This window comes from Oceanicaulis sp. LC35, from assembly GCF_052055585.1.
Lineage (GTDB): Bacteria > Pseudomonadota > Alphaproteobacteria > Caulobacterales > Maricaulaceae > Oceanicaulis.
Genome location: NZ_CP170485.1, coordinates 1,521,667 through 1,577,007 on the forward strand (window position 1 = coordinate 1,521,667; position 55,341 = coordinate 1,577,007).

General features: G+C 61.8%; 61 protein-coding genes and 1 tRNA gene (2 of these 62 cut by a window edge). 16 read left to right on the forward strand and 46 right to left on the reverse strand.

Annotated features, from left to right (window positions below):
- Positions 1-247 carry the 3' end of an alkaline phosphatase PhoX gene (locus ACFELO_RS07175; protein ID WP_440959849.1) on the forward strand. It extends 1,181 nt beyond the left edge of the window, so the window shows 247 of its 1,428 coding nt (coding positions 1,182-1,428); the start codon falls outside the window, past its left edge; it ends in the stop codon at positions 245-247.
- A 75-nt stretch (positions 248-322) separates the two neighbouring features.
- On the opposite strand, the gene ACFELO_RS07180 is transcribed toward ACFELO_RS07175, so the two are convergent.
- The 3 genes from ACFELO_RS07180 to rplM form a co-directional block, all read right to left on the reverse strand.
- Positions 323-1,153: a TauD/TfdA dioxygenase family protein gene (locus tag ACFELO_RS07180; protein ID WP_440959850.1), complete on the reverse strand. Its 831-nt coding sequence runs from the start codon at positions 1,151-1,153 to the stop codon at positions 323-325.
- A gap of 129 nt (positions 1,154-1,282) precedes the next feature.
- Complete coding sequence (gene rpsI, locus ACFELO_RS07185; protein ID WP_440959851.1) at positions 1,283-1,786, reverse strand: 30S ribosomal protein S9; 504 nt, start codon at positions 1,784-1,786, stop codon at positions 1,283-1,285.
- A 5-nt stretch (positions 1,787-1,791) separates the two neighbouring features.
- Positions 1,792-2,256 (reverse strand): 50S ribosomal protein L13, encoded by a 465-nt coding sequence (gene rplM, locus ACFELO_RS07190; protein ID WP_440959852.1) that lies wholly within the window; start codon positions 2,254-2,256, stop codon positions 1,792-1,794.
- A 263-nt stretch (positions 2,257-2,519) separates the two neighbouring features.
- Here rplM and ACFELO_RS07195 point away from each other — a divergent pair, with 263 nt between their 5' ends.
- On the forward strand, positions 2,520-3,545 hold the full coding sequence (locus tag ACFELO_RS07195; RefSeq protein WP_440959853.1) for a hypothetical protein: 1,026 nt from the start codon (positions 2,520-2,522) through the stop codon (positions 3,543-3,545).
- On the opposite strand, the gene ACFELO_RS07200 is transcribed toward ACFELO_RS07195, so the two are convergent.
- Positions 3,542-4,630 carry a COX15/CtaA family protein gene (locus tag ACFELO_RS07200; RefSeq protein WP_440959854.1) on the reverse strand — a complete coding sequence of 363 codons (1,089 nt, stop codon included), beginning with the start codon at positions 4,628-4,630 and terminating at the stop codon, positions 3,542-3,544. The two genes, ACFELO_RS07195 and ACFELO_RS07200, sit on opposite strands and share 4 nt — an antisense overlap.
- 162 nt (positions 4,631-4,792) lie before the next feature.
- Here ACFELO_RS07200 and ACFELO_RS07205 point away from each other — a divergent pair, with 162 nt between their 5' ends.
- Together ACFELO_RS07205 and ACFELO_RS07210 are read left to right on the forward strand one after the other, a co-directional pair.
- A complete protein-coding gene (locus ACFELO_RS07205; protein ID WP_440959906.1) occupies positions 4,793-5,974 on the forward strand; it encodes an acyl-CoA dehydrogenase family protein in 1,182 nt (393 codons plus the stop codon).
- Between the two features lie 27 nt (positions 5,975-6,001).
- Entirely contained in the window at positions 6,002-7,126 is a 1,125-nt protein-coding gene (locus ACFELO_RS07210; protein WP_440959855.1) for an acyl-CoA dehydrogenase family protein, read from the forward strand.
- Between the two features lie 59 nt (positions 7,127-7,185).
- Here the strand turns inward: ACFELO_RS07210 and ACFELO_RS07215 are convergent, their stop codons facing one another.
- From ACFELO_RS07215 to ACFELO_RS07255, 9 genes are all read right to left on the reverse strand, one after another.
- Complete coding sequence (locus ACFELO_RS07215) at positions 7,186-7,710, reverse strand: MarR family winged helix-turn-helix transcriptional regulator (RefSeq protein WP_440959856.1); 525 nt, start codon at positions 7,708-7,710, stop codon at positions 7,186-7,188.
- A gap of 144 nt (positions 7,711-7,854) precedes the next feature.
- Positions 7,855-8,952, reverse strand: a complete 1,098-nt coding sequence (locus ACFELO_RS07220) for a serine hydrolase domain-containing protein (RefSeq protein WP_440959857.1) — start codon at positions 8,950-8,952, stop codon at positions 7,855-7,857.
- 153 nt (positions 8,953-9,105) lie between these two features.
- Positions 9,106-9,183, reverse strand: a tRNA-Pro gene (locus ACFELO_RS07225).
- A gap of 187 nt (positions 9,184-9,370) precedes the next feature.
- A complete protein-coding gene (locus ACFELO_RS07230; RefSeq protein WP_440959858.1) occupies positions 9,371-10,090 on the reverse strand; it encodes a hypothetical protein in 720 nt (239 codons plus the stop codon).
- A 648-nt stretch (positions 10,091-10,738) separates the two neighbouring features.
- Positions 10,739-11,236 (reverse strand): MerR family transcriptional regulator, encoded by a 498-nt coding sequence (locus ACFELO_RS07235; RefSeq protein ID WP_440959859.1) that lies wholly within the window; start codon positions 11,234-11,236, stop codon positions 10,739-10,741.
- A gap of 8 nt (positions 11,237-11,244) precedes the next feature.
- Positions 11,245-11,547: an integration host factor subunit alpha gene (locus ACFELO_RS07240; RefSeq protein WP_440959860.1), complete on the reverse strand. Its 303-nt coding sequence runs from the start codon at positions 11,545-11,547 to the stop codon at positions 11,245-11,247.
- A 91-nt stretch (positions 11,548-11,638) separates the two neighbouring features.
- Positions 11,639-12,607, reverse strand: a complete 969-nt coding sequence (locus tag ACFELO_RS07245) for a beta-ketoacyl-ACP synthase III (protein WP_440959861.1) — start codon at positions 12,605-12,607, stop codon at positions 11,639-11,641.
- On the reverse strand, positions 12,604-13,662 hold the full coding sequence (gene plsX, locus ACFELO_RS07250; RefSeq protein WP_440959862.1) for a phosphate acyltransferase PlsX: 1,059 nt from the start codon (positions 13,660-13,662) through the stop codon (positions 12,604-12,606). The genes ACFELO_RS07245 and plsX overlap by 4 nt, the downstream gene beginning before the upstream one ends.
- A gap of 100 nt (positions 13,663-13,762) precedes the next feature.
- Positions 13,763-14,296: a ubiquinol-cytochrome C chaperone family protein gene (locus ACFELO_RS07255; protein WP_440959863.1), complete on the reverse strand. Its 534-nt coding sequence runs from the start codon at positions 14,294-14,296 to the stop codon at positions 13,763-13,765.
- A gap of 127 nt (positions 14,297-14,423) precedes the next feature.
- Here ACFELO_RS07255 and ACFELO_RS07260 point away from each other — a divergent pair, with 127 nt between their 5' ends.
- Positions 14,424-14,921 (forward strand): outer membrane protein assembly factor BamE, encoded by a 498-nt coding sequence (locus tag ACFELO_RS07260; RefSeq protein WP_440959864.1) that lies wholly within the window; start codon positions 14,424-14,426, stop codon positions 14,919-14,921.
- 75 nt (positions 14,922-14,996) lie between these two features.
- Here the strand turns inward: ACFELO_RS07260 and ACFELO_RS07265 are convergent, their stop codons facing one another.
- The 10 genes from ACFELO_RS07265 to glyA all read right to left on the reverse strand — a co-directional run bounded on the left by ACFELO_RS07265 (position 14,997) and on the right by glyA (position 24,002).
- The gene (locus ACFELO_RS07265) at positions 14,997-17,147 is read right to left on the reverse strand and encodes a sodium-translocating pyrophosphatase (RefSeq protein WP_440959865.1); all 2,151 of its coding nucleotides are present in this window, start codon (positions 17,145-17,147) and stop codon (positions 14,997-14,999) included.
- A 164-nt stretch (positions 17,148-17,311) separates the two neighbouring features.
- Positions 17,312-17,854 carry a hypothetical protein gene (locus ACFELO_RS07270; RefSeq protein ID WP_440959866.1) on the reverse strand — a complete coding sequence of 181 codons (543 nt, stop codon included), beginning with the start codon at positions 17,852-17,854 and terminating at the stop codon, positions 17,312-17,314.
- Positions 17,855-17,877: 23 nt separating this feature from the next.
- Positions 17,878-18,888 carry a thiamine-phosphate kinase gene (thiL, locus tag ACFELO_RS07275; protein WP_440959867.1) on the reverse strand — a complete coding sequence of 337 codons (1,011 nt, stop codon included), beginning with the start codon at positions 18,886-18,888 and terminating at the stop codon, positions 17,878-17,880.
- A complete protein-coding gene (gene nusB / locus ACFELO_RS07280) occupies positions 18,878-19,354 on the reverse strand; it encodes a transcription antitermination factor NusB (protein ID WP_440959868.1) in 477 nt (158 codons plus the stop codon). Before nusB ends, thiL begins: the two co-directional genes overlap by 11 nt.
- Complete coding sequence (locus tag ACFELO_RS07285) at positions 19,354-19,791, reverse strand: 6,7-dimethyl-8-ribityllumazine synthase (protein WP_440959869.1); 438 nt, start codon at positions 19,789-19,791, stop codon at positions 19,354-19,356. The genes nusB and ACFELO_RS07285 overlap by 1 nt, the downstream gene beginning before the upstream one ends.
- Before the next feature lie 11 nt (positions 19,792-19,802).
- Positions 19,803-20,924 (reverse strand): 3,4-dihydroxy-2-butanone-4-phosphate synthase, encoded by a 1,122-nt coding sequence (gene ribB, locus ACFELO_RS07290; protein ID WP_440959870.1) that lies wholly within the window; start codon positions 20,922-20,924, stop codon positions 19,803-19,805.
- Positions 20,921-21,553: a riboflavin synthase gene (locus tag ACFELO_RS07295; protein ID WP_440959907.1), complete on the reverse strand. Its 633-nt coding sequence runs from the start codon at positions 21,551-21,553 to the stop codon at positions 20,921-20,923. Before ACFELO_RS07295 ends, ribB begins: the two co-directional genes overlap by 4 nt.
- A 5-nt stretch (positions 21,554-21,558) precedes the next feature.
- Positions 21,559-22,209, reverse strand: a complete 651-nt coding sequence (locus ACFELO_RS07300; protein ID WP_440959871.1) for a RibD family protein — start codon at positions 22,207-22,209, stop codon at positions 21,559-21,561.
- A complete protein-coding gene (gene nrdR / locus ACFELO_RS07305) occupies positions 22,206-22,685 on the reverse strand; it encodes a transcriptional regulator NrdR (RefSeq protein WP_440959872.1) in 480 nt (159 codons plus the stop codon). Before nrdR ends, ACFELO_RS07300 begins: the two co-directional genes overlap by 4 nt.
- A gap of 9 nt (positions 22,686-22,694) precedes the next feature.
- Positions 22,695-24,002 carry a serine hydroxymethyltransferase gene (gene glyA / locus ACFELO_RS07310; RefSeq protein WP_440959873.1) on the reverse strand — a complete coding sequence of 436 codons (1,308 nt, stop codon included), beginning with the start codon at positions 24,000-24,002 and terminating at the stop codon, positions 22,695-22,697.
- Positions 24,003-24,250: 248 nt separating this feature from the next.
- Between glyA and ACFELO_RS07315 the strand changes: the two genes are divergently transcribed.
- Positions 24,251-24,673, forward strand: coding sequence for a MucR family transcriptional regulator (locus ACFELO_RS07315; RefSeq protein WP_292982156.1), 423 nt, complete (start codon positions 24,251-24,253; stop codon positions 24,671-24,673).
- 18 nt (positions 24,674-24,691) lie between these two features.
- Here ACFELO_RS07315 and ACFELO_RS07320 read toward each other — a convergent pair whose 3' ends face one another.
- The 5 genes from ACFELO_RS07320 to ACFELO_RS07340 form a co-directional block, all read right to left on the reverse strand.
- The gene (locus ACFELO_RS07320; RefSeq protein WP_440959874.1) at positions 24,692-24,937 is read right to left on the reverse strand and encodes a DUF6898 family protein; all 246 of its coding nucleotides are present in this window, start codon (positions 24,935-24,937) and stop codon (positions 24,692-24,694) included.
- Entirely contained in the window at positions 24,937-26,151 is a 1,215-nt protein-coding gene (hemA, locus tag ACFELO_RS07325; RefSeq protein ID WP_440959875.1) for a 5-aminolevulinate synthase, read from the reverse strand. The genes ACFELO_RS07320 and hemA overlap by 1 nt, the downstream gene beginning before the upstream one ends.
- Positions 26,152-26,310: 159 nt before the next feature.
- Positions 26,311-27,204: a 3-hydroxyisobutyrate dehydrogenase gene (gene mmsB, locus ACFELO_RS07330; RefSeq protein WP_440959876.1), complete on the reverse strand. Its 894-nt coding sequence runs from the start codon at positions 27,202-27,204 to the stop codon at positions 26,311-26,313.
- 56 nt (positions 27,205-27,260) lie between these two features.
- Entirely contained in the window at positions 27,261-28,310 is a 1,050-nt protein-coding gene (locus ACFELO_RS07335; protein ID WP_440959877.1) for an enoyl-CoA hydratase/isomerase family protein, read from the reverse strand.
- 102 nt (positions 28,311-28,412) lie between these two features.
- Positions 28,413-29,549: an isobutyryl-CoA dehydrogenase gene (locus ACFELO_RS07340; RefSeq protein ID WP_440959878.1), complete on the reverse strand. Its 1,137-nt coding sequence runs from the start codon at positions 29,547-29,549 to the stop codon at positions 28,413-28,415.
- A 90-nt stretch (positions 29,550-29,639) separates the two neighbouring features.
- Here ACFELO_RS07340 and hemB point away from each other — a divergent pair, with 90 nt between their 5' ends.
- Positions 29,640-30,626 carry a porphobilinogen synthase gene (gene hemB, locus ACFELO_RS07345; protein ID WP_440959879.1) on the forward strand — a complete coding sequence of 329 codons (987 nt, stop codon included), beginning with the start codon at positions 29,640-29,642 and terminating at the stop codon, positions 30,624-30,626.
- Entirely contained in the window at positions 30,619-31,755 is a 1,137-nt protein-coding gene (locus ACFELO_RS07350; protein ID WP_440959880.1) for a trans-sulfuration enzyme family protein, read from the forward strand. The genes hemB and ACFELO_RS07350 overlap by 8 nt, the downstream gene beginning before the upstream one ends.
- Here the strand turns inward: ACFELO_RS07350 and ACFELO_RS07355 are convergent.
- From ACFELO_RS07355 to ACFELO_RS07375, 5 genes are read right to left on the reverse strand one after another with little or no spacing between them, the layout of a single operon-like run.
- Positions 31,752-32,384: a trimeric intracellular cation channel family protein gene (locus ACFELO_RS07355; protein ID WP_440957129.1), complete on the reverse strand. Its 633-nt coding sequence runs from the start codon at positions 32,382-32,384 to the stop codon at positions 31,752-31,754. The genes ACFELO_RS07350 and ACFELO_RS07355 overlap by 4 nt on opposite strands.
- Positions 32,381-33,388 (reverse strand): TIGR00341 family protein, encoded by a 1,008-nt coding sequence (locus ACFELO_RS07360; RefSeq protein WP_440957130.1) that lies wholly within the window; start codon positions 33,386-33,388, stop codon positions 32,381-32,383. Before ACFELO_RS07360 ends, ACFELO_RS07355 begins: the two co-directional genes overlap by 4 nt.
- Positions 33,389-33,393: 5 nt before the next feature.
- A complete protein-coding gene (locus ACFELO_RS07365) occupies positions 33,394-34,263 on the reverse strand; it encodes an NAD(P)-dependent oxidoreductase (protein ID WP_440957131.1) in 870 nt (289 codons plus the stop codon).
- 1 nt (position 34,264) lies between these two features.
- Positions 34,265-34,654, reverse strand: coding sequence for a cupin domain-containing protein (locus tag ACFELO_RS07370; RefSeq protein WP_440957132.1), 390 nt, complete (start codon positions 34,652-34,654; stop codon positions 34,265-34,267).
- A gap of 10 nt (positions 34,655-34,664) precedes the next feature.
- A complete protein-coding gene (locus tag ACFELO_RS07375; RefSeq protein ID WP_440957133.1) occupies positions 34,665-35,135 on the reverse strand; it encodes a flavin reductase family protein in 471 nt (156 codons plus the stop codon).
- Positions 35,136-35,219: 84 nt separating this feature from the next.
- Between ACFELO_RS07375 and ACFELO_RS07380 the strand changes: the two genes are divergently transcribed.
- The 7 genes from ACFELO_RS07380 to ACFELO_RS07410 all read left to right on the forward strand — a co-directional run bounded on the left by ACFELO_RS07380 (position 35,220) and on the right by ACFELO_RS07410 (position 43,542).
- A complete protein-coding gene (locus ACFELO_RS07380; RefSeq protein WP_440957134.1) occupies positions 35,220-36,131 on the forward strand; it encodes a flagellar motor protein MotB in 912 nt (303 codons plus the stop codon).
- A gap of 109 nt (positions 36,132-36,240) precedes the next feature.
- On the forward strand, positions 36,241-38,073 hold the full coding sequence (locus ACFELO_RS07385) for an SLC13 family permease (RefSeq protein ID WP_440957135.1): 1,833 nt from the start codon (positions 36,241-36,243) through the stop codon (positions 38,071-38,073).
- A gap of 37 nt (positions 38,074-38,110) precedes the next feature.
- Complete coding sequence (locus tag ACFELO_RS07390) at positions 38,111-38,857, forward strand: arginyltransferase (protein ID WP_440957136.1); 747 nt, start codon at positions 38,111-38,113, stop codon at positions 38,855-38,857.
- Between the two features lie 60 nt (positions 38,858-38,917).
- The gene (locus ACFELO_RS07395) at positions 38,918-40,039 is read left to right on the forward strand and encodes a TRAP transporter substrate-binding protein (protein ID WP_440957137.1); all 1,122 of its coding nucleotides are present in this window, start codon (positions 38,918-38,920) and stop codon (positions 40,037-40,039) included.
- Between the two features lie 3 nt (positions 40,040-40,042).
- Entirely contained in the window at positions 40,043-40,825 is a 783-nt protein-coding gene (locus tag ACFELO_RS07400; RefSeq protein ID WP_440957138.1) for a TRAP transporter small permease subunit, read from the forward strand.
- A 10-nt stretch (positions 40,826-40,835) separates the two neighbouring features.
- Entirely contained in the window at positions 40,836-42,410 is a 1,575-nt protein-coding gene (locus ACFELO_RS07405) for a TRAP transporter large permease (protein ID WP_440957139.1), read from the forward strand.
- Complete coding sequence (locus ACFELO_RS07410; RefSeq protein ID WP_440957140.1) at positions 42,403-43,542, forward strand: AI-2E family transporter; 1,140 nt, start codon at positions 42,403-42,405, stop codon at positions 43,540-43,542. Before ACFELO_RS07405 ends, ACFELO_RS07410 begins: the two co-directional genes overlap by 8 nt.
- Before the next feature lie 21 nt (positions 43,543-43,563).
- Here the strand turns inward: ACFELO_RS07410 and ACFELO_RS07415 are convergent, their stop codons facing one another.
- The 13 genes from ACFELO_RS07415 to folK form a co-directional block, all read right to left on the reverse strand.
- Positions 43,564-43,863 (reverse strand): hypothetical protein, encoded by a 300-nt coding sequence (locus tag ACFELO_RS07415; protein ID WP_440957141.1) that lies wholly within the window; start codon positions 43,861-43,863, stop codon positions 43,564-43,566.
- 86 nt (positions 43,864-43,949) lie between these two features.
- A complete protein-coding gene (locus ACFELO_RS07420) occupies positions 43,950-44,924 on the reverse strand; it encodes a M48 family metallopeptidase (protein ID WP_440957142.1) in 975 nt (324 codons plus the stop codon).
- A gap of 30 nt (positions 44,925-44,954) precedes the next feature.
- A complete protein-coding gene (locus ACFELO_RS07425; RefSeq protein WP_440957143.1) occupies positions 44,955-45,515 on the reverse strand; it encodes a LemA family protein in 561 nt (186 codons plus the stop codon).
- Between the two features lie 88 nt (positions 45,516-45,603).
- The gene (parC, locus tag ACFELO_RS07430; protein ID WP_440957144.1) at positions 45,604-47,844 is read right to left on the reverse strand and encodes a DNA topoisomerase IV subunit A; all 2,241 of its coding nucleotides are present in this window, start codon (positions 47,842-47,844) and stop codon (positions 45,604-45,606) included.
- Positions 47,845-47,953: 109 nt separating this feature from the next.
- Positions 47,954-48,682, reverse strand: a complete 729-nt coding sequence (recO, locus tag ACFELO_RS07435) for a DNA repair protein RecO (protein ID WP_440957145.1) — start codon at positions 48,680-48,682, stop codon at positions 47,954-47,956.
- A complete protein-coding gene (gene era, locus ACFELO_RS07440; RefSeq protein WP_440957146.1) occupies positions 48,682-49,605 on the reverse strand; it encodes a GTPase Era in 924 nt (307 codons plus the stop codon). The genes recO and era overlap by 1 nt, the downstream gene beginning before the upstream one ends.
- Positions 49,598-50,284 (reverse strand): ribonuclease III, encoded by a 687-nt coding sequence (rnc, locus tag ACFELO_RS07445; RefSeq protein WP_440957147.1) that lies wholly within the window; start codon positions 50,282-50,284, stop codon positions 49,598-49,600. The genes era and rnc overlap by 8 nt, the downstream gene beginning before the upstream one ends.
- An 18-nt stretch (positions 50,285-50,302) precedes the next feature.
- Positions 50,303-50,710, reverse strand: coding sequence for a holo-ACP synthase (gene acpS, locus ACFELO_RS07450; protein WP_440957148.1), 408 nt, complete (start codon positions 50,708-50,710; stop codon positions 50,303-50,305).
- Positions 50,707-51,465, reverse strand: coding sequence for a pyridoxine 5'-phosphate synthase (locus ACFELO_RS07455; RefSeq protein WP_440957149.1), 759 nt, complete (start codon positions 51,463-51,465; stop codon positions 50,707-50,709). The genes acpS and ACFELO_RS07455 overlap by 4 nt, the downstream gene beginning before the upstream one ends.
- The gene (gene pyrE, locus ACFELO_RS07460; protein WP_440957150.1) at positions 51,465-52,049 is read right to left on the reverse strand and encodes an orotate phosphoribosyltransferase; all 585 of its coding nucleotides are present in this window, start codon (positions 52,047-52,049) and stop codon (positions 51,465-51,467) included. Before pyrE ends, ACFELO_RS07455 begins: the two co-directional genes overlap by 1 nt.
- Positions 52,046-54,289, reverse strand: a complete 2,244-nt coding sequence (locus ACFELO_RS07465; RefSeq protein WP_440957151.1) for a RelA/SpoT family protein — start codon at positions 54,287-54,289, stop codon at positions 52,046-52,048. The genes pyrE and ACFELO_RS07465 overlap by 4 nt, the downstream gene beginning before the upstream one ends.
- Positions 54,290-54,294: 5 nt before the next feature.
- Complete coding sequence (gene rpoZ, locus ACFELO_RS07470; protein ID WP_440957152.1) at positions 54,295-54,672, reverse strand: DNA-directed RNA polymerase subunit omega; 378 nt, start codon at positions 54,670-54,672, stop codon at positions 54,295-54,297.
- A gap of 49 nt (positions 54,673-54,721) precedes the next feature.
- Positions 54,722-55,315 (reverse strand): 2-amino-4-hydroxy-6-hydroxymethyldihydropteridine diphosphokinase, encoded by a 594-nt coding sequence (gene folK / locus ACFELO_RS07475; RefSeq protein ID WP_440957153.1) that lies wholly within the window; start codon positions 55,313-55,315, stop codon positions 54,722-54,724.
- A 3-nt stretch (positions 55,316-55,318) separates the two neighbouring features.
- Between folK and ACFELO_RS07480 the strand changes: the two genes are divergently transcribed.
- Positions 55,319-55,341, forward strand: partial view of a LabA-like NYN domain-containing protein gene (locus ACFELO_RS07480; protein ID WP_440957154.1) — the start only. Its footprint extends 550 nt past the window's final position; only the first 23 of its 573 coding nucleotides appear in the window; it begins with the start codon at positions 55,319-55,321; its stop codon lies off the right edge, out of view.

Sequence of the window (55,341 nt, forward strand, 5' to 3'; positions counted from 1 at the left end):
CTGGGGTGATCTTGTGGTGGTCGAGGATGGCGATAACGAGCAATTCATTCGCGGCGTCACCCCCGATGGCCGCGTCTATACGATTGGCCGCAACGCCAATTCGGACGCCGAGGGCGAATACAGCGAAATCACCGGCCCCTGCTTCTCGCCGGACGGCTCCACCCTGTTCTTCAATGTACAAAACGGTCCCGGCCGCACCTTCGCCGTCAAGGGCCCGTGGGAGACGCGGTCTCTGGCGGACGCCTGATCGGCACGACATATCCGAACGGGACATTGGTCAAACGCGCGGCGCTGTCAGGGCGTCGCCCGTTCTCTTGTCGCCTCAGTAAAGCGTGATGCGGTGCAGCTCGCGGCGATAGCCTTCATAACCGCCGGTGGCCTTGTGAACGACGCTGCGATTGTCCCACATCACCAGCATGTCCTTTTGCCATGTCTGGGCGAAGACAAACTCAGGTCTCGATTGCCAGTCATTAAGCTCCAGGATCAGCTCCAGCGCTTTCTGGTCGTCCACGCCCTCAAACCCGATCAGATAGCCAATGCCGCTCAAGAACCCGCGTCGTCCGGTCTCGGGATGGGCCGGCGCGAGCGGATGCGTGAACCGCACATGTTCGGCCTCGGCCGAGGGTCGGATATCCATCGCGCCGTTCTTGCTGACATCGCCATAAGCGCCCTTGAGCGAATAGCCCATCACCGGGGAATGGATCGCCTGTAAAACTGCAAACCGGGCGCGCATCTCATCAGGCATGGCCTCAAATGACAGATGCTGGTTGGAAAACAGCGTGTCGCCGCCATGGGGTGGGATATCGAGGCTGTAGAGCACCGTGCCCTTGGGCGGATGCTCCAGAAAGCTCCAGTCCGAATGCCAGTGCTCGGCGAAGATCGGATTGGTCTCGTCCGCCTCACGTTTGACCGCCGCGATGTGCGTGCGACCCGGAATGGGATTGAAATACGGATCATCGCCAAACCGGCCGAACTGCAGGGAGAACGCTTCCAGCTGGTCGTCATCGAGCTTCTGGTCAGGAAAGGCGAGCACATGATGCTCCAGCCAGGCGGCGTGAATGTCGGCGATCTCGCTGTCTGACAGCGGCTTTGACAGGTCTGCGCCGCGCACGTCTGCGCCACACGGCCCGCCGCTGGGCGTCACCTCGATCATGATCGTCTCCTCCCTTTTGTGTTTTGGGAGATCAGAGCATGAGCCCCCTCGTCAGGGAAGCGTCAGGACAACGAAAAAGGGCGGCTCGAATGAGCCGCCCTTTGACGTAATCGGATCGGAAAGATCGTCTTAGCGCTTCGAGAACTGGAAGCTACGACGGGCTTTCTTACGGCCGTATTTCTTACGCTCAACCACACGGGAGTCGCGGGTGAGGAAGCCGCCAGCCTTGAGCACGCCACGCAGGGACGGCTCGAAGTAGGTCAGCGCACGGGAGATGCCGTGACGGACCGCGCCGGCTTGACCGGACAGACCGCCGCCTTTGACGGTGCAGTACACGTCAAACGCATCAACGCGTTCAGCCGCTTCAAACGGCTGGGCGATCATCATGCGCAGAACCGGACGTGCGAAGTACACTTCCTGGTCGCGGCCATTGACGATGATCTTGCCGGAGCCCGGCTTGATCCAGACGCGCGCGGTGGCGTCTTTACGACGGCCGGTTGCGTAGGCGCGGCCAAACTCGTCGAGTTTCGGCTCAGCCAGAACTTGTTCTTCCGGAGCTTCCGGAACGATGTCGGAGCCTGCGTCCTGCAGAGCGGACTTCAGGTCTTCCAGGGAACGAGCTTCATCAGCCATGTTCATTAGCCCCGCGCGTTCTTGGTGTTCATGGACTTGAAGTCGACGACTTCAGGATTTTGCGCTTCATGCGGATGCTCCGCGCCAGCGTACACGCGCAGTTTGGAGAACTGCGCCCGTGCGAGCGGGCTTTCTTTCGGAAGCATGCGCTTGACGGCCATCTCGACCACGCGCTCGGGGAAACGGCCTTCCAGCACTTTACGCGGAGAGGTTTCCTTGATGCCGCCCGGGTGACCGGTGTGGCGATAGTAGCGCTTGTCCTGGAACTTGCGGCCCGTGAACACCACTTTGTCGGCATTGATGACGATCACATGATCGCCGGTGTCGACGTGCGGGGTGTATTCAGGGCGGTGCTTGCCGCGGAGACGCGTGGCGATGTACGCAGCCAGGCGGCCAACAATGGCCCCTTCGGCGTCAATCACGACCCACTTTTTCTCGACGTCCGCGGGCTTGGCGGTAAAGGTCTTCATCGCTCTGCCTTGGTGTCCGTTTTAACGCGCCAGGGCCCATCCCTGTCGCGAAGGTGGGCGGCTTCTACGCGCGCCAGACAGTCACGTCAACACCTGTTGTGAAATTAGCTGTTTTTCAGGGACTTAGAAATACGGTATCGTGTTACCGTATTTGAAAAAGCCTGTTGAAATCACGAGGCTGCAGCCGTTGTGTGACGCGCCTGAGGATTACATATAATGTGCGCTGACACGCGTTTTCGCCCAGTTCCAAGCCGAGGCTGACCATGACCGCACGCCGTACCCGTCTTCTCCTTTCCGCTGCGCTTTCCGGCGGCTTGCTGCTGATGGCCGGGTGTGAAGCCCCCGCCCCCGAGCGCGAAGACACTGACGTGACCGTTGAAACCCGCGACGCGGTGGTCACCAGCGCCTTCGAGACGGCGGGACGCTCTGAATCCCTCATCTTCCTGCCCAATACCGATGCGCCCTGGACCGGTTTGCTGGCATCCTCGCTCACGGGCGGCGGCTTTGACATCTACAACATTGAGGGTGAGGCGATCATCAGTGCGGCCGGTCCTGAGCTGCGCGGCCTGGCTGGCGTCTCCAGCTTCGCCCTGCGCGGTGAAACCTTCCCGATCCTCTTCGGTGTGGATGATATAGGTCAGCTGCGCGGTTTCGTGATCGTGCGCGAAACGCGCGAAGTCATCGAGCTGCCGCTTGAGAGCGATACGGCGATGCCGACCGCTGCAGGCGTGTGCCTGTTTGACGAGGGCATTGGCTATGTGGAGCTGGCGGTGCTGGGTGAGGACGCCCGGGCGCGCATCGTCCGGGTGCGTGACGCGGGCGGGGCCGGCCTGACGGTTGACGAGCGCGATGTGCGTACCCTGCCCTTCCCGGCCCGCTCCTGCGCGGCGGCGAACGAGGATCTTCTGGTTGCGGGTCCGACAGCGGGCCTGGCGCGCATCACCCAGACAGACGAACAGACCGCCTTCGCAGCCGGCCTGTCGGTCACCGATGTCTCCTATACCGAATTGCTGGGCCGTCCGGTGGCGCTGGTCGCCTCGTCCCAGACCGGGCTTGTCTCTGTCTATGACGCGACATCACTGGAACTGGTGATGGATGTGCAGTTTGAAGACGGCCTGAGCGCGCCGGCCTTCGAACGCCCCACGGCTCTGGCGGTCACCGAAGCCAATTATGGCGGCATGGCGTTCTCAAGCGGCATCATGGCTGTTTACGACGCCGCCGATTCCAGAGTGAAGCTGGTGGCTCGCGAAGTGCTCTCGCGCACGGTTGTGGGGGGAGACGAGGCTTAGGCCTCGCCCTCACTCACCGCGTCTGGCTCCACCAGAACCGCGCCGCGCGCAGCAGTCCAGGCGAGCATGCCGCTCGTCAGGAACAGAATGATCGCGCCCGCCTGGTGCATCAGTGACAGGGACAACGGCGCGACGTGGATCAAAGTGACCACGCCCAGCACGACTTGCACCACGAGCGCCGTTGAGACCACCACGCCCATGCGCTTGAGCTCTGCGGTCGGGCTTTTGATCATCCGCCAGCCCAGCCACAGGCCGCCCACAAACAGGATGTAGGCGAACCAGCGGTGTTGCAGCTGTACGGCCGGGCGGCTCTCGAAAACCGCCTGCCAGAACGGCATGCCGCTGAGATAGTCATCCGGGATCAACTGGCCGTAAAACCCGGGCCAGGTGTTGAAGATGCGTCCGGCATCCAGCCCCGCCACGAAGGCGCCAAGCGCAATCTGGACCAACACAGCCGCCCAGAAGATCGCCGCCGGGCGGAACAGTCTGGACCGCGTCAGGGCCTGCGCCTGCCCGTATCTGAGCTCCAGCGCCGTCCATAGCGTCAGCCCCAGTATCAGGAAGGCCATGCTGAGATGGGTCGCCAGCCGGTATTGGCTGACATCCAGACGATCCACGAGCCCCGAAGACACCATCCACCAGCCGATCGCGCCCTGAAGCCCGCCCAGACCAAACAGCACCCAGAGGCGCGGCAGAAGCCGTGTCGGCGCCTGTTTGGTGAACAGGAAAAACATGAAGGGCGCGAAATAGACGAGGCCCAGCGTACGGCCGAGCTGGCGATGACCCCATTCCCACCAGTAGATGAACTGGAACTCGGCCATGGACATGCCGCGGTTCTGTTCCTGGTATTCGGGGATCTGGCGATATTTCTCGAGCTCGATCTCCCAGCCCGCTTCGGTCAGCGGCGGGATAGCGCCGGTGACGGGCCGCCATTCGGTGATCGACAGACCTGAGTCCGTCAGACGCGTCGCCCCGCCGACAATGATCATGGCGCAGACAAACAGCCCCACCACCACCAGCCACCAGAACATGCCGCGATGGGTGTCAGCGGCGGTGAAAGGCTTGGGCAGAGCGTGCGCAGTCATCTCGGATCCTGATCGAACAAGGCGTCATGCTAGCTACATATCGGACCGGGACGCAGGGGCAAGGCGCGGCTGCGGCGTTGCGTCAGTGCTGCAGGCGCAAAACAGGGCTGGTCAGAAACTCCTTAGCGCCTTACCTTTCTTTCAAAATTTAGGGAGGAGCGCATCATGTCGCTTGAAAATTTCCGTAAGGAAACAAAAGATTGGCTCGAGGCCAACTGTCCCCCGAGCATGCGTCAGCCGATCAAGTCCGAAGCTGATATCTGCTGGGGCGGACGCAACTGGACCTTCGCCAGTGAAGACCAGAAAGTCTGGCTCGAGCGTATGGCCGAGCGCGGCTGGACTGTGCCGACCTGGCCCAAGGAATATGGCGGCGGCGGCCTGAGCAAGGAAGAAGCATTTGTCCTCAAAGAGGAACTGAAGGCGATCAACGCCCGCTCACCGCTCGACAGCTTCGGCATCTGGATGCTGGGCCCGGCGCTTTTGAAATACGGCACGCATGAGCAGAAGCTGGAATTCCTGCCCCCGATCGCGCGCGGCGAGATCCGCTGGTGCCAGGGCTATTCCGAGCCGGGCGCAGGCTCTGACCTCGTCTCCCTGCGCACCAAGGGCGTGCTGGACGGCGACACCTATACGGTCAACGGCCAGAAAGTCTGGACCTCCTATGCGGACAAGTCCGACTGGATCTTTGCGCTGGTTCGCACCGAAGCGGATGCGCCGAAATACAACGGCATCTCCTTCCTGCTGCTGGACATGGACCAGCCGGGCGTCACGACCAAGCCGATCAAGCTGATCTCGGGCAAGTCGCCCTTCTGCGAGACCTTCTTTGACGACGCCAAGGCGCTGGTGAAGAACCGGGTCGGCGACGCCGGTCAGGGCTGGGAAATCGCCAAATACCTGCTCAGCCACGAACGCGCCGGCATCGTGTCCGAAGCCGCCTTTGGCGGTCTCAACCCGGTCACCGCTGCGCACCAGTCCGGTGAAGTGGATGCGGACGGCAAGATGTCCGACCCGATCCTGCGGGGCGATGTGGCCCGCCTGACCATTGATGGTCTGGCGTTCGACGCCACCATGCGCCGGGTGAAGGAAGAGGCTGACCATGGCGAAGGCGTGGGCGCGCGCGCGTCCTTGCTCAAATACATGGGGACGGAACTCAACAAGCGCCGCAACGAGCTGAACATGTCCGCTCTGGGCTATGACGGCTTGCTGTGGGAAGGCGAGAAGGAGAGCGATGGCGAAGTCGCGCGCTCCTGGTTGCGCTCGCGCGCCAACTCCATCGAAGGCGGCACCAGCGAGATCAACCTCAACATCGTCGCCAAGCGCGTTCTGAACCTGCCGGGCGCGTAAGCGCACCTAAACTCAAGGACTGTATCGATGAGCTTTGTTCTCAACGAAGACGAGCAGATGCTGCGTGATTCCGCGCGCGCTTTCCTCGCCGAATCCTCTCCCGTCACGGCCCTTCGCGCGCTGCGCGATGACAAAAGCCCGACGGGTTTCTCCTCTGAACTGTGGTCATCCTTTGCTGAAATGGGCTGGTCCGGCGTGCTCGTCGGCGAAGACCATGGCGGCGTGGATATGGGCTATGCCGCAGCCGGTCTGGTGCTGGAAGAAATGGGACGCACCCTCGCCTCCTCGCCCTTCCTTTCGACCTCGGTTCTGGCGGCCACCGCCTTCAACCTCGCCGGCACGGACGCGCAGAAAGCCAAATGGCTGCCGAAAATCGCAGCGGGCGAGACTGTCATCGCCATCGCTCTGGATGAACGCGCCCGTCACAACCCCGACCATATCGAGACGCGGGCGAAGAAAGACGGCAACGGCTTTGTTCTGTCTGGCAAAAAGCGTTTCGTGAATGAAGGCGCTGGCGCAGACCTGCTGATCGTGGTCGCGCGCATGGATGACGACCAGATCGGTCTGTTCATGGTCGATCCGAAAGCCAATGGCGTGTCTCGTGAAGACCGCCGCACCCTCGACAGCCATGTGCCGGCTGACTTCACCTTTGATGATGTGAAACTGGATGGCGACGCCTTCCTGTCGGGTGCGGACGATTCAGACGCCGCCTATCGCCGTCTTCTGGATGCGGGCCGGGCCTGTCAGGCCGCTGAATCCCTTGGCGTGGCGGAACAGGCGTTTGACGACACCATCGCCTACATCTCCGAGCGCGAGCAGTTCGGCGTGCCGATCTCGAGCTTCCAGGGCCTGCAACACCGCGCCGCCCATCTTCTGGGCGAGCTGGAGCTGGCCCGCTCGCTGGTGCGCCGGGCGCTCACCACGCTGGATACCCAGCCGAGCCAGGCCCCGCTCTGGTGCGTGGCGGCGAAAGCCAAGGCGACCCAGGTATCGCGCCTCGCGGCCGCAGAAGGCATCCAGATGCATGGCGGCGTCGGCATGACCGACGAGTATGATATCGGCCTGTACTACAAGCGCGCACAGGCGGCTGGCGAGTTCCTGGGCGATGACGCCTTCAACGCAGGCGAAGTGGCCCGGATGAGCGGCTACTAGACGCTGCACACGTCTGAAACCAAAGGGCGGGACCGCATCGCGGCCCCGCCCTTTTCATGTCAGCTGGCGTCTGTCTCGTCCTCGGGATCGACCTTGGACTGGTCGTATTCGTAAAGATGCTTCATCTCGCCAGCGGCCAGAATGGGCGACGCATCGATATCCTTGGCGTCCATCAGCTCGGCGACCCGCTGCACCGAAGCAATCAGCATGTGTTGCTCCCAGCTGGGCAATTCCCGGAACGCACGCAAAAAGCCCGCCTGAAGCAGCTCCGGAGCGCCTTGAGCCTTCTCAAGCCCCAAAGACGTCAGGCCGACAAGCACCACCCGGCGATCACTTTCCGAGCGGCGGCGTTCAACGAATTTCTGCGCCTCCAGCCGGTCAAGGATCGAGGTGACGGTCGCCTGGCTCAGCGACACCACGCGCGCAATGGCGCTGGGCGCCAGCTCGCCGCGTTGCCGCAGGGATTGCAGCACCACCAGCTGTGGCGCAGTCAGCCCGGAGCTTTTCACCAGGCGCTTGGAGTGAATATCGATCGCGCGCGTAATACGGCGCAAGGCGATCAGGATCTCATCGTAATCAGACATCGAACTCATCATGAGCATGCGCGAACGCAAGAAGACTATGTCGGCTTATCACGAGTTTGTTCGGAAAGGAAAAGTCGGAGTGATGAAGATTGAGTCAGCCCCCCTTCCTGATTCCCGGACATGCCTGAGCCTTGGCGCATTGCATCAGTCGTTTGAGCGCAAACGCCCGATGATCGCGTTTGAAGCGCCGTTAAGGTCCGCCTGGGCGGTCGAGCTGACAGAAGGCGTCACCATGAAAATGCCCAATCCCGCTTCGGGATAAATGGATATCCAGGCGGACGTCCCGAACGTACCGCCGCCATGATAAAGCTGACCCACGGTGTCGAGTCTGAACGTGTTCCAGATATAGGCGCGTCCAAGTCCATCGGATTCGCCAACCAGCAATGTGACGGCGTCCCGCGCCAGCGGCTCCTCACTGGTCAGATAATAGCGCATATATCGGCCCATATCCGCAGCCGTGGACTTCAACCCGCCCGCCGGATTGAAATACATGGATGCATCCGGAGCCTGGTCGCCATCAGCCTGCCGCCCGACTTGCCAGCGAGCATGCTGTTCTGCAGTGAGCGCACTATAGGTTTCCGTCTGGCCTGTGCGTGCAAAGACCTGTTCGGTCAGGAGTTCGTCAAAGGGGGTCTCGTAGACACGCTCCAGGATCAAACCCAGAAGCCGCACAGCTGCATTGGAATAGCGATATTGCTCACCCGGGACCGAGAGAAGTTCCATGGACTGCAAACGATCCACAAGATCACTCTGGTCATGGTCCAGAAAACAGGCGAGCAGCGCCTCAGAGGTCAGATCAGGGGCGTCGCACGCGAGATCCTGAGGCATGCCGGAGACATGGGTCGCAAGATGTCGGATCGTGGCGTGCTCGCCGTTTTTCGAGAACACCCCTGGATCCAGTTCCGGCATATACAGCGCCACAGGATCATCCAGAGCGAGCAGCCCATCAGAGACAGCCAGCGCCAACAGCAGGCCGGTATGTGTCTTGGTCAGGGAACCGATATCATACAGCGTCTCATCATCGGGAGACGCGCCATCGGACAGCTGTCCGAAGTGATAGGTTGAAAGTTCACCCTGCTCGACAATCGCCACGGATACAGAATTAAATCCGGTCTGCGCCATCAAGGCCCCGACTTCTTCGCGGACGAGCTCGGCCTGATTTTCAGATTGCGCGTCTGTCCGTGAGGCGGCGCTCAGCATCACCAGGAGCGCGAGCGCCAAGGCCTGCGTTGGAAATCGCATCCGTCTCTCCCTCTTCCCATCGTTTTGATCCCCGCTCAAACGAGCAGACTTTCAAACGCGGATAGCAGAAGACAACGCACTGATCTTCTCACAGTGTCGTCATATGTTTCGCGAACTTGGGGAAAACAAATGGGAAGTCTTTGAAAAGGGAAATGGTCGGAACGGCGAGATTTGAACTCGCGACCCCTGGTCCCCCAGACCAGTGCGCTAACCGGGCTGCGCCACGTTCCGACTTTCCACTCTCCGAACACGTCCCGGCGTTCGAAGAGGTGGGATGTATAAAAGCCTACAAGCTGTCAGGCAACCATTCTGCGCGGTCTGTGGCAGACCTGTTGCAGCACGAAAGAGGCCTGTCGATCAGGCGTCGTCATGACTCATCAAATTCTGGAAATATCTAGAAAGTTTAAGAAAGCAATATTCACTCGCCAGACCTGCAAGCACTCCATCCATCGCGACTGGCGACGACAACGCCATCCGCCATACTGGCAAGGCTTCGAACGTCCATAATATTGCTAACCAGCTCCGCAACACCTAACCCAATTCTTCGCAATAAACCGAAGAGTCCTCTTGAGGGCATCGCCTGCAATGCTCTTCGAATTCTCTCATGAGTCATCATTCCAGCGCCGATAGAAAGCCCTTCTCTCATTGCATTCTGTACAGCATACGCTCCATTACTTAGTCCATTATCTGGACACAATCCAGACCTTTCCAGCTCTAACTCGCTTGACTGAATTTGAGTTAATGCTCTATCTAACTCAACCAAACTCCTAGATAGATCATCAACAACGTCAATATTCCGCAAAGCCATTTCATTTAACGTTTGCAGCCTATTGAGACTGGATGTTATCTCAATGAGATTTGATATAGCTTGTTCCCTCCGAACAAGTGCATATTCACGTCTTTCAATTAAATCGGAATTCAACTCATAATTATTACCAGCCAGCTCTTCAAGTCTAATCAAATGTCTCTCGCGACCAGCTTGTCGCCTCTCCCATGCCAATTCACACTGTCTAGCCCGTATGACATCAACCTTTTCCGGATCGCACGAGACCACTCCTGCGCGATCAAAAGCGCTTGATGAACACCCAAAAAGAAAAAGCACGACAACAAAATAAAGTGAGATAGCGTTACGGATCATGATAGCAACCCCTGTAGACGCTCCAGAAATCTAACCCGCTCTTCAGCTTGAATTATCAATTCATCGGATGAGTGACTTTGCACTCTATATCTAGCAAGGTCCGATCTTGCTATAAGCAGCCGTTCTCGAGTACTTAAGCGCAACGACTCTTTGCGCCTTAGTTCTTCCCCAACCAATCTGGATTGCATCCTAGACCTCCCCTCAATTCCTCTTGATTGAGTTTCCAGGGCAATAATCTCTGAATAAATTTGTAAGTTTTCGAGCCTTATGGACTCGATTAGCAAATTTACATTCGAGATGCGATCTTGATAATTCCGGCGATGCTCAATCTCTTCCCGTTGAGCATGAGAACTGCAAGCAACTAGACTGAACCATATCACAAGCGCCGCAAATTTCCTTACCATCTCCCCCCCCCTATAAGCAGACTCTAGAATGCCTAAAAGGGGAAAGTTGTCGAGAGATATTCCCCCAACAGGAGACATAGAATTCCTGGGAGTCAGCTACGTTCAAAATTGAAATAGCCATCACCGATTATTAGAACGCACGACGATTCATGCTGAGGCGCGCTCAACAAATTCTTCAAAAAATCGCGAGTGGATCATTCTACCACAAGAAGCCATTTCTTGTAGTGCTTCTGAAAAACCGAAATCAGGCGCTTTGCGCCAGCACCTGGTTGAGCCGCGCCCGCGCCTGTTCAAGCCGGGACAGCGCCCGTCGCGCCAGGTCCAGCTGGTCCCCCGTCAGCACGCGCTCTGGCTGACCCGAGCTGTAGGATACGGTCTGCACGGGCGCAGCCTCCTCATCCGGCAGGTGCGCCTGCGGAGCATCCTGTGCGGGTTTGAGGTCCTGTGCGGGATTCGGGCTTGGCGCCTCGGCATCCGCAAGTGCAGCAACAGCGGCGACGCCATGCTCGCGCAGATATTTCTGCGCGCCCTTGATCGTGTAGCCGTCATCGTAAAGAAGCCGGCGCAGGCCCTTGAGCAGCAGGACGTCCTGACGGCGATACATGCGCCGCCCGCCGGCGCGTTTGACCGGCTTGAGCTGGGCGAACTTGCTTTCCCAGAATCGCAGGACGTGAGGCGGTAGCCCGGCCTCTTCCCCGGCTTCTGAAATCGTCCGGTAGGCGTCTGGCGACTTGTCGCTCATGGCGTGTCCTATTTGGACAGGGCGGCGTCCACCCGGTCCTTGAGCACCTGCGAGGGTTTGAAGACCAGCACGCGACGCGGCTCGATCGGCACTTCCTCGCCGGTTTTAGGGTTGCGTCCGACGCGGCCCGTCTTGTCGCGCAGAAGGAATGATCCGAACGAGGACAGCTTGACCGATTCACCGGCCACCAGCTTGTCAGAGATCATATCCAGAACGGCTTCCACCAGCTCCGCGCTTTCGTGTCGGGACAAGCCGACTTCACGATGAACGGCGTCAGAAAGGTCGGCGCGCGTGACGGTCTTCGAACCCATGTTGGCCCCCGTTTTAATGTCTGCCTTGAAGACGTTACGTCGCAAACGCCATCACGGTCAACGTTAACCATAGGTCGCACAGCGAACGCGCTTAATAACGCGCTAACGCCGCACCCCAGGTAAAGCCGCCGCCAAGTGCCTCCATCAGCACCGTATCGCCGCGCTTGATACGCCCGTCCTTGACCGCCGCATCAAAGGCGAGCGGGATGGACGCCGCAGAGGTGTTGCCGTGTTCGGCCACGGTGGAAACAACCTGTTCCACTGAAATGCCTAGCTTTTTGGCGACGCCCAGCAAGATACGCTGGTTGGCCTGGTGCGGCACGACCCAGTCAATGTCAGAGATGCTGACGCCGGTCTTCTCGCACAGCGTGGTCATCGCGCCGGAAATCTTGGTCACCGCATGACGGAAGACCTGATTGCCCTGCATGCGCAGATGGCCCACCGTTTTGGTGCGTGACGGGCCGCCATCGACATAGAGCAGGTCACAGTATTCACCATCAGACTCCAGGTGCGTTTGCAGAACGCCCTTGAATTCGGACGGATCGCCCTCTTCCGCCGTCAGAAGCATGGCCCCGGCCCCGTCGCCGAACAGCACGCAGGTTGTGCGGTCGGTCCAGTCGAGAATGCGCGAGAAGGTCTCCGCCCCGATCACCAGCGCACATTGGGCCTGACCGGTGCGGATATAGCTGTCAGCGGTCGCCAGCGCGTACAGGAAACCCGAACACACCGCGTGAATATCAAAGGCGAAGCCTTTCTTGATGCCCAGCTTGTGCTGCACGATGGTCGCCGTCGCCGGGAAGGTCAGATCCGGCGTCGCGGTTGCAACGATGATCAGATCCACATCATCCAGCGACATCCCGGCATGCTCGACCGCCTTGCGCGCCGCAGCAACGCCCAGATCTGACGTATACTCACCGTCGGCGGCGATATGGCGCTTGGCGATGCCGGTCCGCTCGCGAATCCATTCGTCGCTGGTCTCGACGATCGCCTCCATGCCCTTGTTGGTCAGGACTTTCTCAGGCAGGTGCGAGCCGATCCCGGCGATGCGTGAATAGGTCAAGCCGTTTCCCCTTCAGAAGCGCCGTCGGCTTCCAGCGCCGACAGGCGTTCCAGATTTTGTTCGATTTCGGACAGGAAGCGGCTGTCGGCCATTTCCAGCGCGATACGAAGCGAGGTGGCGAAGCCCTGGGCGTCCGTGCCGCCATGGCTTTTGACCACAACACCATTGAGCCCCAGGAACACGCCGCCATTCACATTGCGCGGATCCATCTTGGCGCGCAGTTGACCAAGCGCGCCCAGGCTCAGAAGCCCGGTCGCGATCTTGGCGATGAGCGAGCTGGTCAGCGCGTCGCGCAGCCAGCCGCCCACAAGACGCGCGGTGCCCTCGGCGGTTTTCAGCGCCACATTGCCCGTAAAGCCGTCGGTGACGACCACATTGGTGGTGCCTGCGGAAATGTCATCGCCCTCGATGAAGCCCTGATAATCCAGATCGAGATTGGCTTCACGGATCAGCGCGTCCGCATCGCGGATGGTCTGGTCGCCCTTGAGCTCTTCCTGACCCACATTCAACAGGCCCACGGTCGGGGCTTTCACTCCATGTACGGCGCGGTGGAACGCCTCGCCCAGAACTGCGAACTCGACCAGCTGGGACGGCGAACAATCCACGTTCGCGCCCACATCCAGCACAGTGGAGAAGCCTTGCGGCGCCGGCCAGCTGGCGGCGATGGCGGGGCGGTGAACGCCCTTCTTCATCCGCAGCACGACCTTGGAAATGGCCATCAGCGCGCCGGTATTGCCCGCGGATACCGCCACATGCGCCTCACCCTCTTTCACAGAGAGCACCGCGTTCCACATGGACGAGCCCCGCGCGCGGCGCACCGCTTCGGACGGCTTGGCGGACATGTCCACTTCCGTATCGGAATGGCGAATCTCGCAGGCGTCCGCGAGACCTTCATGCCGGGCGACCAGCGGCGCAATCTGCGCCTCATCGCCATGAAGGATCAGCTTTACCGCACGTTTGCGGCCTTTGAGAAACTGCGCGACGCCGTCAACAACGATCTTCGGCGCATCATCGCCGCCCATGGCGTCGATGGATAGGACCAGCGGTGAGGTCATAGACAATCCGTCTTAAATCAACACACGCGCCAGCAAGCAGCCGACGGCGCGCGAACCTTACTCATTGACCTTGCCAATGCAAGTGAAGCCCTCTGCTGCCTCAGACGGGCGCGTATTGCGGCGCCTCACCTGCGAGGAGGCTCTCGATCGGCTGGGCCTCCAGCAATCTGGCGCTTTCAAGCGCATAGACCGCCAGGCGCTCACACACGCTGGCGCTCAGCGGGCTTTCCTCAAACAGATTGCGCTCGATCGCTTCGGCCAGCGCCGCCTGATCCCCCTCGTTCAGGGGCGTTTCATAGGCCTTGGCGCGCCCATAAAAGGCCTCGCCCATGATCTTGATCTTCTTGCCCACGCTGAGATCGCCCGTCGCCATTTCGCGCAGGGCGGCGTCCATATCGTCAAACATCACGTCAAAGACGGCCTGTGACAGGTCACGCCCCGACTCGCCGCCCTCCCGCAAGCGCCGCATCAGCAGAACAGCGTGCAGCACGATCATGTCGAAACGGCCGTCGACGCTGTCTTCCACGCCGTCATCACCGTAAAACTGAGGCGAACGGGCCGCGCGAACGAGGCTGTCATAAAGCTGCCGCGCAATGTCTTTGCGGCGGTCCTTCTTAAACAGTCGGCTGAACATGTATTAACAGGCTCCCCTCACTGAGCGCTTGCAGCTATGGTTCCATCCGGTTACGTCAAGCAGATAGCCTTGTGCAAGCCGACTGACCACTGACGCCCGCGTCACCGATGCCTTTCAAGGAGCCATTATGCGCCTCAGCCGTGCGATCCTCACCGCTACTGTCCTGATCAGCGCCGGACTGGTCTCGGCCTGCAACCCGACCCTGCGCAGCCATGGCTTCCGCTATCCTGATGGTGAAGTGCCCGAGCTGACCGTCGGCGTGGACAGCCAGTCCACCGTTCTGGCGACGCTGGGCAATCCGTCCACGCGCGGCGCGTTCGAGCAGGACACCTGGTATTACATTTCCGCCACCCGCGAATATCTCGCCTATCTGCGTCCCGACACCCGTGAGCGCCGCATCATCGCTGTGCGCTTTGACGAGGATGGCGTGGTCAGCGCGGTGGACGAGTACGGCATGGAAGACGGCCGCGTGGTGGCGTTCGTGGACCGTGAGACCCCGACCCGCGGCCGTGAGCTGACCATTCTCGAACAGCTTCTGGGCAATGTGGGCCGTCTGCCGAGCGAACAGTTTGGCGGTGAGCAGAACCTGCCCGGCGGCGCTGGCGGTCCGCGCCCGAACGGCTAGACCTGATGGTCAGGCGAAGACAAAACCCCCGACGCTCAGCGCCGGGGGTTTTCTTTTGGCCGGAAGCGGCGCGGCCTATAGCCCCGCCAGCACCGCCAGCATGAGCAAGGCCACGATATTGGTGATCTTGATCATCGGGTTCACGGCAGGCCCTGCCGTGTCCTTGTAGGGATCGCCCACCGTATCGCCCGTCACCGCGGCCTTGTGGGCGTCAGAGCCCTTGCCGCCATGATGGCCGTCCTCGATGTATTTCTTGGCGTTATCCCAGGCCCCGCCGCCGGCGGTCATGGAAATCGCCACGTAAAGACCCGTCACGATCACGCCCAGAAGCATGGCCCCGACACTGGCGAGGGCTTCTGCCCGGCCTGCTATGGCGTTCACCACAAAGAACAGGACGATCGGGCTCAGCACCGGCAGAAGCGAGGGAATGATCATTTCCCGGATCGCCGCCTTGGTCAGAAGGTCAACGGCCCGGCCATAATCGGGCTTCACCTCGCCCTTCATGATCCCCGGCTCCTCACGGAACTGGCGACGCACTTCTTCCACCACAGCCTGGGCCGCCCGGCCCACCGCCGTCATCGACATGCCACCGAACAGGAAAGGCAACAGACCGCCAAACAACAGGCCGACCACCACATAGGGGTTGGAGAGCGAGAAGTTCACAGTCAGCCCCGCAAAGAACGGATAGGTCTCGGGGTCTGATGCGAAGAAGGCCAGATCCTCGGTATAGGCGGCAAAGAGCACCAGGGCCCCCAGCCCGGCAGAGCCGATGGCGTAGCCCTTGGTGACGGCCTTTGTGGTGTTGCCGACCGCGTCGAGCATGTCGGTGGTGTCGCGCACCGCGCCTTCAAGCCCGGCCATTTCAGCAATGCCGCCAGCATTGTCAGTGACCGGCCCGAACGCATCGAGCGCAACCACCATGCCCGCCAGCGCCAGCATCGTGGTGACCGCGATGGCGATGCCGAACAGGCCCGCCAGGTTGAAGGTCAGCATGATGGCGCCGATGATGACGATGGCCGGCAAGGCCGTCGCTTCCATCGAAACCGCCAGGCCCTGAATGACGTTCGCGCCATGGCCGGACTCTGACGCCTTCGCCACCGATTTCACCGGACCATAATTCACCCCGGTATAAAATTCGGTGATCCAGACAATCAAACCCGTCACCGCAAGGCCCGTCAGGCCGCAATAGAACAGCGACATGGCGCTGATTTCACGCCCCATCGCCGTCAGCACCGTGGCGTCAAAGCCCAACACAAAATGGGTGGCCACACCCAGACCGACGACCGAAAACAGCGCCGAGGCGAAAAAGCCCTTGTAGAGCGCCCCCATCACATTGGTGGAACCTTTTCCCAAGCGTACGAAGAACGCGCCCAGAATGGACGCGACCATGCAGACCCCGCCAATCGCCAGCGGATAGATCATCATGGCGTCGAGGGTGATCGCACCCGCAGCGTCCCGGAAATATATCGAGGCGAGCACCATGGTGGCCACGATCGTCACGGCATAGGTTTCAAACAGGTCCGCCGCCATACCGGCGCAATCACCGACATTGTCGCCCACATTGTCAGCGATGGTCGCCGCGTTGCGTGGATCATCCTCGGGAATGCCGGCCTCAACCTTGCCAACCATGTCCCCGCCGACATCGGCGCCTTTGGTGAAAATACCGCCGCCCAGACGCGCAAAGATCGAGATCAGCGAGGCGCCAAAGCCAAGGGCAACAAGCCCGTCAATGATTTCCCGCGGATGCTCTGAGGCGTTGAAGGACGCGCCCTGGGTGAGGAAGAGGTAGTATCCGGTCACCGCCAAGAGCGCCAACCCCGCCACCAGCATGCCGGTGATCGCCCCGGCCCGGAACGCCATGGAAAGACCAGCCTGAAGCGAGTCCATGGCCGCCTGGGTCGTGCGCACATTCGCTCGCACAGAGACCAGCATGCCGATAAATCCGGCCGCGCCGGACAAGAGCGCCCCGATCAGGAAGCCGATGGCCACGACCGGCCCCAGCAGAACCCCGACCAGAATCAAAATCGCCGCCCCAACGGCGGCGATCGTCATATACTGGCGTTTGAGATAGGCGTTCGCGCCTTCCTGGATGGCGCTGGCGATTTCCTGCATACGCTCCGTACCAGCGCTGGCAGACAGAATCGACCGGATCTGCAAGGCCCCGTAAAGCACCGCAAGCCCTCCGCAGGCCAACGAGATCCAGAGCCAGATAGTCACTGATTGCATGACACCCTCCCCGAGCGTCTGAGTACTGTTTTCACAGCCGCTTCAGAGACATGGGGAAAGCCCCAATGACCGGCGGCTTTTTGCTTTGATAGCAAAAGCCTAGTCATGGTTTTGGAGGGGATGCAACAGTAAAGAGAAATGCTGCAGTGCAGCTTTACTCCCGATCAGTTCATCGGACGGATGTCTGACCCCAGAAGATCAAGTCGCTCGATCTGCCCCGGCTCAACGACTTCGCCAAGCGCGGTCAGGAGAAATTCGCGAGTCCCCTCACGATCAATCTCACCCGTATCATCCATGTGAAAAGGATGACGGTGCGCGGATCGCACCATGACGTCGACCATGAAGTGGATTCGCTCGATGAACCGCGTCTCGCTGACGCCACGCGCCAGACAAATCCGAGGCGTCACAAAGGCGTAGCCGTACAGGTACTGATGGGTTTCGACCGGCACCACGATAGACGGGACATCCACATTGCGCGGACAGGTTTCGTCTTCGCCAAATTCACGCATCAGCGCCTGGGTCGCTTCCTCAACCGAGTTATAAAGCGGCAGATCCGTTGACGCGACGGCGCCCGGTCCGGTGGAGCCTCCACCGCCGCCATGGCCTCCGCCACCACCACCGCCTCCTCCACCGCCGCCACCGGCAGCGAGGGCGGACGTGGAAAGCGCGAGTGAGGCGCACAGTGCGTATGCGAAAATACGAATCATGCCTCCTGCCTACAGCAGAAGCCTCAAAAATGCGTAAAGCCAAAATACGAAGGCGAAAGCGTGCGCGTTCCCGACCGCACGATCAGCTCGCCCTCGCCCACGCTTGTTTCCCCGACGCGGCCAATACGGCTCACAGGCACCCCAAGCAATTGAGCCGCATCAATAAAATACTGCGCCTTGTCTTCAGGCACACACACAACAAGTTCGTAATCATCCCCGGAAGACGCCAGTTTCAGACGTCCCGCCTCAACATCCGCTTGCCGTCCCAGCCAGCTATCGGCGGCGTCGGATAGCGGCATTTTGTCCAGATCGAGGACCAGAGTAACGTTGGACGCACGCGCAATGTGACGCGCGTCAGAGAGCAGGCCGTCAGAGACATCAATGGCGGCACACGCGCTGTCCTGCAGCAAGCAGACAAGCGCGCATCGCGGTTCGGGCAAGGTGAAGCGTTGAGCAAGATAGTCGGCCTCATCGGCATTGGGCGCGTAAGCGCCCTGCCGGGCCAAGAGGCCAAGCCCTGCATCACCTATGGTTCCGGTTACCAGAACAACATCACCGGGTCTGGCGCCGCCCCGCCTGACCGCTTTCCCCTTCGGCACAAGGCCGAAAGCGGTGATCGAGATCATCCAGGGGCCGCCAGACGATGTCGTATCGCCCCCGGCCAGATGAACGCCATACTCGGCCTGATCCACTGCCAGCCCCTCGGCAAACCCCGCCATGCGGCGCTCACGTCCCTCTTCGGGCCAGACCACACAGGCGAGATAGGCGTAGGGGTCAGCGCCCATGGCGGCGAGATCTGAGAGATTGACCCGCAACGCCTTGCGTACGGCCAGGGCGGGGTCTTCATCGATGGGAAAGTGTCGGCCCTCAACCAGCGTATCCGCGGTGATCGCCCACTCATACCCGTCAGGGGGCGACAGAACGGCGCCGTCATCAGTGAGGTTGGCTGCGCCGGGCAGACCGGCGCTGAGCGGGGCAAGCCGGGATCGGATATACTCGAACTCGCCCTGCCCGCTCATCGGATCAGGTGTCACGCACCTGCTTGGCGAGCGCATCAAGCGTCGCGTTCACAAAGCCGGGCTCGGTGCTTTCAAAGAAGGCATGCGCCACATCGACATATTCGTTGATGACGACCGCAGGCGGAACATCCTGGCGCGCGATCAGCTCATAGCCGCCAGCGCGCAGAATGGCGCGCACCGTCGCGTCCAGACGCGACAACTTCCAGCCTTCCTTCAGGACGCCGCCAATGCGCTTGTCCACATCGGATTGGATGGAGACGATGCCGGTCACGAGGTCCTCGAAGAACTCTTCGTCCGTCTCGACATAATCGCCCGGCTCTTCCTCATAGCCGAAACGATGGTCGCGGAACTCCTTGACCACCGCCTTCGCCCCAGAGCCCGAGGTCTCCATCTGATAGAGCGCCTGAACCGCGCTCAGGCGCGCCGAACGGCGCAGACGGGCGCGGCGATCAGAAGCGGCTTCCTGGCTGGGATCAGACATCAGGCCGCCCCGAATTTGCGCTTGAGCGCCAGCAGCGCCAGAGCGGCATTGGCCGCATCACCGCCCTTGTTCTTCTCATCCACATTGGCGCGAACACGGGCCTGCTTGATATTCTCGACGGTCAGAATGCCATTGCCGACCGGAACGCCCTTCAGGGTCAGATCCATCAGGCCGCGCGCAGATTCCCCGCAGACATAATCAAAATGGCTGGTTTCGCCGCGGATGACGCAGCCAAGCGCCACATAGGCGTCGTAAGGCGATTTGCCCTGCTCGGCGAGGGCGATGACGGCGGGAATTTCCAGCGCGCCCGGCACTTCAACCACATCCGCGCTGACGCCTGCCGCTTCGCACGCGCCTTTGGCGCCCGCGACCAGCTGCTCGGTGATGTCTTCATAAAAGGGCGCTGCAATCAGCAGCACACGGGTTTCAGCGCTCACTCGCGCCTCCTTCAATCAAATTCGCGTTGCTCGACGACTTCAAGGCCGTAGCCGTCCAGCCCCACAATGTTTTGCGGCGTGGTGGACAAGAGGGTCATCTTGCGCACGCCCAGATCCAGCAATATTTGAGCGCCCAGCCCGTATTCCCGCAAGCGGCGTTCTTCACGCGTATCCGGCGGATCGGACGGCGCAGCGCCAAAACGCTCGGTGATTGCAGCGCGATTGGTCTCGCGAATAAACACCATCACGGCCGGGCCGTCATGCTCTGAGAGCGCTTTGACGCCCTTATCCACCAGACCCGTGCGTCCGCCAAGCGCGCCCAACACGTCGTCGGCGAAGCTGACCTTGTGCATCCGCACGAGCACAGGCGCATCCGCTTTGATTTCGCCTTTATGCAGAGCCACATGCTCAACATTGTCCACCAGCGACCGGAATACGGTCAGCTTGAACGGGCCGCCGGCCTCGGTGGTCACATCCGTGTCCAGACGCCGCTCGACGAAGCGGTCATGCTGACGGCGATAGGCGATCAGATCGGCGATCGCGCCGATCTTCATATTATGCTCTTTGGCGAACTCGATGAGGTCGGGAAGACGGGCCATCGTGCCGTCATCCTTCATGATCTCACAGATCACGCCCGCCGGGTTCACGCCGGCCAGACGCGCAATGTCCACCGCGGCTTCCGTATGCCCGGCGCGCACCAGCACGCCGCCATCCCGCGCGACCAGCGGGAAGACGTGGCCCGGAGACACGACATCTTCTGAACCCTTGGAGGGGTCGATGGCGGTAGCGACCGTCAGCGCGCGATCATGCGCGGAAATGCCCGTGGAGATGCCTTCGCGCGCCTCGATAGAGACCGTGAAGTTCGTGGAATGGCGAGACTGGTTGCGCTGGCTCATGAAGGGCAGCTGCAGGGTCTTCGCGCGGTCCTGGGTCAGGGACAGACAAATCAGGCCGCGTCCATAGCGAGCCATGAAATTGATCACGTCCGGCGTCGCGAACTGGGCGGGGATGATCAGATCGCCTTCATTCTCGCGATCCTCGGCATCCACAAGAATGAACATCCGGCCATTGCGGGCTTCCTCGATGATCTCTTCCACCGGGGACAGCGCGGATTGGGGGGCGGCTTCGCTCACGACTGGACCTCATTGTTTGTGGGCGCGGTCTGGCGCGCCTGCATCAGACGGGCGGCGTAGCGCGCCATCACGTCGACCTCAAGGTTTACCCGCGCTCCGGCCTGCAAACCTCCCAAAGTTGTGACTTCGGCGGTGTGCGGAATGATCATCAGCTCGAACGCATTCCCGTCCACCCGGTTCACGGTCAGCGAGACCCCGTCCACAGTGATCGAGCCCTTATAGGCGATGAACGGGCTGAGATCGGCTGGCGCTTCGACAATAAAGCGGATCCAGCCCTCCTCATCGGTGCGTGCAGCCACGCGCCCGACCCCATCCACATGGCCCTGCACGATATGACCGCCCAGCTCGTCGCCCACTTTCAGCGCGCGTTCGAGATTGACGGCGTCGCCCGCCTGCCAACTTCCCAAGGTCGTCTTGGACAAAGTTTCAGGCGAGACATCGAGATCATACTCGGCCCCCTCACCCGTCTTGCGGCAGTCCACGACCGTCAGGCACACGCCCGCATGGGCGATGGACGCGCCAAGCGCGATGGTGTCGGCGTCATAGGGGCTGGAGACCGTCATGCGGCGAACATCGCCGTCTTTGACAGACACGATCCGCCCCAGGGCGGACACGAGGCCGGTGAACATCGGGATCATCCCTTCTGGTAGGTTTCCCAGAGATCCGCGCCACAGGCGCGCACTGATATGCGGTTGAATGTGGGCGCGAGGGCGAGTTCCTCAAGGCCAAGCCCTGCGATACACGGCCGCCCCTCGCCGCCAATCAGCCGGGGCGCGCGGAACCATTCAATCCGGGTAACGCAGTCAGCCCGGAGGGCGGCCGCAGCGATTGCGCCCCCCGCCTCGATCATCACGCTCTTCATGCCGCGGTCGGCAAGACACGTCATGACAGCCGCAAAGGAGACCCGCCCGCTGTCATCGGCTTCGGTCTCGAAAAGCTCGACATTCTCAAGGTCAGACCGCGCGCCGCCTGTGTGAAACACCCAGACCGGAGGGCCTTCGAGAATGTCTGCGGATGCTGGAAGGCGCAGCTGGCTGTCGAGCACGATGCGCTGGGGCTGGGCCCCGGACAACACGCCGTCCGGTCGCGCGGTCATCCTGGGATCATCCGCCAGCACCGTACCGATCCCGGTCAGTATGGCCTCATGGTCCGCCCGCATGCGATGCACTTCAGCGCGCGCTTCCGGCCCCGTGATCCACTGGGACTGACCGTTGGCGAGCGCGATGCGGCCATCAAGACTGGTGGCGAGTTTGAGGGTGACGCGCATCGGGGATGACGCCGTCATTGCTCTCCGTCCAGCTCGTCATCATGACCGAGCTTTTCGCCCTTGATGAAGTCGGAGAAGTCCTCGACCTCCTGGAAGTCTTTATAGACAGAGGCGTATCGGACATAGGCGACGGTATCGAGATTGCGCAGCCCATCCATGACCAGCTCGCCAATGGCGCTGGCCGGAACGTCGGGATCGCCCCGGCTCTCCAGACGCCGGACAATGCCGGAGATCATCTGCTCGACCCGCTCGCGTTCGATGGCGCGCTTTTGCGTCGCCAGAAGCACGGAGCGGGCGAGCTTGTCCCGGTCAAAGCCTTCGCGTTTGCCGTCAGATTTCAGAACATGCAGGTCCCGCAGCTGCACCCGTTCAAACGTGGTGAAGCGGGCGCCGCACGCCGGACATTGCCGACGGCGACGGATCGCCTGGCTGTCTTCAGCCGGGCGGGAATCCTTCACCTGGGAATCAGGGTTGGCGCAAAAGGGACACCGCATGAATGAACTCTAGCCGAGAGCAGGATAGATGGGGAAGCGTTCACACAGGGCGATCACTTCATCACGGACGCGCGCTTCAACCGCCGCATCGCCGCCATCCTTGTTGGCGGCCAGCGCATCAAGCACTTCAGCCATCATCTCACCCACGCGACGGAACTCGTCCGCGCCAAAGCCGCGGGTCGTTCCCGCCGGCGCGCCCACGCGCAGGCCGGAGGTGACGGTCGGCTTTTCAGGGTCAAACGGCACGCCGTTCTTGTTGCAGGTCATGTGCGCGCGCTCGAGGGCGGCCTCGGAAATGTCGCCCGTCAGCTGTTTGGGACGCAGATCAACCAGCGCCAGATGGCTGTCCGTGCCGCCGGACACGATGTCATAGCCCGCGTCGGAAAGCGCACCGGCCATGGCGCGGCAGTTCTCGATCACAGACGCCGCATAGGCCTTGAACTCGGGACGCAGCGCTTCACCAAACGCAACAGCTTTCGCGGCGATGACGTGCATCAGCGGACCGCCCTGCAGGCCCGGGAAGACGGCGGAGTTGAACTTTTTGCCCAGATCCGCATCGCGGCTGATGATCATGCCGCCGCGCGGACCACGCAGGGTCTTGTGGGTGGTGGTGGTGCAGACATCGGCCAGCGGCACCGGATTGGGATAGGACCCGCCCGCCACCAGACCGGCAAAGTGCGCCATGTCCACCAGAAGATAGGCGCCCACTTCGTCCGCAATATCGCGGAAAGCCTGGAAATCAATCTCGCGCGGATACGCCGAACCACCGGCGATGATCATCTGCGGCTGAACCTCTTTGGCTTGCTCACGCAGCTTGTCATAGTCGATCAGCGCATTGTCCTCGCGCACGCCATAGGCATGAGCTTCGAACCATTTGCCGGACATGTTCGGACGCGCGCCATGGGTCAGGTGACCGCCTGCGGACAGGTCGAGACCGAGGATCTTGTCGCCCGGTTTCAGAAGCGCCAGGAACACCGCCTGGTTCGCCTGGCTGCCCGAGTTGGGCTGAACGTTGGCGTACGCCGCGCCGAAGAGTTGCTTGGCGCGTTCGATGGCCAGTTCCTCGGCAATATCAACAAACTCACAACCGCCATAATAGCGACGGCCCGGATAGCCTTCGGCGTATTTGTTGGTGAGCGGCGAGCCTTGTGCTTCCAGAACGGCGCGCGAGACAATGTTCTCTGACGCAATCAGCTCGATCTGGGTCTGCTGACGGTGGATCTCCTTGCTGATTGCAGACGCCAGTTGCGGGTCGGCGTCAGCCAGCGATTGAGAGAAAAAAGAGGTGTGTTGGGCGGTAGATTGCGCGTCAGCCATCTCGCACTCCGTATGAAGGATTTTGCTAGCTTCATACGTCCCGCCGCCTGCCCGTACAAGGCGCTAGGCGCGCTTTAATCCACACGATTGCATCAACAAACCTTACGGTGAACCGGGTTCAACCATAAAAATGTTATAGTGCTGCAGTTTTTTTAGTCTCAATACTTGTACAGCGAATACACCTTGATTAAACACAGTATATCTCGCTTTCAGACGCATACGCTATAAAGTTGCGCAAGGATCAGAATATGACTGAAGAGACACTGCTGCCCGTCGATAATGAAGAACTGATGCGTATGACCACGGACATCGTCGCGTCTTTTCTCACGCACAATTCTGTGCCGGCGGAAAGCGTTCCTGACATGATCAAGTCGGTTTACGCCACCATGAAAGAAATTTCCGGCGAGCCGTCCAAGCCCGAGCCCAAGGCCAAGCCGGCGGTTCCGGTGTCCCGTTCCGTCAGCGACGATTACATCGTCTGCCTGGAAGACGGCAAGAAACTGAAAATGCTCAAGCGCTATCTGCGCTCGCAATACGACATGTCCCCGGAAGACTATCGTCGCAAATGGGGTCTGCCGGCTGACTATCCGATGGTGGCGCCGAACTATTCCAAGCGTCGCTCGGAATTCGCCAAGGAAATCGGTCTGGGCCGCGGCGCGCGCAAGAAATAAGCGTGACGACGCCTTGGTCTAAACAATCACGCCCCGGCCGCCAGGCCGGGGCGTTTTTGATTCTTCATGATGCCCGTCCTGAGTCAGACGACGGATCAGCTTGCGCGCCGCCAGGCGTTGCAAGTCAGACTGGGCCGTGTGAGCCGGGCCGAAAACCACGACTTCCGTGCCGGTGGCGACGTCCACAGCCGCCACACGTACAGAATCGCCAATAGTGACGAACTCAAAGATGAACTCACGATCCTGGGATGGATCGCCCGCCATTATGCGACCTTGAGGCCCACATGCTTGGCGTAGACGGTTTTCACCGCCTCAAGCAGTTCATCCATCATCTCATCATCATGCAGCGGGGTCGGCGTCAGGCGCATCCGCTCGGTGCCCTTGGGCACGGTGGGATAGTTGATCGGCTGCACATAGATGCCATGAACATCCAGAAGCTCATCAGTCATGCGCTTGCAGAGCACAGGATCGCCCACATGCACGGGCACAATGTGCGTGATGGAATCCAGCACCGGAATGCCCGCTTCGCGGAAACGCGCCTTCAGGGTCGCCGCGCGCTCCTGATGCTGCTCACGCAGCTGATAGGCGCTCTTGAGGTACTCCACGCTGGCGCGTGCGCCGGCAGCCAGAGCCGGGGCCAGCGAGGTGGTGAAGATGAATCCCGGCGCCCAGGAGCGGATAGCATCAACGATCACTTCGTCAGCCGCGATATAGCCGCCCATCACGCCAAACGCCTTGCCCAGCGTGCCTTCGATGATGTCAAAGCGCTCCAGCAGGCCTTCGCGCTCGGCGACGCCGGCGCCGCGCAGGCCGTACAGGCCCACTGCGTGCACTTCATCAAGATAGGTCAGCGCATTGTATTTGTCCGCGAGGTCACAGACTTCTTCGAGCGGTCCGATATCACCGTCCATGGAATAGACGGATTCAAGCGCGATCAGCTTGGGCGCGTCTTTCGGGGCCGCCTTGAGCAGCTCTTCCAGATGAGCCACGTCATTGTGCCGCCAGACATGCTTCTCGCATTTGGCGCCTTTGACGCCCTCGATCATCGAGGCGTGGTTCAGCTCGTCCGAGAAGATGATCAGCCCCGGCAGGATCTTGCCCAGCGTGGCGAGCGTCGCCTGGTTGGCGATATAGCCCGAGGTGAACAGGAGCGCCGCTTCCTTGTGGTGCAGGTCCGCAAGGCTGGCTTCCAGCTCGACATGGTAGTGAGTCGTGCCAGAGATGTTGCGCGTGCCGCCTGCGCCAGCGCCGACATCGTCGATCGCCTGCTTCATCGCGCCGGTCACGCACGGGCTCTGCCCCATGCCGAGATAGTCATTGGAGCACCACACCACCACATCACGGGTATCACCATCATCCGTACGCAGACGGGCGCGCGGGAACTGGCCCTTCACCCGACGCAGATTGGCGAATACACGATAACGGCCTTCTGCGCGGACACGGGCGACGGAGGCTTTGAAAGCGCTGCGGTAATCCATTGTACTTGCACTGGCGCCAAGGCGCGAGCGGCTCTCCCTAGAGGTCAGCATGTCATCTGCACAATGACATATGATTCTGAGCTTGTCTTACTTCCGGTCAGGGACCAAAGGTCGCGGCCAGTCTTTGACAACGCTTCGCAAACTCAGAGAACTGCGTCCTTACTTCATCTCTCCGGCCAGCCATTTGATGACGCCTGAGAAGTCCATGGCCTCACCGCCCTGCTCGACAAAGGCGTCATAAATGGTTTGCGCCTTTTCGCCCATGGGCGTGTTCACCCCGGCCGATTTCGATGTCTGCATGGCAAGGTTTAAATCTTTCAGCATCATCGGCGCAGCAAAACCCGGTACGTAATCGCGATTGGACGGCGCCGTCGGCACAGGGCCGGGAACCGGGCAATAGCTGGTCAGTGACCAGTTCTGACCCGAGGCCTTGGAGGCGATATCAAAGAAGTTCTGCGGATCCAGGCCCAGCTTGATGGCGAGATTCATCGCCTCGCAGGTACCGATCATGTGAATGCCAAGCAGCATGTTGTTGCAGATCTTGGCCGCCTGACCCGCGCCCGCATCCCCGGCCCGGATCACCGCCTTGCCCATATTGGAAAGGAAGGGCTCGGCCTTGGCGAACGCCTCTTCCGGGCCGCCCACCATGAATGTCAGCGTGCCGCCTTCGGCTGCCGCAACGCCGCCGGACACCGGCGCATCCACAAAGGTGAAACCGGCTTCAGAGGCTTTGGCTGCGACTTCACGAGCACTGTCCACATCAATGGTGGAGCAATCGATCAGCACCGCGTCGGACTTGGCGAGCGACAGAACCCCGCCCTCATCCAGATACACGCCGCGAACATGCTGGCCTGCGGGCAGCATGGAGACGACAACGTCTGCGTCCGTGACAGCGCCGCGCAGATCCGCTGCAGGGGTCGCGCCCTTCTTCTCCAGAATCGCGACCGCGTCCTTGTTCAGGTCATAGGCGCGCACGGTATGACCGGCCTTCAGAAGGTTGGCCGCCATGCCCGAGCCCATATTCCCGAGACCGATGAATGCAATAACCGCCATGCGGTCCTCCCTTGTTTCAAGAAGGCGGGCGGTTGGTCCACCCTGCCCGGTCGTTCCTAGTCGAGGAACGTCATTTCCTTGTCCGCATCAAGCGGTTCGAAATACGCGTTCACGTCGGCGTCTGCGATAGGCGCGGACCAGTTCGGCGCATTGTCCTTGTCGATGATCACGGCGCGCACGCCTTCATAGAAGTCCGACCCGTCCTTGAGGAAGCGGCTGGACACGCGCAGATCCTGGACCATCACATCGCGCAGAGACAGCTCGGCCCCTTTGCGCAGGGCGGCCAGCGTGACTTTCACCGCCGTCGGGGATTTGCCCGAGAGGATTTTCAGCACCGCCTTGGACCAGGCGTCATTGGCCGTCTCAAGACGGTTGAGGATGACGCTCACATCATCGCCTTCAAACGCCGCATCGATCAGCGGCTGGATCATCCCCAGATCCGACTGACCCGCATCGCCGGAGAAGCGCTCGATAATCGCATCGACCTTTTCACCCTCATCATCAAGGGTTTCGGTTTCCAGCGCCTCGATCAGCGCCTCGTACTTGTCGGACGGCACGTAATGGGTCGCAACGCCAGCGGCGATGCAATCGGCCGTCTTCAGACGCGCGCCCGTGAGGCCCATCCACACGCCGAGCTCACCGTTCAGGCGCGGCAGGAAAAACGCGCCGCCCACATCGGGGTGAAAGCCGATGCCGGTTTCAGGCATGGCGAAAAGCGTGCGGTCGCCCGCAACCCGGAACTCGCCATGGATGGACACTCCGACGCCGCCGCCCATGGTGATACCGTCAATCAGCGCCACATAGGGTTTGGGGTATTCGGCAATCAGGGTGTTGAGCTGGTATTCATCCCGCCAGAAGGTCCAGGCCCGGTCATCGCCCGCTTTGCCGCTTTCCGCCAGCATGCGAATGTCGCCGCCCGCGCAGAAGCCCTTCTCGCCCGCGCCATCGACGACCACGGCTTTCACCGCATCGTCCGTGCGCCAGCTTTGCAGCGCTTCGACCATTGCGGTGACCATGTCCTGATTGAGCGCATTGAGCGCCTTGGGCCGGTTCAGGGTGATGCGACCGACCGAGCCGGCTTTACGAATGATGACGTCTTCAGTCATGAGAGGTCCTCTCTGGACGGAATTCAGCTCAATGCCCCGCCCGGGCCGGCGGGGCCAATAGAAAGACTGTCTAGCGCCTATAGAGCGCGTCGACGACGCGACCTAGCGCAGCACGTCCTTGGCGATGATCACGCGCATGATCTCGTTCGTGCCCTCAAGGATCTGGTGAACCCGCAGATCACGCACAATGCGCTCCAGCGGATAATCCTTCAGATATCCGTAGCCGCCATGGATCTGCAGCGCGTCATTGGCGATCTTGAAGCCCATATCGGTCGCGAAACGCTTGGCCATGGCGCAATGCTTGGCGGCGGACGGGTCCTTGCGGTCCACGCTGTCGGCCGCGCGCAGCAACATCAGGCGCGAGGCGTCGAGCTCGGTGACCATGTCGGCGAGCTTGAACTGGGTCGCCTGGAAGTCGGCGATGTTACGACCGAACTGGCTGCGTTCCCTGGCGTACTGGATGGCGAGATCCACAGCTTCCGCCGCCCCGCCCAGCGAGCAGGCGCCAATATTGATGCGTCCGCCATTCAGGCCCTGCATCGCAAAGCCGAAGCCCTGGCCTTCCTCGCCGATGCGGTTCTCGACCGGCACGCGGCAATCCTCAAAGGTGACGACGCGGGTCGGCTGGGAGTTCCAGCCCATCTTGCGCTCGTTCGCGCCAAAGCTCAGGCCGGGCGTGTCCTTCTCGACGATGATTGTGGAAATGCCCTTGGGGCCGTCTTCGCCCGTGCGGCACATGACGGCGTAAAGATCGCTCGTGCCCGCGCCGGAAATGAAGGCCTTGGAACCGTTCAGAACGTAATGATCACCATCGCGCACAGCCTTGGTGCGCAGATTGGCGGCGTCAGAGCCCGCGCCTGGTTCGGTCAGGCAATAGGACGCAATCTTGTCCATCCGGGTCATCTCGGGCAGCCAGCGCTGGCGCTGCTCTTCATTGCCCCAGCTGTCGATCATCCAGCTGACCATGTTGTGGATGGAGATGAAGGCGGCGGTGGACACACACCCACGCGACAGCTGTTCAAAGATTAGGGCCGCATCGACCCGGCTCATCGCCGAACCGCCCACATCCTCGCGGGTGTAGATGCCGGCGAATCCCATCTCCGCCGCTTCGCGCAGCACATCCACGGGGAAGTGCTTGTCCTCATCCCATTGGGCCGCATTGGGCTTGAGACGATCATCGGAGAACTTGCGGGCTGCGTCCTGAATCAGCGCTTGCTCTTCTGACAGCTCGAAATGCACGGGGAAACCTCCTAAACAGACCGGGTTGGACCGGCTCCGACCGCGTGAAACGCGATATGTTCTGATTTGCTGCAAGCGAGATAGACCAAGATGGCCGCTTTTCCCACCACCCGTATGCGCCGGATGCGCGCGCATGACTGGTCCCGCCGCCTGATGCGCGAGAATGTGCTGACGCCGAACGACCTGATCTGGACGCTGGTGGTGTCTGACAAGGCGGGCCCCGTCGAGCCGGTCGCCTCCATGCCCGGCGTTGACCGCCTGAGCGTGAAAGCGGCCGCCGATGCGGCCCGCCGGGCGCGCGATCTGGGCATCCCCGCCATCGCGATTTTCCCCCATGTCGACCCGTCCCTGAAAGACGAGAACGGTCGCGAGGCGGACAATCCGGACGGGCTGGTGGCGCAAGCGATCAAGGCGATGAAGGACGCCGCGCCGGAAGTCGGGATTATCTGCGATGTCGCGCTCGACCCCTTTACCGATCACGGCCATGACGGGCTGATCGAGAACGGCGTCATCCTTAACGACGCAACGGTCGAACGCCTGTGCAGCCAGGCCCTGATGCAGGCCGCGTCCGGCGCGGATGTGGTCGCCCCGTCCGACATGATGGATGGCCGCATCGGCGCGATCCGGGAAGCGCTCGACTCAGAAGGCTATGAGGACACGATGATCATGTCCTACGCCGCCAAATACGCCTCGGCCTTCTATGGCCCCTATCGTGACGCCATCGGCACCGCCGTGGCGCTGCAGGGCGACAAGAAGACCTATCAGATGGACCCCGCCAACACTGATGAAGCGATCCGTGAGGTCATGCTCGATATCGATGAAGGCGCGGACATGATCATGGTCAAACCGGGCCTACCCTATCTCGATATCGTTGCGCGTCTCAAGGCGACCTTCGAGATGCCCACCTATGCGTTCCAGGTGTCCGGCGAATACGCGATGATCCAGGCCGCAGCGCAAAACGGCTGGATCGACGGCGAGCGCGCCATGCTGGAAAGCCTCTTGGCGTTCAAGCGCGCGGGCGCTGACGGCATTCTGACCTATTTTGCTCCGAAAGCGGCGGAGCTGCTGAATGGCTAAGCGTCCCGAAACCCTCGCCGCCCAAGCGCTGCACCAGACCGATACCGAAACCGGCGCGGTAATCCCGCCCATCCATCCCGCGACGACCTTCATGCGCGACGAGAAAAACGCGCTGGTGGGCGAGATGGATTATCGCCGTCCCAAGGGCCCGACCGAAGTGCAGGCCGCCAAGGTGCTGGCGGCGCTTGAGAACGCAGCGGATGCGCGCCTGTTCAGCTCCGGCCTCGCCGCGATCTCAGCCGTGCTCGATACGCTCAAGGTCGGCGCACATGTGGTGGCGCAAACCGAGATGTATTACGGGGCCAAGAAGCTCCTGCATCATTTCGCCTCCAAAGGCTTGATCTCACTGAGCTTCTTTGAGCCCCACGACATGGCGGGCCTGAAAAAAGCTGTCCAGCCGGGCCGGACCGAGCTCGTCTGGATCGAGACGCCCGCCAATCCCAGCTGGGCCGTGGTTGATATCGCCCTCGCCGCCGAGATCGCCCATGAAGCCGGGGCCATTCTGGGCGTGGACAGCACCTGCGCCCCGCCCTGCACCACGCGCGCGCTGGATCTTGGCGCTGACCTCGTCATGCATTCGGCGACCAAATACCTCAATGGTCATTCCGATGTGCTGATGGGCGCGGTCGTCACCAAAGAAACCAATGCGCGCTGGGAGGCGCTCTGCGCAGGTCACAGCCTGTCCGGCGCCGTTCCGAGCGCCTTTGACAGCTGGCTGATGATGCGCGGCCTGCGCACCCTGTTCGTGCGCTATGAGCGCCAGAGCAGCAACGCCATGAAACTCGCCCTGGCCCTGCAGGAGCATAAAGGCGTCAGCCATGTGCTCTATCCGGGCCTTGAGAGCCATCCGGGCCACGCTGTCGCAGCACGTCAGATGACGGGCGGCTTCGGCGGCCTTCTGTCGATCCGGCTCAAGGGCGGCGCAGAGGCCGCGCGCAAGCTGTGCGCCTCAACGAAAGTCTTCCTGCAAGCCACCTCGATTGGCGGCGTGGAAAGCCTGATCGAGCATCGCAAGCCCATTGAAGGCCCCAGCAGCCCGACACCAGACGATCTGGTGCGCCTGTCTTGCGGGATCGAAGCGGCGGACGATCTGATCGAGGATCTAACCGCAGTGCTAGACAAGCTCTAGTCCACACGCCCGATCGGCGGGATCGACCATTTGAAGATGATGGCGCAGCCCCGCAGCACGAACGCAGCGAGGGCGGCGCCGACCGCCGCCGGTCCTGTCGGAACATCCAGAGACACCGCCGCCACATAGACTGACGCCCCGAACAGCGCCGCGAGCGCATAGACATCCGCGCGCAGGATCAGGGGCACGTCATTGACGATGATGTCACGCACCAGACCGCCAAAGGCCGAGCTCATCACCCCGGTCACCAGCGCGATTGTCCAGTGCAGCCCCGCCGCCAGACCGGCCTGCGCGCCCAGCACACAGAAGACCGCGAGCCCGGCGCCATCCGCCCAGACCAGCGCGCGATAGCGCGCGCCCTCTTCCCCGCGCACGAGTTCAGAGCCGTAATAGCCGATCACCCCGCCCGCGAGCGCAAGCAAAAGATAGTGCGGCGCCTCGATCCAGTAGACCGGCAAGCGGCCAAGCAGCATGTCGCGCAGCGTGCCGCCGCCCATGCCCGTCACAGCGCCGATCACCGCCGCGCCGAACGGATCCAGATGCTTGCGCGCGGACAGGATGCCGCCCGACAGGGCGAAGACGAAAATGCCGATATAGTTCAGCGTCAGGAAGACGAGCGCGACATTCATAGCTGCACACCCTCGCCGCCCGTGGCTGCAAAATGCGCCGCCAGTGCGGACAGGATCACGATCATGGTGATCCACACGCCCGCATTCACATAAACCGACCGCTTGGCCGAACGGCGCTCAAGCCAGGTGCGCGGCCTGACGCCCTTGAAGTAATAGACCATGAGCGCGCTGAGATTGACGGCTACGACGTTGATCGACAGCAGCAGCGTCGCACGCCCCGCCAGCTCCCAGGCGCCGCTGCCCGCGAGAAGGCCCGCAGCAGAGGCCGGCGGCAACAGCGCCACCGCCACCATCACGCCCACCAGAGCCGCCGGCAGGCCCGTGGCGATCGACAGCGCGGCCGCCGCACCTGCCGCCAGGGCGAGCGCGGCGGAATCCGGGCCCACAACCGTGCGGCTCATCAACTCGTCTGAATACAGGTTTGGCTCATAGATCAGACCGACCGCAAAACTGAGCGCCAGGCCGAAAGCCAGTCCCGTCACGGCGGTCTTGGCCGCCTTGAGCATCAACGACAGATCCCCGAGAGCCGAGCCAAATGAAAACGCCAGGATCGGCCCCAGAAGCGGCGCGATCACCATGGCCCCGATGACCGCGGCGACGTTATCGGCGGACAGGCCGAACACCACCACGACCGTGGAGAGCGCCGTCAGCATCAGGAAATCAGAATTGATCTCCGCGCCCTTGGCGATGTCCTGATACATTTCCTCACGCAGCGCCAGTCGACGCTTGGTGCGTGTGTCTTCATCGGGATTTTCCTCAAGACGCGGCACGCTGGCCTCGATGGGAATGACCACCAGACGCCAGTTCTGCTCGCCCTCCAGGATCGCCTGAACCGCATCAATGGCTTTCTGACCGTCGCCATCGCGGAAAGTCAGACGCAGCAGACGCTTGCCCTGATCATCCGGCTCGGTCAGGCGATGATCGAGCGGATCGGTCTTCAAGGTCGCCTTCAGGATCGGCTGAACCTTCTCGCCATCAGGAAAGGTGATCTCAATCAGGCGCATGAGCGTCAGGTCCGATCCGCGTTTTCAAGCCGGGCGATCAGGCTGGACGTATCCCAGCGACCGCCGCCCATGGCCTCGATCTCGGCATAGAACTGATCGACCAGAGCCGCGGCCGGAAGGCGCGAACCATTGTTTCGCGCTTCTTCGAGCGCAATGCGAAGATCCTTTCGCATCCAGTTGACCGCAAAGCCAAAATCAAACTCACCATTCGCCATGGTCTGCCAGCGATTTTCCATCTGCCAGCTTTGCGCTGCGCCCTTAGAGATCGCAGAAATCACCGTTTCCGGATCCAGACCTGCGCGCTTGGCGAAGTGCAAACCTTCCGCCAGTCCCTGCACCACGCCCGCAATACAGATCTGATTGACCATCTTGGTCAGTTGGCCTGCGCCCGCCGAGCCGGCATGAACCATCGCCTTGGCATAGCACTCCATGATCGCTTCAGCCTTGACGAAAACGTCAGGCTCGCCGCCGCACATAATCGACAGCTGGCCATTTTCCGCCCCGGCCTGACCGCCAGACACCGGCGCATCCAGGAACCCGATCCCCATCGACTTGGCCGCGTCAGACAGGCCGCGGGCCAGCTCGGCGGAGGCCGTCGTATGATCCACCAGCACTGCACCCGCTTTCATGGCGGGCAGCGCCAGCTCCGCCACCACGCGAACATCCGGGTCATCGCCCAGGCACATGAAGACGCAATCTGCATCGCTGACGGCGGCCTCGACGGCGTCACAGGCCTTGCCCGTGTATTTCGACGACCAGTCGGTCGCCTTGGCCGCCGTGCGGTTCCAGACCCGAACGTCATGCCCGGCCTGGCTCAGATGGCCCGCCATCGGAAAGCCCATCACCCCAAGGCCCAGGAATGCAACAACCGCCATCTTACGCTCCTTCAAGGCCGCTTCCGGCCAGCTGTTCACCCAGGCTGCGGGTCTTGTCCGCGATCACATCGCCTGTGTGTTTGGTCTCGACCGGTTCGACCAGCATCACCCAACATTCCTGTTCCGCCACAGGATTATGCTGCACGCCGCGCGGGACGACATGCATGTCGCCTTCATTGAGGGTGATCGTGCGATCCTCATACTGCATCTCTAGCTGCCCCTTCACGATGAAGAACAACTCGTCCTCCTGCGCATGATCATGCCAGACAAACTCGCCCTTGAGCTTGGCGAGCTTGACGTACTGGTCGTTGACACGCGCGATGACACGCGGCGACCAGTGCTCACGGATCTGAGCAAATTCGGCTTCTAGGCGCTTGACGTCAGCAAACATGGTCTGGCTCTCAAATCTGCTTGTAGCCCGAACGAACAAACACCAAGGCATCTGCGTCGCGCGGGCGATCCGCATTCAGGACTTCGCCGATAATGATCTCGTGATCCCCGCCCGGCATGACCGCATGACGACGGCATTCAAACCGCGCTATCGCATCCTGAAGGAGCGGCGCGCCATTGCCCGCAGGCGTCCATTGCCCGCCGCTAGCCTCAAGATCGTCATTGCGCGCGCAGGCCGCAGACAGATCGGCCTGATCCGCCGCCAGGATGTTCACCGCGAAGTTTTCAGCGCCCAGAAAGCGATCATAGCGATGGCTGTCCTTGGCCAGCGACCACAGGATCAAGGGCGGATCGAGGGAGACCGAGGCGAAGGAATTGATCGTCATCGCCCGCGCAGCGCCCTCATCCATGACGGTGATCAGCGCGACTCCGGTCGGAAATCGGCCCAGGCAATCACGGAACTCGCGCGCGAAAAGTGACAAATTTCACTCCTGATTCGTTTTGACAACGCAGATTTAACCCTGTTGCGCCAAGGTGTCCGCCAGAAATGCCGAAGGTGGGTGGATATGAGCTCGGATCAACCGATCGTCATCAAGAAAGTCAAGAAGGGCGGCGGCCATGGTCACCATGGCGGCGCCTGGAAGGTGGCCTATGCGGACTTCGTGACCGCAATGATGGCCTTCTTCCTCATGATGTGGCTGATCAATAACACAGAACCTGAACAACGTCAGGGCATCGCTGACTATTTCGCCCCTGCCAGCGTCAGCCGGACGACCTCCGGTTCGGGCGGAGTTCTGGGCGGCACGAGTTTTGGCGATGACGGCGCACGCGGTTCCGGCTCCTCATCTATCGTCGAACGCCTCGCCCCCCGCTCTGAACAGGATGTCTCTCGCGAGCAGGAAGCCGATCAGGCGTCCGGCGCAGCGGGCGGCGAACCGCAAGCCTCGTCCGATGCGCTCGCCAGCGCAGTCGCGCGCCGTGAAGCCGCCCAGTTCGCCAGCGCCGAGCAATCCCTGCGTCAGGCGCTTCAGGACATGCCCGAACTGGCCGAGCTGTCGCGCCATGTTCTCATCGAGGAAACGCCTGAAGGCCTGCGCATCCAGCTGATCGACCAGGAAGGCCGCTCCATGTTCGAGCCGGGCGCCATCGAGCCCAACAGCCGCGCCCGTGTTCTCCTGCGCACGATTTCTGAAATCGTCCTGCGCCTGCCGAACCGGATCACCATTTCGGGCCATACCGACGCCAGCCCCGCGCCCGTCGGCGGCGTGTCGAACTGGGAACTGTCCTCAGCGCGCGCCAACGCGGCCCTGAACATCATGACCGAGGCCGGCATTCCCGATCACCGGATTGCGGAAGTCCGCGGCAAGGCGGGCGCTGAGCCCCTCTTCCCGGATGATCCCTATCTGCCCGGCAATCGTCGCCTGTCGATCACGCTTCTGCGTGAAGCGCCGGCCATCCCGCCGGGACACTCACTCTAGTCTCCGACACCTCATCAGCCCGGATGCAGCGGTTCACGCTCGCATCCGGGCGCAAAGACGCTAACCTGCAGGCTTTGGCGCGAATCCGCGTGCGGCATGAGTGACAGGTATGGACGATCTTTCCGTCCTTTCGGACTGGCGGATGTGGGCGGTCTTGCTCGGCGTTTGCGGGGCGATCGTTTTCTACTGCTGGGAAAAGTTCGCCCTCGAGCTGGTATCGGTGGTGATCCTGTGCGTCGCCCTGGTCTTCTTCGAGTTCTTCGGCGCCGAAGATGCGCCAAGCGCCGCCAACTTGCTGGCGGGTTTCGCCAATCCGGCGCTTTTGACCATCATGGCGCTTCTGGTTGTTGGCCAGGGCATTTTTCATACCGGCGCGCTGGATGGTCCGACCCGCACGCTCCTGTCCATGTTCGACGTGCGCCCCAAGCTGACGATCATCACCCTGTTCGCGCTGGTGTTCGGCGTTTCCGCCTTCATCAACAACACCCCTGTCGTGGTGATGTTCATCCCCATTCTGGGCGCTGTGGCCGCCCGTATGGGCGGTTCAGCCTCCATCTTCATGATGCCGCTGAGCTTTGTGTGCATCTTCGCCGGCATGACGACTTTGATCGGCTCGTCCACCAACCTTCTGGTGGCCGACAGCCTTCTCGCCGCGACCGGAGAGAAACTCGGGTTCTTTGAACCCGGGCGGATCGGCATGATCCTGTCCGCTATCGGCATTCTCTACATCACCTTCATCATGCCGCGGCTCCTGCCAGAGCGTGAAGAGGAGGATGACGAGAAAAGCGGCTCTCCCGGCAAGCAGTATATCGCCCAGATCGAGGTTACGGCGGGCCATCCGATGATTGGCGCCAAGCCCGTCGCCGGCATGTTCACCGAACTTGGCGACATTACCGTGCGCATGATCCAGCGCGGCGAGGACGCCTTCCTGCCGCCCTTTGACGAGATCGAGCTCAAGCAAGGCGATCTCATCATTATCGCCGCCACCCGCAAGAAACTCACCGAACTGCTTTCAAGCCGCGCCGAGTTTGTCGAGGGCGTGCTGCGCTCGGCGGGTCCGGCGGATCTGCCGACCCGGGGCGAGCGACTGGCGCTGACCGAAGCCGTCGTATCGCCAGGCTCCCGTCTGATCGGGCGCACTGTCCGTCAGATCGGTTTCCGTCATGCCGTGGGCGCAATCGTGCTGGGCGTCCAGCGCCGCTCGCGCATGATCCGCGCCAAGCTGGGTGAAATTCGCCTTGAAGCAGGCGATGTCCTGCTGTTGTTCGGCGGCGCCGACGCCATGCGTCGCTTGCGACTGGACCGTGACGTCCTCCTCATGGACTGGGCGACATCTGACCTGCCTGACATTCGCAAGGCCTCCATAGCGCGCCTTATTCTGGCGGGCGTCATACTGAGCGCCTCAACCGGACTGTTGCCCATCGTCGCCGCCTCGCTGATTGGCGCGGCGGCCATGATCGGTACGGGCTGTCTGAATGTGCGTCAGGCCGCCCGCGCGTTCGACCTCAAACTCTATCTGCTGATCGGCTCGGCGTTTGCGCTGGGCACGGCCATGGAAGCCACCGGCGGAGCAACGGTGCTGGCCATGGGGGTAGTGCACGTCTTCTCGCCACTTGGCACCACTGCGTTGATCTCCGCGCTGTTCTTCCTGGTAATGGTGCTGACCAATGTGCTGTCCAACAATGCGACCGCCATTCTCTTCACGCCGATTGCGGTGACGGCGGCCAATTCGGTCGGCGCTGATCCGCACCTGTTCGCGCTGACGGTTCTGTTCGCAGCCAATACCTGCTTCGCAACGCCGATCGGCTACCAGACAAACCTTTTAGTCATGGGACCGGGCAAGTATCGGTTCGCGGACTTTTTCCGCGCTGGCGCACCGCTTGCCATAGTGACATGGCTGGCGTTTACGGTTTTGGTGGCGATCAGTTTCACGCTGACCTAGCTCAGGTTAGACTGGCTCGACTCGTAATTCGCAGAGGATGTCCGTGACCCGCCCGTTCGCCACCCGTCAATTGCCGTTCTTCCTGACGGCGCCGACGCCCTGTCCCTATCTTGAGGGCCGGTTGGAGCGGAAGATTTTCACGCGGGTGGACAGCGATCAGACAGCGCATCTGAACAACATCCTCACCCATGCGGGCTTCCGGCGCTCTCAGTCCATTCTCTATCGTCCGGCCTGCGAGCTGTGTTCAGCGTGCAAGTCGGCGCGTATTCCTGTCGCTGACTTTGACGCCTCGCGCACCCAACGCCGTGTTCTCAAACGCAATGCAGGTCTGTTGAGACTGCCGCGTCCGGCGGAAGCCATGCCCGAGCAGTTCGCCCTGCTGAGCCGTTATCTCAACACCCGTCACGGTGACGGAGACATGGCCGGCATGGATTTCTTCGATTTCGCCTCGATGGTCGAGGACGGGTCGGGGCAAACCGAAATGGTGGAGTATCGCGACGGCGCAGGACAGCTGATCGCATGCGTCCTCGTAGACCGGCTGATCGACGGCTTTTCACTGGTCTACAGCTTCTTCGCCCCCGAACGCGCCCGGGACTCTCTGGGCGCGTATATCATTCTCGATCATATCGAGCGTGCGAAGGCGGAGAACCTGCCGTTCGTCTATCTGGGATACTGGGTGCAAGGCAGTCCGAAAATGGACTACAAAGCGCAATATAAACCACTTGAAGTGCTTGAACCTGAAGGCTGGCGCACCTTGGAGCCGCCCGGGGACACGTACGATTGAACTGACGCACAAGCGGATGAGACCTGAGCCATAATCAGGCCGTCCACAGGGGGAGGAACCATGGATCGTCGTACATTTCTGTCCGGCGCGGCGGTGGTCGCCGCGGGCGCTGCATCGGCCTGTTCACAGGAGAACGGGGCGCAGAGCGCTCCTGCCGCTCCAGCGGTAAACCGCAATCGCACGCGTCGTTTGCGTATGGTCACCACCTGGCCGACCGGTTTCCCCGGTCTGGGCTCCGCCGCGGAACGCACAGCGCAATTCATCACCGAGATGACGGGCGGCGCGCTGGAGGTCGAGGTCTATGGCGCGGGCGAGATCGTGGGGGCGTTCGAAGTCTTTGACGCGGTCTCAAACGGCGTCGCGGACATGTATCACGGCGCAGAATACTACTGGCAGGGCCGCTCCCCGGCGTTCAACTTCTACTGCGCCGTGCCCATGGGCATGACCGCCCATGAAATTATGGCCTGGGTCGAATATGGCGGCGGTCAGGAACTCTGGGAGGAACTCTCCGGCCAGTTCGGCCTTATCGCGTTCCAGGCGGGCAATTCCGGCCACCAGATGGGCGGCTGGTTCAAGCGCGAAGTGAATACGGTTGAAGATTTCCGCGGCCTGCGCATGCGCATACCGGGACTGGGCGGCGCTGTGCTGCGCGAATTGGGCGGGGCCGCCGTGGCCCTGTCGGGCGGCGAGATCTACCAATCACTGCAATCGGGCGCCATCGATGCGACCGAATGGGTCGGCCCGTGGAACGATCTCGCTTTCGGCTTCTATCGTGAAGCGCCCTATTACTATGGTCCGGGCTTCCATGAACCGGGCTCTGCGCTGGCCGTCGGCCTGAACCGGGGCGTCTGGGATTCCCTGCCCGCCGATCAACAGGCCGTCATCCGCGCCGCTGCGCGCGCCGCGAACAACCAGTCCCTCGCCGAGTTTACCTATCAGAACGGTCTCGCCCTGCGCACTCTGACGGGCGAGCACGGCGTCCAGCTACGTCAGTTCTCCGAGGAGATCTGGCGTGAAGTGGGGCGCATTTCCGAAGCTGTTGTCGCGGACACTGCGAACGCGGATCCGCTCAGCCGTCGCGTCTATGAGAGCTATCGTGAGGCGCGTCGTCTGGGGCGGGATTGGGCGAATGTGTCTGAAGCGCCCTACTATCAGAACCGCGAACTCGTGCTTGGTCGCTAGACCATGAACCGCGCAGATCAATTGCTGATCGCCGTGATCGTGATCACGGCGATCATGCTTGGACTGGATGGCGTCAGCGGCGGCGCTGTAGGCGCGCTGGTCGACGCGCATCTACGCGATGCCGCCGCGCTGGCCGGAACCGTGCTGGGCTGGGTGGGGCTCGGATTGAGCCCGTTACTGCTGGTCGCCCTGCTTGGCGCGCTCTATGGTCGCTTCAAGGGTCTGCCCCATCCTGTTTCAAACTTGCTGCGGCGCCTGATCGCCATACTGGATGCGATCTCGCTGACCGTCGGCGACATGGTGCGCTGGGCGGCGTTGGGGCTGGTGCTGGTGACCGGGCTGATCGTCGTGCAGCGCTACGTCTTCGGCGTGTCGATCACCAAGCTGCAGGAAAGCGTCATCTATCTGCACGCCATCCTGTTCCTGCTCTCCAGCGCCGCAACGCTCTATCATGGCGGTCATGTGCGGGTGGACATCGTCTATTCCAAGCTGTCTGAACGCGGCAAGGCGTGGACGGATTTGCTGGGCGTCTATCTGGCGCTCATCCCGATGTGCTGGCTGATCCTGATGACCTCGGAAAGCTATGTCGGAGGGGCCTGGCGCATTCTCGAGCGTTCGCGTGAGAGCGACGGCCTGCCGCTGGTCTTCCTTTTGAAAACCGCCATCCCCCTCTTCGCCGTGATGATGATCGCGCAGGGTTTCGCCATGGCGTCGCGCGCCGCTTTGACACTGTCCGGGGAGACGCCGCCGCCTACCACCCATGATGACGCAGAACATGAGCTTTAGGGGCTAATTCGTGGATTTAGTTATCTCTCTCCTGCCCTTCGCCATGTTCATTGCAGCGTTCGTGGCGCTGCTGCGCGGTTTTCCCGTGGCGTTTACGCTGGCGGGAGTGGGCCTGGCCTTCGCCCTGATCGGTCTGGCGCTGGGGCTGTTTGACCCGTTCCATCTGCGCGCCTTCCCGCAACGCATCTACGGCAACATCATGGAGATGGACAAAGCCATCCTCGTGGCGGTGCCGCTCTTTGTCTTCATGGGCGTGATGCTGGAGAAATCGCGCATCGCCGAACAATTGCTCGACGCCATGGGCTCGCTGTTCGGCACGCTGCGCGGGGGCCTGGGCATATCGGTCGTCATTGTGGGCGCTCTGCTGGCCGCCTCCACCGGCATAGTCGGCGCAACCGTCGTGACGATGGGCTTGCTGTCCCTGCCCACCATGCTCAAGCGCGGCTATTCGCCGTCTCTCGCAGCCGGATCCATCGCCGCGGCGGGCACGCTGGGCCAGATCATTCCGCCCTCCATCGTTCTGGTTTTGCTGGGCGATCAGCTCTCTTCCGCCTATGCCGAAGCGCAACGGGCTCAGGGCATCTTCTCGCCCGACATCGTCTCGGTCGGCGATCTGTTCGCCGGGGCGCTGATCCCCGGCCTGCTGTTGGTCGTGGTCTATGTGCTCTATCAGGTCGGCGTGGCGATCCTTCGGCCCTCGGCCTCACCCGCCATCCCGAAGGAAGAGATGCACGCGGACTGGAGCAAGCTGCTGCATGCCCTCGTCCCGCCCCTCATCCTGATCATTGCGGTGCTGGGCTCAATCCTCGCGGGCCTGGCCACCCCCACCGAAGCGGCTGGCGTGGGCGCCTTGGGCGCAATCTTGCTGGCAGGCTATCGAAACAGCGGTGCGTCCGAGAACCCGGCGCTTGGAAAGCGCCTGATCCTTGTGAGCGCGATTGCGCTTTTCGCACTCCTGCTCTCACCTCTGGCGTTTGATCTGCGGGCGGGCGGAACCACGCTGCAGCAGAGCGTCGCCTACGCTTTGTCAGCCCTCTCAGCCCTTGGCGTGCTTGTCGCCTGCATCCGGCTTTTCCGCTCGGGTGTTCTCGATGCGGTCATGCGCTCCACCGCGCAGATTTCGGCAATGGTGTTCGTCATCCTGATCGGGGCGAGCCTGTTCGCGCTGGTCTTCCGAGAGCTGGGCGGCGATCACACGGTGCGTGCAGCCCTCGAAGCCGCGCCCGGCGGCGCGACCGGCGCGCTGATCGTCGTGATGGTCGTGATGTTCTTGCTGGGCTTCTTCCTCGATTTTATCGAGATCACCTTCGTCGTGGTGCCGATCGTTGCGCCGGTGCTGTTCATGATGGGGGTCGATCCGGTCTGGCTGGGCGTGATGATGGCGCTCAACCTTCAGACCAGCTTTCTGACCCCGCCCTTCGGCTTTGCACTCTTCTATCTGCGGGGCGTGGCGCCGCCGGAAGTGACCTCAGCCGCGATCTATCGGGGCGCGGCGCCTTTCGTCATAATCCAGCTATTGATGATCGCTATGGTCGCGGCTCTGCCGTGGCTGGCGACGGCGCTGCCTGGACTGCTTTATGACTGACGACACCAAAACGGGCTCCGCGTCCGGCCATAGCAATATCTCCGCCCTGATGTCAGACCGGCAGGCCCTGCAGCGTGTGTTCATCGTGCTGCTGGCGCTGGGCGTGTCCATTGTCTTCATCTGGATGATCCGCGGCTTTCTCAGCCCGCTCTTCATGGCGGCCGTATTTGCGATGTTCCTCCATCCGGTGCAACGCCTGCTCAAGCCTGTCACCTTCGGATCCCCGTCCGCAGCGGCAGGCGTGGTGCTGGTGCTTGCCATCGTCGTGGTGCTGATCCCGCTAACGGCGATCCTCGCGATCGTGGCGGATCAGGCCGTGCAGGTGACGGGCACAGTCGCACCCTGGGTGCAGGACCAGATCCGTCTCATCCGCGAAGGCGGCATCGAGGCCCTGCCCGAATGGCTGCCTTTCCGTGAGAGCCTCGCCCCTTACCAGCAGGACATCACCAATCAGGCCGCCCAGTTCGCCTCCAATGCGGGCGGCTGGCTGGTGGATGGTCTGCGCAAGGCCACGTCGGGCACCTTCGGAGCCTTCCTTGATCTCGTGGTGATGCTGTTTGCGCTGTTCTTCTTCCTGACGCGCGGGCCCCAGCTCGCCAGCCACGGGCTGCAGCTGATGCCCATGCCGCGTGAAGATCGCGAGCTTCTGGTCGAGCGCGCCATGTCGACCATTCGCGCCACGGTGAAAGGCACCTTCGTCATCGCCATCATCCAGGGCTCGCTGACGGGCGTGGCCCTCGCCATGGCCGGCGTGCCGGGCGCGCTGTTCTGGGCGACCGTGACGACCGTGCTGTCGGTCATTCCGGGCATTGGCCCGCCTCTGGTCTGGGGGCCGGCTGGCATCTGGCTGATCGCCAGCGGAAATTATGTCGCCGGCGGCTTGCTGATCGCCTGGGGCGCTCTGGTGGTGGGCCTGATCGACAATCTCCTGCGCCCGCGCCTTGTGGGCCAGGACGCCAAGTTGCCCGATCTGATGATCCTGATCTCGACCCTGGGCGGGCTGACGCTGTTCGGCGCTGTCGGCATCATCGTAGGCCCGATGATCGCCGCCCTCTTCTCCTCAATTTGGTATCTGTACGCCCAGTCCTATGCGCCGCTTCTTCATGAGGATCAGGAAACGAAAGCGGACTGACTTCTAATTAAGCACTCTGTTTCAACCATCAAAAATAGTGCGGTATCCTAGTTGTTTATTAGAGTAATAAGCACGCATCCCGCCATAGGCGACAGAAACGCCAAATACAGTCAGTGGCGCCGCAATCGCCTGCGGACCGGCTAAAGCCACCAGATTTGCGAAAAACAAGATAAAGAAGTCCTTCCAGCTTCCGAGTGCCAGACCGACCCCAATTGCGCCGAACACGCCACAGGCAGCACAGAAAATAATGTTCTTTCGGCCATCAAGCGGACCTAGAGATTTGCAAGCCCGCTCAACGACGGTTGCACCATCATGTATCATCTCACCCTCACATGCTGAACTCGCATGAGGCATATCACTTTGTAAGAGAGCGCTCATTCTACATTTCGCGCAAAAGGCGTGCGGAGCTAGACGTGAGGCACTGATGCATCAGTTTGGCGGTGGCCGCCCGCATATTCGACCAGCGCCTCGATGCGCTTGCTGATCGGCGGGTGCGTAGCGAAGAGGCCGGCGAAGCTGGCCTTGGCCGTGTCGTCGATAAACATCTGACGCACTTCCTTGGGTGCGTCCTCGATTTCGGAGCGACCGGAGATTTTCTCGAGCGCAGAGATCATCGCATCAGGATTTTTGGTCAGCTCGACCGCGCCCGCGTCGGCCATGAACTCGCGGGAGCGCGACAACGCAAAGCGGATCAGAATGGCCAGCCCGTAAGCCACCGAAGCGATCAGGGAGACGACCAGAAGGATCATCCCGCCCCGCGCCCCATTGCCTGAACGGCGGAAGACAAAGGTGCGCATCCCCATCTCGATGGCGAAAGAGATGATGCCCACAAAGATCACCGAGATCACCAGAAGGCGCACATCGCGGTTGATCACATGGCTCAGCTCATGGGCCAGAACCGCTTCCAGCTCGTCCCGGTCCAGCGCGTTCATCAGCCCGCGCGTCACGGTGATCACCGCCTTTTTCTCACTCAGGCCCGACGCATAGGCGTTCAGCGCCTCGCTCTCGATGATGCGCAAGGACGGCATCGGCATGCCGCGAGAAATCGTCAGGTTTTCAAGGAGGTTGTAGAGCTCGGGCTCATCGGTGCGGCTGACTTTTTTGGCGCCTGTCGAGGCGTCAATGATGGCCTGATGAGAGAACCAGGCGATGACGAACCAGATCGCCACGCCCACCATCACGAAGGGCGTCACGTACACGGTCTGATCAAAGGCCTGACCGGCATAACGCACAAAGCTCGTCTCGGTCGTATCCGCACTCGCGAGCAGAAAGACCCCGGCATACACCAGGGCCAGAACCAGCACCGGAAACAGCGCCAAGAGAATGATGGATTTGAGGTTGTTGTTCCAAATATGGGTGCGCAGGCCTGCACTGGCGATCATGATGCGCCTCCTGCCTGCCTGCGCATGACCTTAGAACTTCACAGACGGGCCGGCATTGACGGCGGCGCGTTCGCTGGCGGCGACTTCAAAGAAGTCCGCCTCGTTAAAGCCGAAGGAGTTCGCCAGAATGACGGCCGGGAACTGCTCGCGGGCGGTGTTGTATTCGCTGACCGCATTGTTGAAGAAGCGGCGGGCGGCGGCGATCTTGTTCTCAAGATCGGCGAGCTCGTTCTGCAGCGACAGGAAGTTCTCGTTCGCCTTCAGGTCCGGATAGCTTTCAGACAAGGCGAAGAGCTGACGCAGCGCGCCGGAGAGAACGTTTTCGGCAGCGGCCAGATCCTTGACAGAGCTGGCGTCCACAGCCTGCTGGCGCGCTTTCACCACGCTTTCGAGCGTGTCTTTCTCGTGGCTGGCATAGCCCTTCACCGTCTCGACCAGGTTCGGGACCAGGTCGTGGCGCTGCTTGAGCTGCACATCGATGTCACCCCAAGCCTGGCGCGTCGTCTGACGCAGCGCCACCAGCCGGTTGTAGATCATCATCACGAACAGGCCGATCAGAACGATCACACCGAAAACAATCAGCAATTCCATGAAACGCTCCTTGATGGCGCTGAGGGGAAACCGGGTAAAGCCTTACTCTGATTGGGGGAGAACGCCAAGTTATCGTTCGGTCACAGCCCTAACGCCCGCCAAACGTTTTCGAGGCGAAGCCGCGCGGGGCGAGCTTGCCGGCCTGGGCGCGCTTGCCTTCATAATAGCGCCAGTCTTCCACGAGGTGACGACGGCCCGCCGGATCTACGCGGACAAGGCCTTCTTCAGCGCTGAACACGCTGATATCGGCGACTTCACCGCCCTTGCCGCCCAGAAGGCGTACGCCCTTGCCGCGCACCATTTCGGGGATCTCATCAGCCGCGAAGACCAGAAGTTTCTTGTTCTCGCCCAGCACCGCAATGCGGTCGCCCGTCATGGGCAGGGCCATCATGGCCTTGTGCCCATCGATCACATTGAGAACCTGTCGGCCTGCGCGCTTGATGGCGGGCAGTTCCTTTTCCGCCACCACAAAGCCATGCCCGGAGGTCGAGGCCAGCAGCAGTTTGCGATCAGGCGAATATTTGAACAGCGCCACCGGCTCGGCGCTCTCATCCATGTCGATCAACAGACGCACCGGCTCGCCAAAGCCGCGCCCGCCGGGCAGCTTGGAGGCGTCCAGCGTATAGACCCGGCCATCACTGGTGAGCATAAGGATCTTGTCGGTCGTCTCGGCCTTGAGCGAGAACGCGGTCTCGTCGCCATCCTTGTGCTTGATGCCGGTCACGTCATCGGTGTGCCCCTTGAGCGCGCGGATCCAGCCCATGCGCGACAGGACAAGGGTGATCGGCTCACGCGGGATCAGCGCTTCCTCGACCATGTCGGCGAGGTCGGCCGCCGGGGCGTCGGCGAAGGTCGTGCGACGCTTGCCCAGCTCGGTGGTCGGGCCGAAACGTTTTTTGACGTCCGCGACTTCGCTGTCGACCTTCTTCCATTGCAGGCCTTCATCGCCGATCAACGCGGTCAGCTCGTCGCGCTCGCCTTCCAGGCGGGACTGCTCGTCACGGATTTCCATCTCTTCAAGCTTGCGCAAGCTGCGCAGACGCATGTTCAGGATGGCTTCCGCCTGACGGTCGGTCAGGGAGAAGGTCTTGATCAGCTGATCCTTGGGATGATCCTCAAAGCGGATAATCCGGATGACTTCATCCAGATTGAGATAGGCGACCATGAAGCCCGACAGGACTTCCAGCCGGTCTTCCACATGCTCCAGACGCGTCGTCGCGCGGCGGACCACCACAACACGGCGGTGGTCGAGCCAGATCTGCAGCGCTTCCTTCAGGCCCACCACACGCGGCGCGCCGGTGGGATCAAGGACGTTGAGGTTCAGCGCGAAGCGGATTTCGAGATCGGTCAGCTTGAACACGGACTCCATCAGGAGCGCGGGATCAATGGTGCGCGATTTGGGCTCCAGGATCAGGCGCACATCCTCGGCGCTCTCATCCATCACATCCGCCAGAAGCGGCAGTTTCTTCTGATCCAGAAGCGCGGCAATGCGTTCGATCAGCTTGGCTTTCTGCACGAGGTACGGGATCTCGGTGACCACGATCTGCCACTGGCCACGGCCCAGCTCCTCGACTTCCCAACGCGCGCGCAGGCGGAAACCACCCCGCCCTGTCTCATAGGCGTCGAGAATGTTCTCACGCGCTTCCACGCACACCCCGCCGGTGGGGAAGTCCGGGCCCTGCACATAGTTCAGCAAAGTCTCGGTGGCGGCGTTCGGCGTCTTGATCAGATGGCGGGCGGCATCGCACAGCTCGGCGGCGTTATGGGGCGGGATATTGGTCGCCATACCCACCGCAATACCCGCCGAGCCATTGGCCAGAAGGTTCGGGAAGGCGGCGGGCAGAACCAGAGGTTCCTTGTCTTCGCCGTCATAGGTCTCGCGGAAATCGACCGTGCCTTCATCGTAATCCTGCAAGATCAGGATCGCGGCTTCGGTCAGACGCGCTTCAGTGTACCGCATGGCGGCGGCGCCATCGCCGTCCACATTACCGAAATTGCCCTGGCCTTCGACAAGCGGGTAGCGCGAGGCGAAATCCTGCGCCAGACGCACCAGCGCTTCATACACCGCCTGATCACCATGGGGGTGGAACCGGCCGATAACGTCACCGACCACCCGGGCGCATTTCTTGAAGGCGGTATCGGGTGACAGCTTCAGAAGCCGCATGGCGTAAAGAAGACGTCGGTGAACCGGCTTCAGGCCGTCGCGCGCATCGGGCAGCGCCCGCTGGGTAATGGTGGAGAGCGCATAGGCGAGATAGCGCGAGGAGAGAGCGTCATTGAAGCTCTCATCGAAAATACGCCCGCCATCGCCGGGAAATTGCTCGCCCATCCAGATCCCCTCAGGTCATCCAAGTGATTCGATCACACCCCAGTATGGAGCGGATCGCCCTGTCAGGGCAGGTCAGGACGCAGGCTTTTCAACAGTTGTTGCGTCAGGTTCAAAGCCGGCCGTCAGCGTCCAGCCGTTCGATCATGCGCGTGCGGGCGTCCGGCAGCATCCGGTCAGCGGGCCAGAGCACGCGGCGTTCAATGAAATGGCCCGTCAGATTGAGCCCTGCCCCCACATCGCCGTCCGCCACCTGCCCGCCGCCCTTCATGAAGCCCGGCAGCGCCAGCATGCGATCCTGATAGGGCGCGCCAGCCTCGGCGCTGACCGCGCGACCCGATTTGGGGCTGACATAGACAAGATCGGTCTCAACGCCCGTCGCCGCACAGCGCCTCAGATCAAGGCCATAGCCAAGATCGGCCAGCAGCCCCGCCTCCCACCGCACATAAAGCGCAGGCCAGAGATCGGGGTCTTCCAGCGCGCTGATCAGCACTTCAAAGGCGTCCGCGACAGCAGGATGTTCTTCACGCTCGGGCAGGCACATGGACGCCATGGCGCACGCCGCGTTCAGGCCCGACAGCGCCAACGGGTCTTCCATCAGGACACCCGCAGAAAGGTCTTCAGCCTCGACCGCGAAGCCGCCGAGATGGCTTTCAAGCCGGGCGCGCCAGACGGCGCGGACCCGGTTGCCCGGCTGCAGGATGGGGCGCATGGCCTTGGACCGACCGCCCCGCACCAGCCCGGCATGGCGGCCATGCTCCACCGTCAGCACCTCGATCACCGCGCTGGTCTCCCCATGGGGACGCACGGCGACGATCCGGCCTGAGGCGGTCCATTCCATCAGGCGTCGAAGTCGAGCCCGAGCGCATTGAAGCGGGCGCGCTCATCGCCCCAGTTCGGACGCACCTTCACGAACAGGAAAAGGTGGACCTTGCGGTCCAGCTGTTCTTCCAGATCGGCCCGGGACGCGGTGGAGACCCATTTGATGGTCTGCCCGCCCTTGCCCAGAATGATCGGCTTGTGGCCCTCGCGTTCGACATAGACGGTCTGCTCGATGCGTACGGAGCCGTCCTTCTGGTCCTTCCAGCTGTCGGTTTCCACCGTCAGCCCGTAAGGCAGCTCGTCATGGACGCGCAGATAAAGCTTCTCGCGGGTCACCTCGGCGGCCAGCATGCGCTCTGACAGGTCCGCGATCTGGTCCTCGGGATACAGGAACGGGCTTTCCGGCATCAGGGTGACCAGGAAGTCCGCCAGATCCTTGATCCGGTCGCCATTGCTGGCGCTGATCATGAAGACATCGCTGTAAACGCCTGTTTCAAAGAGCTTTTGTGACAAGTCCAGAAGCTCTTCGCGTTTGATCAGGTCGATCTTGTTGAGCACCAGAACAGCCTTCAGCTCGTGCGCCTTGAGGCCATCGATCACCCGCTCCACATCCTCGACGGTGCGGCGCGCCTTGCTCAGCTGAGCGGCGGCGTCAACGACGTGGACGATGGCGTCCGCATCATCCGCACCTTCCCAGGCGCTGGCGACCATGGCGCGGTCCAGACGACGGCGCGGCGCGAACACGCCGGGCGTGTCCACCAGCACCAGCTGGGAGCCGTCATGGATCATCACGCCGCGCACCTGAAAGCGCGTGGTCTGAACCTTCGGCGTCACGATGGAGACCTTGCGGCCGACCAGCGCATTCACCAGCGTGGATTTACCCGCATTCGGCGCGCCAATGATGGCGACAAAGCCGGCGCGCGTCGCGTTCTGATCAGCCATCTGCGGCCTCCCGTGTCAGCATTTCCGAGGCCGCGGCGCGTTGGGCGTCCTGTTTGGACCCGCCCTCGCCACGCGCCGGCGCGACACCATCGAGCCGGACTTCAATTTCAAACACCGGACGATGGTCCGGCCCCTTGCGCGCCACGGTCTCATATACCGGTACGCCATAACCTTTTTGCGCCGCCCATTCCTGAAGCTGGGATTTGGCGTCCTTGGGACGCCGGGTCAGCTGTTCGATCTCGTCGGCCCAGAAGGTCGTGAAGAAGGCCCAGGCTGCATCCAGCCCCCCATCGAGATAAAGCGCGCCAATCACCGCTTCGCACGCATCCGCGATGATGGATTCCTTCTGGCGTCCGCCCAGGCGTTCCTCCGCGGCGGACAGGCGCAGCCCTTCACCCAGATCGCAACGGCGCGCCGCGCGGGCGCAGGCGGACTTGTTGACCACCGCATTCAGACGCTGGGCGAGACCGCCCTCTTCCAGATTGGGGAAGGTCTCATACAGGCGCTGGCTGGCCATCAGGCCCAGAACCCGGTCGCCGAGAAACTCCAGACGCTCATTGGAGGACGCGCGCGAGCGTCCATCCCCGTGCGAGGCATGGGTCAGCGCGCGCTCCAGAAGCTCCCGGTCCTTGAACCGATAAGCGATGCGCGCTTCAAAATCTTTGATCCGATCACTCATGATACGGGCTTCATTCTCTCAAGCAGCGTCCGGGTCAACCGCTTCAATCACCACAAAGGCCTGCGCATAGGGCGGCTCATCACTCATGGTGAGGTGAAACCTTGCGCTTTTTCCGGCGGGTAAACGTACCTCGAGCTGGCGCTGCGCTTCTCCCGTCAGAGTGATGACGGGCCGGCCGCCTTTCAGGTTCAGCACTTCGATATCGGTGAAGCTGACCCCGCGCCACAAGCCGCCGCCAATGGCCTTGGCGCAGGCTTCCTTGGCCGCGAAGCGCTTGGCGTAAGTGTTGATCCGGCCCGGCCGCGCTTCAGCGCGCGCCTGTTCGGCCCCGGTATAGATCCGGTCGAGAAACCGCGCGCCAAACCGGTCGATCGCGCGCTCGATGCGGCGAATATCGGTGAGGTCTGATCCAACGCCCAGGATCACAGGGCAGTCTCCGCCCGCGCCTCATCCATCAAAGCGCGCATACGTTTCACCGCTGCTTCAAGCCCGGTGAAAATCGCTTCACCGATCAGGAAATGGCCGATATTGAGCTCGGCGATCTCGGGGATGGCGGACACCGGCTTCACATTGTCAAAGGTCAGGCCGTGCCCGGCATGAGGCTCGAGGCCACGTTTGCGCGCCTCGACAGCCGCCAGACGGATGCGCTCCAGCTCCTGCGCCGCTGCTTCCTCGCCGCCTTCAAGCCAGAGCTCGGCATAACGGCCCGTATGCAGCTCCACCACAGGCGCGCCCAGCACTTCGGCCACAGCGATCTGGACCGGATCAGGCTCGATGAACAGCGACACCCGACAGCCCGCCTCTGACAGTTCACGCACCACAGGGGCGATCTGATTGTGCAGGCCCGCCACATCGAGACCGCCTTCGGTGGTCCGTTCCTCGCGCTTTTCAGGCACGATGCAGGCGGCGTGGGGTTTGAAAGCGACCGCAATCGCTGTCATCTCCCCGGTCGCCGCCATTTCCAGATTGATGGGCAGCCCGGAAGCTTCGCGCACCTTGTGCAGGTCCGCATCCTGAATGTGACGACGGTCTTCGCGCAAATGGATGGTCAGACCGTCCGCCCCGGCCGCCTGGGCCATGGCCGCCGCGCGTGCGGGATCGGGATGCAAACCGCCCCGGGCGTTCCTGATGGTCGCCACATGGTCGATATTCAGTCCCAGACGCTGGCGCGGCAGGCTCATCAGGCCAGCCCCCGGCTTCCCGGTTTGATCGCGGGAATACGCTCAAGCTCCGGCGGCAAATCATCTGCCGGATAGGTCGGGAAGTTCACAGTCGCGAGCGCCACCAGCGGCACGCCCACATCAGCCTTGCCGCCCGAACGATCCACCAGACAGCCTTCGGCTACCACCTTCGCGCCCGACTTCTCGATGGCTGCGATACACTCACGAGAGCTCAGACCCGTCGTGACGATGTCCTCGATCACCAGCACCCGATCTGCGGCGGTGAGTTCAAAGCCGCGACGCAGGGCGAATTCGCCGTTTTCGCGTTCGACGAACATGAAGGGCAGCGCCATATGGCGGCTGGTTTCATAGCCCGGGATGATACCGCCCATGGCCGGCGACACGATGGCGGTGAACGGGCCATGGCCTGCGGCTTTCAGAGCCTCGGCCAGCGCCTTGCACAAACGCTCGGTGCGCGCCGCATCCCGGAAGACCAGAGCCTTCTGCAGGAAGACGGGGCTGCGCAGCCCGGACGAGAGAATGAAATGACCTTCAAGAAGGGCGCCCGCCTCCTTGAATTCCGCCAGCACGTCCTCGGTGGTCATGCAGTCTCCTTTAAGGCAGGGTCTTCGGTCAGGCGCGCACGCTCGGCCGAGACGACACGGTCGCTGGTTTTCAGCGCCGATACGATATTGTTCAGGTGGCGCGCGTCAAAGACCTCGACGTCAAACGCCATCTCGAAAAAGTCCCGCGTGCGCGAGAGCGTCTTCACATCGGTGATGTTGCCGCGCGCATCACCCACCACGCCCGCGATCTCCGCCAGCACGCCCGGCTCGTTGCGTACGGTCGCATGAATGCGCCCCACAGAGACCCCGCGCGCATCCGCTTCCGGCGTCCATTTCAGATCGATCCAGTTGGCGAGGCTGGCGTCATCTTCCCAGGCGGCGAGACGCTCGCAGTCGATGACGTGAACCTGCACGCCGCGTCCCGGCTGCAACACGCCAACGATGCGGTCGCCCGGCATCGGGGAACAGCATTCGGCAAAGTGAAGCGAGACGCCTGGCGTCAGGCCGCGGCCATGAACAAACAGCGCGCCCTTGTCATCCTCGATCAGCTCACGATCGGTCAGGCTGTCGCCACGGTGCTCGCGCTGGCCCGGGAAGACCGCGTCCAGCATTTCAGACGAGCTGACCGTGCCGCGACCAAGCGCAATGAGAAGCGCCTCAGGGCTCTCAAGCTCCAGTCGCTTCAGGCCGTCGCCCAGAGCGCTCTCGCGGAATTCCTTGCCCTCACGAGCGAAGGCATGTTCGGCGATCACACGGCCAATACGTGCGAACTCCTCGCTCTCCGATTCCCGGATCAGCTTGCGGATTGCAGCGCGGGCGCGGCCCGTGACCGCCACATCTTCCCAGCCGGCGGGCGGCTGACGCTCCCCGCCTTTGACAATGTCGACCACATCGCCGTTGGACAGGCGTTGGCGCAGCGGACGCTCGCGCCCATTGATGCGGGCGCCGATGGCCGTGTAACCAAGCTCGGTATGGACCGCGAACGCAAAGTCCAGCGGCGTCGCGCCATTGGGCAGCGCGATCAGTCGGCCCTTGGGTGTGAAGCAATAGACCTGGTCGGAGAACATCTCGAGCTTGGCGTGCTCGAGGAATTCATCCGGGTCCCCGCCCTGCTCCAGGATTTCGACAAACGGGCGCAGGCGGTCAAGCGGGTCGCCGCCAGCTTCACGCGCCGCTTTCGGGTCATAGGCGTAGCCGTTCTCGGTCTTGTAGCGCCAGTGCGCCGCAACCCCGGTGTCCGCAACGCGCTCCATCTCTTCCGTACGGATCTGAAGCTCGACCCGGATATTGCCCGGCCCGATGATAGTGGTGTGAAGCGAGCGGTAGTTATTGGGCTTGGGCGTCGAGATATAGTCGTGGAAGCGCTCGGGCACGCAACGCCAGGTCCGGTGCACAACGCCAAGCGCGGCGTAGCAGTCTTCCGGCGTCTCGGTCAGGATGCGGAACGCGTAGATATCGGCGATGTCATCAAACGACACGCCCTTCTTTTCCAGCTTGCGCCAGATCGAATAGGGCCGCTTTTCCCGCCCGAACACCCGGCAATCTATCCCGGCATCGGTCAGGCGCTCAGAGAGCGTTGACGACACGATGGCGACGGCGTCCGCGCGGGTCTCGCGCAGTTCGACCAGTCGCCTTGTGACCGATTCATAGGCCGCCGGATTGACGTTCTGGAAGGACAGGTTCTCAAGCTCGACACAAACCCGGTTCACCCCGATCCGGCGCGCCAGAGGTGCGTAGATTTCCAAGGTTTCAAGCGCCACGCGCTCGCGTTTTTCAGGCTTGGGCACATAATGCAGCGTGCGCATATTGTGCAGGCGGTCGCACAGCTTGACCAGAAGCACCCGAACATCGCGGGTAATCGCCACGACCAGCTTTTGAAGATTCTCGGCCTGCTTGGTGCGCTTGGAGGCCAGCTCCATCTGACCAAGCTTGGTCACGCCATCCACAAGCTGGGCGACATCGGCGCCAAACAGGCGCTCGATATCCTCAAGCGTTGCGGGCGTATCCTCCACGGTGTCGTGCAGGAGGCCGGTGCAGATCGTCGCCACGTCCAGGCGCAGCTCCGCCAGGAGCATGGCCACCGCCACAACGTGGGAATAATAGGGATGACCGGACTGGCGGGTCTGTCCTTCATGACTGTCGCGCGCAAAATTGTACGCGCGACGGATCAGATCCGCATCAGCCTGAGGATAATACGCCTGAACACGCGCAACCAGATCGTCGGCGCTCGGGATTGCGTCGGCGGATGCGAGCGCAGACGGGGACGCCAGCGCACTCATGAGGCTTAAAGTCGGCCGTCAGCCGGGCCGTCACGGTCAGACTGCAGCGCCTTGAGCATGGCGGTTTCGTCCATCTCGGGCGCGGGCAGAGCAGGAGCAGCCGGCGCTTCGGTCTGCGGAACGCGCTCTTCGATGCCGCCCTCGTCGTCGTCAGAGGGGATCACGCGCTGCAGGCCGGACACGAGGCTTTCACCCAGCGTATCCAGGTCCAGCTTCTCGTCAGCAATCTCACGCAGGGCGACGACAGGGTTCTTGTCGTTGTCGCGATCCAGCGTCAGCTCCGCACCGGCGGAGATGTTACGGGCGCGGTGCGCAGCCAGGAGAACCAGACGGAACCGGTTGTCGACCTTATCGATGCAATCTTCGACGGTAACGCGAGCCATGCCGGGGGGCGCTCCTTGAATACGTAAGAGTTGAAAGAGTGCTGATAGCTTAACTGGACGCCCGCTTCAACCTGTGCGTCGCAGCATGCAGCACCCCGCCCGCAGGACGACAGTCCTTGCGGTCATTCCAGCTGAGCTTCCCGATCATCTGGTCAATATCCTCACCAGATGCCGGAGAGCGCCAGTCTGGCGCAATTTCGCGCATAGGCAAGAGAACAAAGGCGCGATCCTGCGCTCTGGGATGCGGCAGGACCAGATCGGCCTGATTTTCAGGCGTGCGCACCCTTGCCCTGAAATCAACCAGATCCAGATCCAGTGTCCGAGGCGCATTGCGGATGGAACGCTCTCGCCCGCAAGCCGTTTCCACCTCGTGAAGGATGCGCATCAGAACCACAGGGTCCTCTCCAGACCACGCCACCCGGGCCACCGCGTTCAGGAAAGGTGGAAGAGACGGATCCGGCCAGGCCGGCGTGCGCCAGGGGCGCGAGCAGTTCAGGAGGACAACCCCATGCTGGCTTAACAGCTGCAATGCACGACGAAGGTTTTCAAACGGCGTGCATCGACGGTAAAGTTGATTGGCTCCCAAGGCGATAAATATGCCTTGTTGAGCCTCATTCCCGCGAAAAGATTGTTGGAAAGGCATAAAATGACCTTCTATCCGAACGAGAA

Coding starts and splice junctions, on each gene's coding strand:
- pyrE (WP_440957150.1), bottom strand. CDS start 52,049: ATGACCACCGAGGACGTGCTGGCGGAATTCAAGGAGGCGGGCGCCCTT.
- ACFELO_RS07455 (WP_440957149.1), bottom strand. CDS start 51,465: ATGAGCCTGCCGCGCCAGCGTCTGGGACTGAATATCGACCATGTGGCG.
- ACFELO_RS07370 (WP_440957132.1), bottom strand. CDS start 34,654: ATGTTTGCTGACGTCAAGCGCCTAGAAGCCGAATTTGCTCAGATCCGT.
- ACFELO_RS07425 (WP_440957143.1), bottom strand. CDS start 45,515: ATGGAATTGCTGATTGTTTTCGGTGTGATCGTTCTGATCGGCCTGTTC.
- ACFELO_RS07235 (WP_440959859.1), bottom strand. CDS start 11,236: ATGAGCGACAAGTCGCCAGACGCCTACCGGACGATTTCAGAAGCCGGG.
- ACFELO_RS07195 (WP_440959853.1), top strand. CDS start 2,520: ATGACCGCACGCCGTACCCGTCTTCTCCTTTCCGCTGCGCTTTCCGGC.
- hemB (WP_440959879.1), top strand. CDS start 29,640: ATGGCCGCTTTTCCCACCACCCGTATGCGCCGGATGCGCGCGCATGAC.
- ACFELO_RS07380 (WP_440957134.1), top strand. CDS start 35,220: ATGAGCTCGGATCAACCGATCGTCATCAAGAAAGTCAAGAAGGGCGGC.
- ACFELO_RS07200 (WP_440959854.1), bottom strand. CDS start 4,630: ATGACTGCGCACGCTCTGCCCAAGCCTTTCACCGCCGCTGACACCCAT.
- ACFELO_RS07400 (WP_440957138.1), top strand. CDS start 40,043: ATGAACCGCGCAGATCAATTGCTGATCGCCGTGATCGTGATCACGGCG.
- rnc (WP_440957147.1), bottom strand. CDS start 50,284: ATGAGTGATCGGATCAAAGATTTTGAAGCGCGCATCGCTTATCGGTTC.
- ACFELO_RS07385 (WP_440957135.1), top strand. CDS start 36,241: ATGGACGATCTTTCCGTCCTTTCGGACTGGCGGATGTGGGCGGTCTTG.
- nrdR (WP_440959872.1), bottom strand. CDS start 22,685: ATGCGGTGTCCCTTTTGCGCCAACCCTGATTCCCAGGTGAAGGATTCC.
- ACFELO_RS07265 (WP_440959865.1), bottom strand. CDS start 17,147: ATGCAATCAGTGACTATCTGGCTCTGGATCTCGTTGGCCTGCGGAGGG.
- ACFELO_RS07320 (WP_440959874.1), bottom strand. CDS start 24,937: ATGGCGGGCGATCCATCCCAGGATCGTGAGTTCATCTTTGAGTTCGTC.
- ACFELO_RS07360 (WP_440957130.1), bottom strand. CDS start 33,388: ATGCGCCTGATTGAGATCACCTTTCCTGATGGCGAGAAGGTTCAGCCG.
- rplM (WP_440959852.1), bottom strand. CDS start 2,256: ATGAAGACCTTTACCGCCAAGCCCGCGGACGTCGAGAAAAAGTGGGTC.
- ACFELO_RS07215 (WP_440959856.1), bottom strand. CDS start 7,710: ATGTCTGATTACGATGAGATCCTGATCGCCTTGCGCCGTATTACGCGC.
- glyA (WP_440959873.1), bottom strand. CDS start 24,002: ATGGCTGACGCGCAATCTACCGCCCAACACACCTCTTTTTTCTCTCAA.
- ACFELO_RS07465 (WP_440957151.1), bottom strand. CDS start 54,289: ATGAGTGCGCTGGCGTCCCCGTCTGCGCTCGCATCCGCCGACGCAATC.
- mmsB (WP_440959876.1), bottom strand. CDS start 27,204: ATGGCGGTTATTGCATTCATCGGTCTCGGGAATATGGGCTCGGGCATG.
- ACFELO_RS07180 (WP_440959850.1), bottom strand. CDS start 1,153: ATGATCGAGGTGACGCCCAGCGGCGGGCCGTGTGGCGCAGACGTGCGC.
- ACFELO_RS07210 (WP_440959855.1), top strand. CDS start 6,002: ATGAGCTTTGTTCTCAACGAAGACGAGCAGATGCTGCGTGATTCCGCG.
- ACFELO_RS07410 (WP_440957140.1), top strand. CDS start 42,403: ATGACTGACGACACCAAAACGGGCTCCGCGTCCGGCCATAGCAATATC.
- plsX (WP_440959862.1), bottom strand. CDS start 13,662: ATGACCTCACCGCTGGTCCTATCCATCGACGCCATGGGCGGCGATGAT.
- nusB (WP_440959868.1), bottom strand. CDS start 19,354: ATGTCTGATCCCAGCCAGGAAGCCGCTTCTGATCGCCGCGCCCGTCTG.
- ACFELO_RS07365 (WP_440957131.1), bottom strand. CDS start 34,263: ATGGCGGTTGTTGCATTCCTGGGCCTTGGGGTGATGGGCTTTCCGATG.
- ACFELO_RS07270 (WP_440959866.1), bottom strand. CDS start 17,854: ATGATTCGTATTTTCGCATACGCACTGTGCGCCTCACTCGCGCTTTCC.
- ACFELO_RS07230 (WP_440959858.1), bottom strand. CDS start 10,090: ATGATCCGTAACGCTATCTCACTTTATTTTGTTGTCGTGCTTTTTCTT.
- era (WP_440957146.1), bottom strand. CDS start 49,605: ATGGCTGATCAGAACGCGACGCGCGCCGGCTTTGTCGCCATCATTGGC.
- ACFELO_RS07420 (WP_440957142.1), bottom strand. CDS start 44,924: ATGATCGCCAGTGCAGGCCTGCGCACCCATATTTGGAACAACAACCTC.
- hemA (WP_440959875.1), bottom strand. CDS start 26,151: ATGGATTACCGCAGCGCTTTCAAAGCCTCCGTCGCCCGTGTCCGCGCA.
- ACFELO_RS07415 (WP_440957141.1), bottom strand. CDS start 43,863: ATGATACATGATGGTGCAACCGTCGTTGAGCGGGCTTGCAAATCTCTA.
- ACFELO_RS07260 (WP_440959864.1), top strand. CDS start 14,424: ATGCGCCTCAGCCGTGCGATCCTCACCGCTACTGTCCTGATCAGCGCC.
- folK (WP_440957153.1), bottom strand. CDS start 55,315: ATGCCTTTCCAACAATCTTTTCGCGGGAATGAGGCTCAACAAGGCATA.
- ACFELO_RS07255 (WP_440959863.1), bottom strand. CDS start 14,296: ATGTTCAGCCGACTGTTTAAGAAGGACCGCCGCAAAGACATTGCGCGG.
- ACFELO_RS07315 (WP_292982156.1), top strand. CDS start 24,251: ATGACTGAAGAGACACTGCTGCCCGTCGATAATGAAGAACTGATGCGT.
- rpoZ (WP_440957152.1), bottom strand. CDS start 54,672: ATGGCTCGCGTTACCGTCGAAGATTGCATCGATAAGGTCGACAACCGG.
- ACFELO_RS07300 (WP_440959871.1), bottom strand. CDS start 22,209: ATGACGGCGTCATCCCCGATGCGCGTCACCCTCAAACTCGCCACCAGT.
- ACFELO_RS07355 (WP_440957129.1), bottom strand. CDS start 32,384: ATGAATGTCGCGCTCGTCTTCCTGACGCTGAACTATATCGGCATTTTC.
- ACFELO_RS07335 (WP_440959877.1), bottom strand. CDS start 28,310: ATGACTGAAGACGTCATCATTCGTAAAGCCGGCTCGGTCGGTCGCATC.
- ACFELO_RS07220 (WP_440959857.1), bottom strand. CDS start 8,952: ATGCGATTTCCAACGCAGGCCTTGGCGCTCGCGCTCCTGGTGATGCTG.
- ACFELO_RS07295 (WP_440959907.1), bottom strand. CDS start 21,553: ATGTTCACCGGCCTCGTGTCCGCCCTGGGGCGGATCGTGTCTGTCAAA.
- ACFELO_RS07240 (WP_440959860.1), bottom strand. CDS start 11,547: ATGGGTTCGAAGACCGTCACGCGCGCCGACCTTTCTGACGCCGTTCAT.
- ACFELO_RS07395 (WP_440957137.1), top strand. CDS start 38,918: ATGGATCGTCGTACATTTCTGTCCGGCGCGGCGGTGGTCGCCGCGGGC.
- ACFELO_RS07390 (WP_440957136.1), top strand. CDS start 38,111: ATGTCCGTGACCCGCCCGTTCGCCACCCGTCAATTGCCGTTCTTCCTG.
- parC (WP_440957144.1), bottom strand. CDS start 47,844: ATGGGCGAGCAATTTCCCGGCGATGGCGGGCGTATTTTCGATGAGAGC.
- ACFELO_RS07350 (WP_440959880.1), top strand. CDS start 30,619: ATGGCTAAGCGTCCCGAAACCCTCGCCGCCCAAGCGCTGCACCAGACC.
- rpsI (WP_440959851.1), bottom strand. CDS start 1,786: ATGGCTGATGAAGCTCGTTCCCTGGAAGACCTGAAGTCCGCTCTGCAG.
- recO (WP_440957145.1), bottom strand. CDS start 48,682: ATGGAATGGACCGCCTCAGGCCGGATCGTCGCCGTGCGTCCCCATGGG.